The 57,344-nt window shown below is 71.7% G+C and carries 49 protein-coding genes and 4 tRNA genes (2 of these 53 running past the window's edge); 42 read left to right on the top strand and 11 right to left on the bottom strand.

The features are described from left to right. The 6 genes from ACFVVU_RS21780 to ACFVVU_RS21755 all read right to left on the bottom strand — a co-directional run. Positions 1-115, bottom strand: partial view of a hypothetical protein gene (locus ACFVVU_RS21780; protein ID WP_387791603.1) — the 5' end (the start) only. Its footprint begins 1,022 nt before the window's first position; only the first 115 of its 1,137 coding nucleotides appear in the window; the start codon lies at positions 113-115; its stop codon lies off the left edge, out of view. A 171-nt stretch (positions 116-286) separates the two neighbouring features. Beyond that, positions 287-466, bottom strand: coding sequence for a hypothetical protein (locus ACFVVU_RS21775; protein WP_387791602.1), 180 nt, complete (start codon positions 464-466; stop codon positions 287-289). A gap of 1 nt (position 467) precedes the next feature. Beyond that, positions 468-704 (bottom strand): hypothetical protein, encoded by a 237-nt coding sequence (locus tag ACFVVU_RS21770; protein WP_350561805.1) that lies wholly within the window; start codon positions 702-704, stop codon positions 468-470. Then, positions 701-943 (bottom strand): hypothetical protein, encoded by a 243-nt coding sequence (locus ACFVVU_RS21765; RefSeq protein WP_387791600.1) that lies wholly within the window; start codon positions 941-943, stop codon positions 701-703. Before ACFVVU_RS21765 ends, ACFVVU_RS21770 begins: the two co-directional genes overlap by 4 nt. Beyond that, complete coding sequence (locus ACFVVU_RS21760; protein WP_387791598.1) at positions 940-1,962, bottom strand: DUF2637 domain-containing protein; 1,023 nt, start codon at positions 1,960-1,962, stop codon at positions 940-942. Before ACFVVU_RS21760 ends, ACFVVU_RS21765 begins: the two co-directional genes overlap by 4 nt. 91 nt (positions 1,963-2,053) lie before the next feature. After that, entirely contained in the window at positions 2,054-2,332 is a 279-nt protein-coding gene (locus ACFVVU_RS21755) for a hypothetical protein (RefSeq protein ID WP_387791597.1), read from the bottom strand. Positions 2,333-2,759: 427 nt separating this feature from the next. Here ACFVVU_RS21755 and ACFVVU_RS21750 point away from each other — a divergent pair, with 427 nt between their 5' ends. From ACFVVU_RS21750 to ACFVVU_RS21740, 3 genes are all read left to right on the top strand, one after another. Beyond that, positions 2,760-3,608 carry a GntR family transcriptional regulator gene (locus ACFVVU_RS21750; RefSeq protein WP_387791596.1) on the top strand — a complete coding sequence of 283 codons (849 nt, stop codon included), beginning with the start codon at positions 2,760-2,762 and terminating at the stop codon, positions 3,606-3,608. After that, complete coding sequence (locus ACFVVU_RS21745; protein WP_387791595.1) at positions 3,605-4,291, top strand: HAD family hydrolase; 687 nt, start codon at positions 3,605-3,607, stop codon at positions 4,289-4,291. Before ACFVVU_RS21750 ends, ACFVVU_RS21745 begins: the two co-directional genes overlap by 4 nt. A 502-nt stretch (positions 4,292-4,793) precedes the next feature. Further along, positions 4,794-6,962, top strand: coding sequence for an ATP-dependent endonuclease (locus tag ACFVVU_RS21740; RefSeq protein ID WP_387791593.1), 2,169 nt, complete (start codon positions 4,794-4,796; stop codon positions 6,960-6,962). 625 nt (positions 6,963-7,587) lie between these two features. Here ACFVVU_RS21740 and ACFVVU_RS21735 read toward each other — a convergent pair. Beyond that, on the bottom strand, positions 7,588-8,283 hold the full coding sequence (locus tag ACFVVU_RS21735; RefSeq protein ID WP_387791591.1) for an HAD family hydrolase: 696 nt from the start codon (positions 8,281-8,283) through the stop codon (positions 7,588-7,590). 313 nt (positions 8,284-8,596) lie between these two features. Between ACFVVU_RS21735 and ACFVVU_RS21730 the strand changes: the two genes are divergently transcribed. The 8 genes from ACFVVU_RS21730 to ACFVVU_RS21695 all read left to right on the top strand — a co-directional run bounded on the left by ACFVVU_RS21730 (position 8,597) and on the right by ACFVVU_RS21695 (position 21,079). Then, the gene (locus tag ACFVVU_RS21730) at positions 8,597-10,441 is read left to right on the top strand and encodes an APC family permease (RefSeq protein WP_387791589.1); all 1,845 of its coding nucleotides are present in this window, start codon (positions 8,597-8,599) and stop codon (positions 10,439-10,441) included. 354 nt (positions 10,442-10,795) lie between these two features. Then, positions 10,796-12,799 carry an APC family permease gene (locus tag ACFVVU_RS21725; RefSeq protein ID WP_387791698.1) on the top strand — a complete coding sequence of 668 codons (2,004 nt, stop codon included), beginning with the start codon at positions 10,796-10,798 and terminating at the stop codon, positions 12,797-12,799. 343 nt (positions 12,800-13,142) lie between these two features. Then, on the top strand, positions 13,143-13,232 hold the full coding sequence (gene kdpF / locus ACFVVU_RS21720) for a K(+)-transporting ATPase subunit F (RefSeq protein WP_387791587.1): 90 nt from the start codon (positions 13,143-13,145) through the stop codon (positions 13,230-13,232). Position 13,233: 1 nt separating this feature from the next. Further along, positions 13,234-14,895 carry a potassium-transporting ATPase subunit KdpA gene (kdpA, locus tag ACFVVU_RS21715; protein ID WP_387791585.1) on the top strand — a complete coding sequence of 554 codons (1,662 nt, stop codon included), beginning with the start codon at positions 13,234-13,236 and terminating at the stop codon, positions 14,893-14,895. Continuing rightward, positions 14,895-17,033, top strand: coding sequence for a potassium-transporting ATPase subunit KdpB (gene kdpB / locus ACFVVU_RS21710; RefSeq protein WP_387791584.1), 2,139 nt, complete (start codon positions 14,895-14,897; stop codon positions 17,031-17,033). Before kdpA ends, kdpB begins: the two co-directional genes overlap by 1 nt. A 19-nt stretch (positions 17,034-17,052) precedes the next feature. Then, positions 17,053-17,676, top strand: a complete 624-nt coding sequence (gene kdpC / locus ACFVVU_RS21705; protein ID WP_387791582.1) for a potassium-transporting ATPase subunit KdpC — start codon at positions 17,053-17,055, stop codon at positions 17,674-17,676. 125 nt (positions 17,677-17,801) lie between these two features. Next, positions 17,802-20,402 carry an ATP-binding protein gene (locus tag ACFVVU_RS21700; RefSeq protein ID WP_387791580.1) on the top strand — a complete coding sequence of 867 codons (2,601 nt, stop codon included), beginning with the start codon at positions 17,802-17,804 and terminating at the stop codon, positions 20,400-20,402. Beyond that, complete coding sequence (locus ACFVVU_RS21695; protein ID WP_380689486.1) at positions 20,399-21,079, top strand: response regulator; 681 nt, start codon at positions 20,399-20,401, stop codon at positions 21,077-21,079. Before ACFVVU_RS21700 ends, ACFVVU_RS21695 begins: the two co-directional genes overlap by 4 nt. A gap of 206 nt (positions 21,080-21,285) precedes the next feature. Here the strand turns inward: ACFVVU_RS21695 and ACFVVU_RS21690 are convergent, their stop codons facing one another. Further along, entirely contained in the window at positions 21,286-22,569 is a 1,284-nt protein-coding gene (locus ACFVVU_RS21690) for a hydrolase (protein ID WP_380686415.1), read from the bottom strand. A 239-nt stretch (positions 22,570-22,808) separates the two neighbouring features. Between ACFVVU_RS21690 and ACFVVU_RS21685 the strand changes: the two genes are divergently transcribed. From ACFVVU_RS21685 to ACFVVU_RS21660, 6 genes are all read left to right on the top strand, one after another. Next, a tRNA-Thr gene (locus tag ACFVVU_RS21685) sits at positions 22,809-22,881 on the top strand. A 43-nt stretch (positions 22,882-22,924) separates the two neighbouring features. After that, a tRNA-Met gene (locus tag ACFVVU_RS21680) sits at positions 22,925-22,997 on the top strand. 84 nt (positions 22,998-23,081) lie between these two features. Further along, positions 23,082-23,246 carry a 50S ribosomal protein L33 gene (gene rpmG / locus ACFVVU_RS21675; RefSeq protein WP_006604855.1) on the top strand — a complete coding sequence of 55 codons (165 nt, stop codon included), beginning with the start codon at positions 23,082-23,084 and terminating at the stop codon, positions 23,244-23,246. 118 nt (positions 23,247-23,364) lie between these two features. After that, entirely contained in the window at positions 23,365-23,826 is a 462-nt protein-coding gene (locus tag ACFVVU_RS21670) for a MaoC family dehydratase N-terminal domain-containing protein (protein WP_380686413.1), read from the top strand. Positions 23,827-23,831: 5 nt separating this feature from the next. Then, positions 23,832-24,254, top strand: a complete 423-nt coding sequence (locus tag ACFVVU_RS21665) for a MaoC family dehydratase (protein ID WP_355358240.1) — start codon at positions 23,832-23,834, stop codon at positions 24,252-24,254. Positions 24,255-24,310: 56 nt separating this feature from the next. Further along, a complete protein-coding gene (locus ACFVVU_RS21660; protein ID WP_387791696.1) occupies positions 24,311-25,354 on the top strand; it encodes a UDP-N-acetylmuramate dehydrogenase in 1,044 nt (347 codons plus the stop codon). A gap of 17 nt (positions 25,355-25,371) precedes the next feature. On the opposite strand, the gene ACFVVU_RS21655 is transcribed toward ACFVVU_RS21660, so the two are convergent. Further along, the gene (locus ACFVVU_RS21655; protein WP_380686409.1) at positions 25,372-26,400 is read right to left on the bottom strand and encodes an adenosine deaminase; all 1,029 of its coding nucleotides are present in this window, start codon (positions 26,398-26,400) and stop codon (positions 25,372-25,374) included. A 114-nt stretch (positions 26,401-26,514) separates the two neighbouring features. Next, positions 26,515-27,762: a pyridoxal phosphate-dependent aminotransferase gene (locus ACFVVU_RS21650; RefSeq protein ID WP_380686407.1), complete on the bottom strand. Its 1,248-nt coding sequence runs from the start codon at positions 27,760-27,762 to the stop codon at positions 26,515-26,517. A 258-nt stretch (positions 27,763-28,020) separates the two neighbouring features. Here ACFVVU_RS21650 and ACFVVU_RS21645 point away from each other — a divergent pair. The 25 genes from ACFVVU_RS21645 (at position 28,021) to ACFVVU_RS21525 (ending at position 56,222) form a co-directional block, all read left to right on the top strand. Further along, a tRNA-Trp gene (locus ACFVVU_RS21645) sits at positions 28,021-28,093 on the top strand. A 149-nt stretch (positions 28,094-28,242) separates the two neighbouring features. Beyond that, positions 28,243-28,575, top strand: coding sequence for a preprotein translocase subunit SecE (secE, locus tag ACFVVU_RS21640; RefSeq protein ID WP_380686405.1), 333 nt, complete (start codon positions 28,243-28,245; stop codon positions 28,573-28,575). A gap of 210 nt (positions 28,576-28,785) precedes the next feature. Continuing rightward, positions 28,786-29,664 (top strand): transcription termination/antitermination protein NusG, encoded by an 879-nt coding sequence (gene nusG, locus ACFVVU_RS21635; protein WP_380686403.1) that lies wholly within the window; start codon positions 28,786-28,788, stop codon positions 29,662-29,664. Between the two features lie 166 nt (positions 29,665-29,830). Continuing rightward, on the top strand, positions 29,831-30,265 hold the full coding sequence (gene rplK / locus ACFVVU_RS21630) for a 50S ribosomal protein L11 (protein WP_224278191.1): 435 nt from the start codon (positions 29,831-29,833) through the stop codon (positions 30,263-30,265). Positions 30,266-30,344: 79 nt separating this feature from the next. Continuing rightward, positions 30,345-31,067: a 50S ribosomal protein L1 gene (gene rplA / locus ACFVVU_RS21625; protein ID WP_355358252.1), complete on the top strand. Its 723-nt coding sequence runs from the start codon at positions 30,345-30,347 to the stop codon at positions 31,065-31,067. A 179-nt stretch (positions 31,068-31,246) separates the two neighbouring features. Further along, complete coding sequence (locus ACFVVU_RS21620) at positions 31,247-32,074, top strand: hypothetical protein (RefSeq protein WP_387791576.1); 828 nt, start codon at positions 31,247-31,249, stop codon at positions 32,072-32,074. A gap of 139 nt (positions 32,075-32,213) precedes the next feature. Beyond that, entirely contained in the window at positions 32,214-33,092 is an 879-nt protein-coding gene (locus tag ACFVVU_RS21615; RefSeq protein WP_380689549.1) for a hypothetical protein, read from the top strand. Between the two features lie 432 nt (positions 33,093-33,524). Then, positions 33,525-34,088: a 50S ribosomal protein L10 gene (gene rplJ / locus ACFVVU_RS21610; protein WP_344342466.1), complete on the top strand. Its 564-nt coding sequence runs from the start codon at positions 33,525-33,527 to the stop codon at positions 34,086-34,088. 90 nt (positions 34,089-34,178) lie between these two features. After that, the gene (gene rplL, locus ACFVVU_RS21605) at positions 34,179-34,565 is read left to right on the top strand and encodes a 50S ribosomal protein L7/L12 (RefSeq protein WP_380689547.1); all 387 of its coding nucleotides are present in this window, start codon (positions 34,179-34,181) and stop codon (positions 34,563-34,565) included. A 720-nt stretch (positions 34,566-35,285) separates the two neighbouring features. After that, complete coding sequence (gene rpoB / locus ACFVVU_RS21600; protein WP_380686468.1) at positions 35,286-38,762, top strand: DNA-directed RNA polymerase subunit beta; 3,477 nt, start codon at positions 35,286-35,288, stop codon at positions 38,760-38,762. Between the two features lie 101 nt (positions 38,763-38,863). Continuing rightward, entirely contained in the window at positions 38,864-42,757 is a 3,894-nt protein-coding gene (locus ACFVVU_RS21595) for a DNA-directed RNA polymerase subunit beta' (protein ID WP_380686467.1), read from the top strand. A 125-nt stretch (positions 42,758-42,882) separates the two neighbouring features. After that, positions 42,883-42,956, top strand: a tRNA-Met gene (locus tag ACFVVU_RS21590). A gap of 169 nt (positions 42,957-43,125) precedes the next feature. After that, complete coding sequence (locus ACFVVU_RS21585; RefSeq protein ID WP_380690356.1) at positions 43,126-43,824, top strand: hypothetical protein; 699 nt, start codon at positions 43,126-43,128, stop codon at positions 43,822-43,824. A 91-nt stretch (positions 43,825-43,915) separates the two neighbouring features. Further along, on the top strand, positions 43,916-45,109 hold the full coding sequence (locus ACFVVU_RS21580) for a sensor histidine kinase (RefSeq protein WP_387791572.1): 1,194 nt from the start codon (positions 43,916-43,918) through the stop codon (positions 45,107-45,109). Further along, complete coding sequence (locus tag ACFVVU_RS21575) at positions 45,106-45,786, top strand: response regulator transcription factor (RefSeq protein WP_355358277.1); 681 nt, start codon at positions 45,106-45,108, stop codon at positions 45,784-45,786. The genes ACFVVU_RS21580 and ACFVVU_RS21575 overlap by 4 nt, the downstream gene beginning before the upstream one ends. A gap of 118 nt (positions 45,787-45,904) precedes the next feature. Further along, the gene (locus ACFVVU_RS21570) at positions 45,905-46,489 is read left to right on the top strand and encodes a hypothetical protein (protein WP_387791571.1); all 585 of its coding nucleotides are present in this window, start codon (positions 45,905-45,907) and stop codon (positions 46,487-46,489) included. Between the two features lie 121 nt (positions 46,490-46,610). Then, a complete protein-coding gene (locus tag ACFVVU_RS21565; protein ID WP_380687836.1) occupies positions 46,611-47,351 on the top strand; it encodes an NAD-dependent deacetylase in 741 nt (246 codons plus the stop codon). A 212-nt stretch (positions 47,352-47,563) separates the two neighbouring features. After that, the gene (locus ACFVVU_RS21560; protein ID WP_387791569.1) at positions 47,564-48,952 is read left to right on the top strand and encodes a methyl-accepting chemotaxis protein; all 1,389 of its coding nucleotides are present in this window, start codon (positions 47,564-47,566) and stop codon (positions 48,950-48,952) included. Continuing rightward, the gene (locus ACFVVU_RS21555) at positions 48,949-49,467 is read left to right on the top strand and encodes a hypothetical protein (RefSeq protein WP_380687832.1); all 519 of its coding nucleotides are present in this window, start codon (positions 48,949-48,951) and stop codon (positions 49,465-49,467) included. The genes ACFVVU_RS21560 and ACFVVU_RS21555 overlap by 4 nt, the downstream gene beginning before the upstream one ends. Before the next feature lie 34 nt (positions 49,468-49,501). After that, entirely contained in the window at positions 49,502-50,161 is a 660-nt protein-coding gene (locus tag ACFVVU_RS21550; RefSeq protein WP_355358291.1) for a VWA domain-containing protein, read from the top strand. 14 nt (positions 50,162-50,175) lie between these two features. Then, on the top strand, positions 50,176-51,432 hold the full coding sequence (locus tag ACFVVU_RS21545) for a protein phosphatase 2C domain-containing protein (protein ID WP_387791567.1): 1,257 nt from the start codon (positions 50,176-50,178) through the stop codon (positions 51,430-51,432). Further along, the gene (locus ACFVVU_RS21540; RefSeq protein ID WP_380686251.1) at positions 51,429-52,415 is read left to right on the top strand and encodes a hypothetical protein; all 987 of its coding nucleotides are present in this window, start codon (positions 51,429-51,431) and stop codon (positions 52,413-52,415) included. Before ACFVVU_RS21545 ends, ACFVVU_RS21540 begins: the two co-directional genes overlap by 4 nt. Before the next feature lie 133 nt (positions 52,416-52,548). Further along, on the top strand, positions 52,549-53,763 hold the full coding sequence (locus ACFVVU_RS21535; RefSeq protein WP_380686249.1) for a cytochrome P450: 1,215 nt from the start codon (positions 52,549-52,551) through the stop codon (positions 53,761-53,763). Between the two features lie 43 nt (positions 53,764-53,806). Then, the gene (locus ACFVVU_RS21530) at positions 53,807-54,784 is read left to right on the top strand and encodes an ADP-ribosylglycohydrolase family protein (RefSeq protein WP_387791695.1); all 978 of its coding nucleotides are present in this window, start codon (positions 53,807-53,809) and stop codon (positions 54,782-54,784) included. Between the two features lie 118 nt (positions 54,785-54,902). Then, entirely contained in the window at positions 54,903-56,222 is a 1,320-nt protein-coding gene (locus ACFVVU_RS21525) for a serpin family protein (RefSeq protein WP_387791566.1), read from the top strand. A 37-nt stretch (positions 56,223-56,259) separates the two neighbouring features. Here ACFVVU_RS21525 and ACFVVU_RS21520 read toward each other — a convergent pair whose 3' ends face one another. After that, positions 56,260-57,344, bottom strand: the 3' portion of a protein-coding gene (locus ACFVVU_RS21520) for an ADP-ribosylglycohydrolase family protein (protein ID WP_387791564.1). 22 nt of this gene lie beyond the right edge of the window; only the last 1,085 of its 1,107 coding nucleotides appear in the window; its start codon lies off the right edge, out of view; it ends in the stop codon at positions 56,260-56,262.

The raw sequence follows: 57,344 nt of genomic DNA, 5'->3' as shown, positions 1-57,344 counted from the left end.
GGGCCGGCGGCGTGGGGGCGGGCCCGGGAGTGGTGGGGGTGGTGTAGGCGGCGAGCCTCTGCAGCAGGTCCGCGAGGTCGTCGTCCCAGTCACCGGGCGGCGGGGTGGTGGTCACCGGTTCCACCCCCCGCAGCGGGCCAGCAGGCGGATGCAGTAGTAGGTGAGCGCCGCGTCCCCGCTGAGCAGGAGCAGGCAGATCAGGTTGCCGATCACGTGCGTTTCTCCAGGTCAGGAGAGGCGCGCACCCCGCACACGGGAGGGTGTGCGGGGTGCGCGCCTCGGGCGGTCAGCGGCGGCTGAGCTGGTTGTTGCTGTGGCTGGTGCGCGGGGCGTTCAGCGGGCGGCCGTTGGCGCGGGCCTCGTCGTAGTCGGCGCCGGTCCAGGTCCGGCCGTCGGCGTCGACGTGGTCCGGGGTGTCGGTGCGCGTGCTGGGCCGGGACTCGGAGCGGCGGGAGAGGAGGGCCATCTCAGCGGCCCCCGATCCGGCCGACCAGGACGAACGGCTCGCCGTCGACCACGCACATCGCGGTGAACTCGGCGGGGCCGGCGCCGCCGTTGCGGGCGTCGGAGACCACCAGGCGCGAGCACCACGGCTCGCGGATCAGGCCGCTGACCACGTCCAGCGGCACGGGGTCGGCGACCCGGTAGGCCACGCCGTCACGGCGGACGGTGCCGACCAGCGGCAGGGAGGTGATCGCCTTCACTTCGCACCGCCGTCCTTGCCGCCCGGCACGCCGGAGTCGACCTGCAGGCTGCGGAAGCGGTGGCGCTGCTCGTCCTCCCAGGCGGTCTTCTCGGTGAGGAAGGCGTGGTGGATCGGGTCGCCGATCGGGCAGGGCCGTCCGTCCTGGCACAGCTCGCAGGTGGCGGTGTGCTCCGTGGCGGCCTGGAAGGCGGCCATGTAGGTGATGAACTGCGGGTCGGCCGTGGGCTCGACGGTCACGATGCCTGCTCCTCAGCGGTCGTGGTGGGGACGGCGTGCAAGGCGGGCCGGGCGGCGGGGTGTTCCTTGTAGCGGGCGGCGATCCAGCCGGCGGACCAGCCGGTCAGTTCCACCGCCTGGCGCTGCGGCAGCCCGGCCTCGATGGCGGCCTTGACCACCTCGCGGGCACGCTCCTCCGGTAGGCGCTCCTCGGCGGGACCGGCGGCCAGCAGCTCGGCGCGGGCGCGCTCGGCGGCCTCCCGCTCGCGTCGTTCGGCCTCGGCCCGGGCGTCGCGCTCACGCTCGCTTGCCTCGCGCTCACGGCGCTCACGCTCACGCCGTTCGTGCTCACGGCGCTCGCGGTCGGCCCGCTCGGCAGCCTCCCGCCGGGCCTTCTCCTCGCGCTCCGCCGCCTCGCGGTGCGCGGTCTCCTCGCGCTGTTCGCGGGCGATGCGCTCCTCGTGCTCACGCTGCTCGCGGACCATGAGCGCGTCGTGCTCACGGCGCTCACGCTCGGCCCGTTCGGCGGCCTCGAACCGGGCGATCCGCTCCGCCCGCTCCTCCTGGCGCCGGGCTTCGGCCCGCTGTTCGCTCTGCTCGCGCTCGGCCCGCTCAGAAGCCTCTCGGGCGGCCAGTGCGGCGCCGATCGCCCGACGGTAGGCGAGCGACGTCTCGGCCGTGACGATCAGCATCAGCGGCGCCACCGAGTGCACCGCCACCCCGACCGGGTCCCGGTCCAGGGCGGACAGACCCACGTTGAGCAGCACCGTCATGAGACCGGTCATCCAGCGCAGGACCACCGGCCACCGCCCGCCGTCGCCGTTCAGGCGGGCGAGCGTGGCGTCCATACGCACGACGATCACCACCGCCGCGTCGACCACGAGCGGCAGGATCGGCGCCGTCCACTCCCAGCCCGGCGGGGTGTGGCCGGCCATGAGCGGGGTCACCGTGAGCACGCTGTACAGCACCGCACCGAACGTGATCGCCCACGTCCCGACGGACAGCGCACGCTCGGCGGAGCGGATCTGAGCGGGACTCATCGCCGCCTTCATCGCGACCCCCGAACCGGGCACCGTGAGCGGCTCGTGAGCGCGCTCACGGCGGACGTGAGCGCGGTGAACTCGTTGGCGTTCACGCCGCCACCCGGAGGGTGCTCGCCGTGCGCCGGATGACTGCCGGGCGCCGCAACGGCACCGGCGCCCACCGCAGCAGGCGCTCGGCGAAGGCGGCCAGCTCCGGGTCCTCCCGGCGCAGGTCCGCCAGCATCGCGTGCGCCGCGTCCAGCCGGGCCGCGCGCTCGATCTCGCCCTCGCCGGCGACCCCGGCGAACAACTGCTCGTCCACGCCGAGCGCCAACTCGGCGAACTCGTCGCCGTCCGCGGCTGTCTGGCCCGCGATAATCAGCCTCATGGGCCTACCTCTTCTCTGGGGTGTGGGCCCGTGAGGGGCCGCCGCGCTCCGGCCAAGGAAGGCGCGGCGGCCCCGTTCTCACAGGCCCGACCAACGTTGATCAACAGCACTGGCCGCCCCGGTTGCCCAGGGCGGCCAGCAGGTCCTGCGCCCTTGCAGGCGGGCGCGGCCTTTTGATCTAGGTCTCCGATCTGACAAGGCGCCGGGATGCCTCGGCCCGATCTGTCCCGGGCCCCTTCGCCCTGGGCGCGGCGGAAGGCCGGCCATCTACGGGCGCATTCGTGCAGGTCAGAGCAGCCCAAAGAAGGCCCCTCTGTGTCACCCCTGTCTCACTCGGTGCGACACTCACAACATAGAGAACCTGCCTAGGCAGGTCAAGAGAGTTGGGTTTCTCGCGCCTGTTGGGCACCTGCCCTAGCATTGGCCCATGGCCTTGGACCCGGACGACTCGCGCCCCCCGTATCAGCAGGTCGGCAGCTCTCTGCGGGCCTCGATCCTCACCAAGAAGCCGGGCTTCGAGACCGGCGACAAGCTCCCCTCAGGCCCCGAGCTGGCTAAGCACTTCGGCGTGGCGCGCGGCACGGTGGACAAGGCGCTCGACCTGCTCCGCACCGAGGGGCTGATCGTGACGCGGCAGGGGAGCGGGTCCTTCGTCAGGGAGCGGACGTCCCGGCCGGTCGGGCTGCGGCCTCACCTTGAGGCGGCCTTCGAGCAGCAGCAGGTGACCCTCGACTTCGCCGGCTTCTCCAGCGAGACGCTGCACAACGCGCTCCAGGAGCCGCTGGACAAGGTCCGCTCCGGCCGGCTGGCGCCGGAGTCCATCACCATTCGGCTCCTGCTGCCGGACACCACGGCACCCATGGCCGTGCCGGTGCTCGTCGACGGCCTCCAGGACGAGGCCGCCCTCCGGCAGCGCGCCCGCAACATCGCCCTGACGAACGCCGGCGGGATCGCGCACTCAGTGGAGATGCTCGCCGAGCTGGGCCTGGTCCAGAAGGCGAACGTCCAGGTCAAGGTCCACCGGGCGTCCAGCCTGTTCAAGCTGTACATCCTGAACCGGTCGGAGGCGTTCTTCGGCTTCTACCCGCTCCGCGAACGCACCGTGGCGATCGACGACACCGCCCACACCTTCTACGACGTGACCGGCAAGGACACCACTCTGTTCCACCACGCCGCCGGCCCGGATGACGCCTCGCTCGGCTCGCAGTACGTCCAACAGGCCCAGATGTGGTTCGACAGCGTGTGGAGCACGATCGCGTACGAGCGGCAGCCATGAACACCACCCCTCAGCAACTCGCGGAGGTGCTGCGGCCGGTGAAGCACGTGCTGCTCGACTTCGATGGCCCGGTGTGCTCAGTCTTCGCCGGCCTTCCCGCTCCGGAGGTCGCGCGCCGACTCCGCGAGGGCCTGCTCGCCGCCGGCGAGCAGGCCCCGGCTGGGGCGGAGGACGAGAGGGACCCGCTCGCGCTGCTTCGCCTAGTCTCGGACGCCCGGCCCGATCTCGTGGAGAGCACGGACGCCGCACTGGCCGCGCTGGAGACCGAAGCCGTCCGGGCCGCCCGCCCGACCCCGGGCGGAGAGTCGGTTCTTCGGGCTGCCATCCGCTCCGGTCGGCTGGTCTCTGTGGTCAGCAACAACGCGGGCGCGGCCATCGGGGCCTACCTCACCGAGCACGGCCTAAGCGAATACGTGGCCGGTGTCTTCGGACGCGCCCCGGGCGACCCCTCCTCCATGAAGCCGAACCCGCGCCTCCTGCTCGAAGCCATGGAAGCCGCGGGCACCGGGCTGGAGTACTGCATCTTCATTGGTGATGCGGCCCGTGACGTCGAGGCTGGGGAGGCCGCCGGCGTTCCGACGATCGGCTACGCCAACAAGCCAGGGAAGGACGTCAAGTTGGCCGCCGCCGGCGCCGTGGTGGTTGCGTACTCGATGCAGGTCATCGCGGATGCCCTGACCTAATGTCCAAGTTCGGACCAGCCCGTTTGCTGTCGGTGGTTGTCAACGTTGGTTGGCTCCGGTTGACGTCATACAGCCCAGAGGTGGCTCGGGGACTCACCGACGGGGCCGCAGGAGAGCATGGCTGGAGAACGAGCGTTGCGCTATCTGGCTGACCTGCACGCTTGTTGTGCTGCCTGGTGGCTGGCTTCTTCTCCGTTTCCGCCCGCGACCCTTGGCCAACCTGGCATGGCCACCAGCCCGTGAAGAACTCCGGGGCAGGGAGGGCCTCCAACGGATCGTTCGGCCGATCCGCTCCCTTGCGCGTGACCCCAACCACAGCCCCCGCACCCGCTCGTACCCATCCAAGAGCAGCGAGCCGGAACAAGCCCCCTTTGACCAGCCATCAGTCGATCTGCCCGCGTTAGCCGGTTCCGGGCGCAAAGTCCTGACAGGCGCGGGCTGCGCTCATAGGCTAGGACGCCTGCGACCCGTGTGACCACAGGGGCGATGGAAGTGGAGCGCCATGCGCATTTCAAGGATCAAGATCGAGAACTTTCGCGGGCTTGCGAGCGTCGATATCCCGCTTTCTCGATTCGGCTGCCTCATTGGTGAGAATAACGCTGGAAAATCCTCGGTTTTTCAGGCGCTCAACTTTTTCTTCCGAGGCGCAAGCGCACTCTCTTCTGACTTCCTCCACGCATCCAAAAGGATTCGCATCCAGGTGGCGTTCGCTGGGATTACCGATTCCGACCTCCTGCGACTTGAAGAAAAGCATAGGACTCGCATCTCACCCGACATCGTTGATGGCTCGCTTACCTTGGTCAAAGTATACGACGGGCCAGGGAAGGGTGAGCTCCGAATCGTTTCGATGGTCCCAGCCGAAGCACGATACGGAAAAGTAGCAATTGACGAGACCCTCAAAACTGGGCTTTCGGCCGACGTGATAGCGGCGAATGTTAAGGCCACCTATCCCGAGATTTACGACAAGCTTGATGGAAAGGTCAATCGGGCGGCCGTGAGGAGAGAGCTCAAAGAGACTATCTCCAACTTGGCATCAGATGAACTCGTAATGGGGGAAGAGAAGCTGCCAACCGGGATGGATAAATCCATCTCCCCACTCCTTCCTGAGCCAATCTATATTCCGGCCGTAAAGGAGCTCAATGACGACGTTAAGACGACAGACTCTTCGACATTCGGCAGGCTGCTCACCCTTCTATTCGGACAGATTGAGCATCAGTTGCCAAGTTTGGCGGCATCTTTCGGCAGTCTGCGCAAGCAGCTTAACGTCGTGACGCTAGAGGACGGTGGAGTTGAGGATAATCGCCTGGATGAGGTCCGGGAAATTGAAGGGCTCATCCAAAGAAACCTTCAGGACTCCTTTCCTCGCGCGAACGTGCGCCTGGAAATTCCGCCGCCAGAGCTGCGAAGCCTGCTGGCTCAGGCCGAGATCTCTATCAATGATGGGGTAAGCGGGCATTTTCGTACTAAGGGTGACGGTCTGCGCAGGTCCGTCACGTTTGCAATGCTTCGCACGTATGTTGATTTGAAGACGGCCCAGCCGGACGGAGCGCCTAGCGCGCAGCAGCCGTACCTCCTCCTATTCGAGGAGCCGGAGGTCTTCCTGCATCCGCGCGCACAGAAGCAACTGTTCGACGCGTTGAAGTTTTTCTCTGACTTCAACGACGTGCTCGTCACCACACATTCTCCCTCCTTCTTTGCCCCGCGCGCCACCGGCACCTTCGTTAAGATTATTAAAGATCACGAAAGTAGTCCCCCAGCGAGTCGGGCGTGCGTGGTGGATGTGCACGACATGGAATCGCGAGACCAGTTCGAAATTATCAAGCACGAAAACAATGAGGCGGCATTCTTTTCCGACTCGGTTCTGCTGGTAGAAGGCCCAAGTGACCACATTCTTATTCCGCATATTTCCCGAACGCTGAATCCAGGATGGGACTTCAGTAAGCACTCTGCCACTATCGCAAAAGTGGAGGGGAAGGGGAGCATCTCCCGATATCGATCATTCTTTGAGAAGTTCGAGATGAAGGTTTCTGTGCTCGCCGACCTTGATGCCCTACAGGGGGATTTTGACAAGCTTGGCGCGAGCGAAAAATGTAAATCGCTCAGGGATCTACTGATCGGGAAGGTCACCGAGGCGGCTGCTGCACAGACTGCGGTCGACTCCACGGAACCCACCGGTGAAACTCTGAGAAAAATGCGCAAGAGTGGTGCACTTCAAGGCCTCTGGCGGGAGGCTCAGAAGAAGCGTGAAGAGTTTGAGAGAGGAGAGTGTGAGTGGCATGACTTGAACCTTGCAATTGGCGAATTCTTCAATCGCTCGGCATCTCAGGCGCAACGCGATATTCTTAGGTCACCGGCGGATGAGAGCATCAGGGAGGTGAAGGTGAAGCTGATCTTGGCTCTGCGGGAAGAGAATATCTTTGTGTGGGAGCGGGGTGCGATTGAAGACTACTATCCGCCCCTTGAAGAGAATCAGTCGAGCAACAAGAACGTCCGGGCTCAGGATTTCTGTGAGAGGTATGTAACGGCGGATGATATCCGTGGGCTCCCCGCCTTCGGTGGTGGGGCATGCGAGTTTGATCTGATCTTTGAAAAGTTTTTCAATACAGGCCTGTCTCAACCTTCCTTGATCCCGGCACAGGCAAGTGGCGAACCGAATGGTGCTCCCGCGTGACGGGCATGCTCGTGCGACAGGACCGCCCACCCCTGGCTATGCCAGGGTTGGTCGCGGCATTTGTCGTCCGTGCTTACTCCCGCCGCGGGTGTGAAGTCTGGAGCATGCCTGTCTACGCCTCGGCCTTGGCTCCCGCCCCTTGCGGGCGCGGCCGACGACGGCGAGGCAGGCCGGGGCGTAGACAGGAAGCGGCGTGCGTCGGTGGAAGGCGCGCCGTCGCGTCACAGGCGCGACCCTTGGACCTTGCGTGAGGTTGCTTTTAGTAGCTCCTGAGGCTGGGGACCACCGCCGGTGTCTCTGGTCCACCGTTGGCGCGACTTCCAGTCTTCGGCTGCCTGCCGAGCAGAGCGAGGTGCCTTGATGAAGTGGCGAAAGTCGTAACAGCCCGCTCCGAGCCTGCCGACACGCATCCGTTGGCAGGCGCCGCCCGGACCATGATCCGGACCAGTGGCGGACCAGATCCAGTCTGTGCGCAAGATCTCACAGGTCAGAGCGCCCCTGGTCAGCGGTCTGTAAATCTGTCGCGCAAGCTACGCAGGTTCGAACCCTGCACCAGCCACAGGATGGATGGACGGCCCCCGATTCACGGAGACGTGAGTCGGGGGCCTTTCGTCGTTTTCGGGGCTCATCGGGGGAGGGTGAGGAGGAGGGCGGCGGCGGTGGGGGTGTCGGGGGCGGTGTGGGTGGGGGTGGGGTGGGACGGGGGGAGGGACGGGGGCGGGGTGGGGGTGATCCAGATGGAGCGGAGGCCGGCGGCGTGGGCGCCGGCGAGGTCGGTGTCGGGGTTGTTGCCGACCATCCAGTCGGCGGAGGTGAGGGTGCGGCCGAGGCGGGCGGCGGCGAGGTGGAAGATCCCGGGGTCGGGTTTGCGGGCGCCGGCCTCCTCGGAGACGCAGACGACGTCGACGGCGGGGAGCAGGCCGGTGCGGGCGAGTTTGGCGCGCTGGATGTCGGTGGAGCCGTTGGTGACGACGGCGATGGTCCAGCCGGCCGCGCGGAGTGCGGCGAGGGCTTCGGGGACGCCGGGGATCAGGCGGGTGCGGGCGGCCTCGTGGGTGACGTGCTGCTTCCAGAGGGTGGCTCCCGAGTAGGGGAGGCGGTAGCGGGCGCCGATGCGGCCGAAGCCGGACGGGGAGCGGTCGGCGCGGAAGAGGGCGTAGACGACGGGGGCGGCCTCGGGGGGCAGGTCGTGGGCGGCGCAGAAGGCGGGGGTCCAGGCCTCGGGGCCGCCGTCGCGTTCGACCAGGGTGTGGTCCAGGTCGATCAGGAGGAGGGGTGAGGAGGACAGGACGGAAGGAAAGAGCTGAGGGTGAGGTGGCATGTGCGGAGGGTAGCGGATGAAGGGGGGTGGGGGTTATTGCGAATGGCTTGCAATTACATGGATGAGGCAGCACAGTGGTGGGGCAGGGTGGGGTCGGACCGTTCAGCTCGGCCGCCGGGAGTCCTTCCCAGGAGCCGATCGTCTTCCCAACCGGCGCCCGCCGGGACAAGCGGTCCGCCCATCCTGCCCAGCCGCCGTCAGGGGCCCGTCAAGGGTGGGCGACGGCGCGTCAGGAACGCGTAGGGGCCGTGGGGCGGGACCGGCCGCCGCCCGCAGGATCGGAGCAACCGATCGACTGCGGAGGTTCCGTCCGATGTCCAGCCCCCTCGCCCCGGCCGCCGCCGCGACCCCCGCGGCCGAGCCCGAGCCGCCGGATACCGGCGCGAGCGCGGCGGACCGGCACCGGCTGACCGCGCTCGGCGGTCTGGCGGCGCTCTCCCTGGACGCGATGGCCTCGGTGGCGTACGGGCCGGAGTCCGTGGTGCTGGTGCTCGCCGCGGCGGGGGCGTACGGCCTGGGGTTCACGCTGCCCGTCACGGCGGCGATCGCGGTGCTGCTGGTGGTGCTGGTGGCCTCCTACCGGCAGGTGATCGCGGCCTTCCCGGACGGCGGCGGCTCGTACGCGGTGGCCAAGGCGCACCTGGGCCGGCGGACGGCGCTGACCGCCGCGGCCTCGCTGGTGATCGACTACATCCTGAACGTGGCGGTCTCGGTGACGGCCGGCGTGGCGGCGCTCACCTCCGCGGTGCCGGGCCTGTACGGCCACCGGGTCTGGCTCTGCCTGGGCGTGCTGGCGCTGGTGACGGCGGTGAACCTGCGCGGGATCGCCGAGTCGGCCCGCTGGTTCATGGCGCCGACGGCCGTCTTCGTGCTGTCGATCCTGACGATCGTGGTGGTCGGCCTGTTCCGGGACGCGCCGGTGAGCACCGCGGCGGCCGACGGCCACGCCTCCGTGCTGGCCGACAACGCGACGGCGGTGGGCGCGTTGCTGCTGCTCAAGGCCTTCGCGGCCGGGTGCTCGGCGCTGACCGGCGTGGAAGCGGTGGCGAACGCCGTCCCGTCCTTCCGCGTGCCGGGCGTGAAGCGCGCGCAGCGCACCGAGGTCGCGCTCGGCGCGCTGCTCGGCGTGATGCTGATCGGACTGGCCCTGCTGATCGGCCGCTTCCACCTCCAGCCGGTCGAGGGCGTCACCGTGCTCGCCCAGCTGGCCGACGCCTCGCTCGGGCACGGGGCCGCCTTCTACCTGGTGCAGTTCGCCACCGTGGTCCTGCTCGGGCTGGCCGCCAACACCTCCTTCGGCGGCCTGCCGGTCCTGCTCCACCTGCTGGCCCGCGACAACCACCTGCCGCACGTCTTCGCGCTGCGCGCCGACCGCCAGGTGCACCGGCACGGCGTGCTCTTCCTGGCCGCCGTCTCCGCGCTGCTGCTGGTCGGCTCGGGCGGTGACGTCAACAGCCTGGTCCCGCTCTTCGCGATCGGCGTGTTCGTCGGCTTCACCGTCTGCCAGGTCGGCATGGTCCGCCACTGGTGCCTGCTGAAGCCGGCCGGCTGGCGGTGGAAGGCGGCGCTGAACGGGTTCGGCGCGCTGCTCACCGGCACCGCCGCCCTCGTCGTCACCGGCACCAGGTTCACCGAGGGCGCCTGGGGCATCTGCCTGGCCCTGCCGCTGCTGGTGCTGCTGTTCGAGGCGGTGCACCGCGGCTACGCCCGGATCGGCGAGCGGCTGGAGCTCGGGCGCGTCCCCGGACCGCTCACCCCGCAGCGCAGCCTGGTCGTGGTCCCGGTCACCGCGATCACCCGGCTCACCCGCGACGGCCTGTCCGCCGCGCTCTCGCTCGGCGACGAGGTCGTCGCCGTCACGGTCGTCCACGAGCCCGCCGAGGCCGAGGCGCTGCGCCGGGACTGGGAGCTGTGGCGGCCCGGCGTTCCGCTGGTCGAGATCGCCGACGGCCACCGCCGCCTGGGGCAGCCGATCGCCGCCTTCGTCAACGACCTCGCCGCCGAACACGTCTACGACCGCCTCACCGTCCTCATCCCCGAGGTCGAGCCGGTCCGCCCCTGGCAGCGGGCGCTGCAGAACCGCCGCGGCGCGGTGATCGACCGGGCGCTGCGCCGGCACACCGACGCGGTGGTCTGCCGGCTCCGGCTGCGGATGTGAACGGCGCCGGGAGGTGAACGGCCCGGGGAGGCGGGCGGTGCGCGGAGGTGAACGGCGCACGAATGCGAACAGCCCCCCCTGATGGAATTGCGCCGATATGCCCCATGTAAATGGAGCGATCGTCATATCTTGACGATGTCTTAACGGCCCTCCTCGGCGCCCTCGAAACGCCCCCGACCCGCCCGGAAAGCCCGTCCATAGCGGCTTCGACCAGCGGAAACATCCCGCCCGTCCGTCCCGCCGGACGCCGTCGGCACGCCGGAACGGCCCATTGCGCGCCTGTCGCACGCGCTTACGCTCGCCGATGTGTTCAACGTGCCCCAGGCGCTCAAGCGCCTCGTGATCGGCAAGGCCATGCGCAGCGAGGAGCTCGGCGAGACGCTGCTCCCCAAGCGCCTGGCCCTGCCGATCTTCGCCTCCGACCCGCTCTCCTCGGTCGCCTACGCGACCCAGGAGATCCTGCTGGTGCTCACCGTCGGCGGCACCGCCTTCCTCTACCTGACCCCGTGGGTCGCGGCCGGCGTGGTCGCGCTGATGGCGGTCGTGGTGATGTCCTACCGCCAGGTCGTGCACGCCTACCCGAGCGGCGGCGGCTCCTACGAGGTGGTCTCCCGCAACCTGGGCGCCAACTCGGGCCTGGTGGTGGCCGCCTCGCTGCTGGTCGACTACGTGATGACGGTCGCCGTCTCGGTGGCCTCCGGCGTGGACAACATCATCTCGGCGCTGCCCTCGCTGGCGGACCACCGGGTGGAGCTGGCGCTCGGCTTCGTCCTGCTGCTGATGGCGATGAACCTGCGCGGCGTGCGCGAGTCCGGCAAGGCCTTCGCCGCGCCGACCTACCTCTTCATCGGCGCGATCCTGCTGATGGTGGTCACCGGTCTGATCCGGGTGGCGTTCGGCCACGCGCCGGTGGCGTCCAGCGCCGGGTACGGGATCGTTCCGGAGGACGGCAAGGACAGCCTGGCGGGGCTGGGGCTGCTGATGCTGGGCCTGCGGGCCTTCGCCTCCGGCTGCACGGCGCTGACCGGGGTGGAGGCGATCTCCAACGGCGTGCCGGCGTTCCGGGCACCGAAGTCGCGCAACGCCGCCGCCACGATGGCCGTGATGGGCACCACGGCCGTGGTCATGTTCGTCGGCATCACCTCCCTGGCGCTGATCTCCAAGGTCCACATCACCGACGACACCTGCCACCTCACCGGCTTCCCCGGGGACTGCGCGAGCGCGCCGCAGCAGACCGTGATCGCCCAGCTGGCGGCGGCGATCTTCGGCGGCGACCACAGCGTCCTGTTCTACGCCGTGCAGGCGGTCACCGCGCTGGTGCTGATCCTGGCGGCCAACACGGCGTTCAACGGCTTCCCGCTGCTCGCCTCGATCCTGGCCGAGCACCGCTACCTGCCCCGCCAGATGCACACCCGCGGCGACCGGCTGGCCTTCTCCAACGGCATCATCGCGCTCGCGGTGGTGGCCGGCGGGCTGCTCTGGCTGTACGACGCGGACGTCACCAGCCTCATCCACCTCTACATCCTGGGCGTCTTCACCTCGTTCACGCTGTCGCAGATCGGCATGGTGCGGCACTGGAATCGGGCCCTGGCCGGCGAGACCGACCCGTCGGTGCGCGGCTCCGCCCAGCGCTCCCGGGCGATCAACTTCTTCGGCGCGGTCACCACGGCGCTGGTGCTGGTCATCGTGCTGCTGACCAAGTTCACCCAGGGCGCCTGGCTGGCGGTGGTCGCGGCGGTGGTGCTGTGGCTGATGATGCGCGGCATCCGCCGGCACTACGACGGCGTCGCCGAGGAGCTGGCGGTGGACGACGTGCGGGCCGCGTCGGTGCGGCCGTCCAAGGTGCACGGCATCGTGCTGGTCTCCCAGGTGCACAAGCCGACCCTGCGGGCGCTCGGTTACGCGCAGGCGTTCGCGCCGGACTCGCTGGAGGCGCTCACCGTCGCGGTGGAGCAGGACGCCACCGGGGAACTGGAGCGCCGGTGGCGGGAGCTGGACGTCCAGGTGCCGCTGAAGGTGCTGGACTCGCCGTACCGGGAGATCACCAAGCCGGTGGTGCAGTACGTGCGGGACCGGCGGCGCAGCAGCCCGCGGGACGCGGTGGCGGTGTTCATCCCCGAGTACGTGGTCGGCCGCTGGTGGGAGCACCTGCTGCACAACCAGTCGGCGCTCTGGCTGAAGAGCCGGCTGCTGTTCACACCGGGGGTGATGGTGATCAGCGTGCCGTGGCAGCTGACCTCCTCCAGCCGGGCGAACCGGCCCTCGCGGCGCGCCCCCGGCGCGGTCCGGCGCGGCGAGCCGGCGTCCCGCCCGGAGCACGGGGAGCCGGAGCGCGAGAGGTCGCCCGAGCGCGCGTAGCCACCGCGCGGGGGAGGAGCAGGGCCCCGGACGGCACCCGCCGTCCGGGGCCTTCGCGTACCCGGTCACGGTCGGGACAAGCCGCCGTATGGAGCCCGTCAACAATCGAACGGGCGCCGTATGGAGGGCGTCAAGAGATCCGTTGACGCTCCGTGAGCGCGGTTGGCTGGCATGGCCGGCCCGCCGCCGGCGCCGTGCCCCGCAGGTCCGTGGTTCGCCCCGGACGCGGGCAGCGGCCACCTCCGAGCCACCGTGGTGGAGCCATGTCCGATCTCATCTACGTCGCCGTCACGCTTGCCGTGTTCGGCGTCATCGCCCTGATCGCGCGGGGGGTGGAGAAGCTGTGAGCGCCGAGAACATCGTGGGTCTCATCGTGGCCGTCGCGCTCGTCGGCTACCTCGTCCTGGCGCTGATCTACCCGGAGAAGTTCTGACATGGGCTCGACTCTCGCGGGCTGGCTGCAGGTCCTCGCCCTGGTGGGCGCGCTGGCCCTGTGCTACCGGCCGCTGGGCGACTACATCGCCCGCATCCTCACCACCTCCAAGCACCTGAGAGCCGAGAAGGCGCTCTACCGGGTGATCGGCGTGGACGCCGACGCCGACCAGCGCTGGCCGGTCTACCTGCGCTCGGTGCTGGCCTTCTCGGCCGTCTCCGTGCTCTTCCTCTACGGTCTGATCCGCCTCCAGCAGTGGCTGCCGCTGGGCCTGGGCGTCGAGCAGATGCCGGGCCACCAGGCCTGGAACACCGCGATCTCCTTCGTGGCGAACACCAACTGGCAGTCCTACAGCGGCGAGGCCGCGATGGGGCACCTGGCCCAGATGGCCGGCCTGGCGGTGCAGAACTTCGTCTCCGCGGCCGTCGGCATCGCCGTGGTCGCGACCCTGATCCGCGGCTTCACGCGCAACCGCACCGACCGGGTCGGCAACTTCTGGGTCGACCTGACCCGGATCAGCGTGCGGCTGCTGCTGCCGGTCGCGATCGTCTTCGCCCTGGTCCTGGTGGCGAGCGGCGTGGTGCAGAACTTCCACGGCTTCCACGAGGTGGCCGGCCTGGCGGGCGACCCGCAGGCGGTCCCGGGCGGCCCGGTGGCCTCCCAGGAGGTCATCAAGCTGCTGGGCACCAACGGCGGCGGCTTCTACAACGCCAACTCGGCGCACCCGTTCGAGAACCCGAGCGGCTTCTCCAACCTGGTCGAGGTCTTCCTCATCCTGCTGATCCCGTTCGCGCTGCCCCGCGCCTTCGGCCGGATGGTCGGCGACCACCGCCAGGGCTACGCGATCGTCTCGGTGATGGCGCTGTTCTGGATCGCCTCGACGGCGCTGATCACCCTCTCCGAGTCGCAGCACGCGGGCAGCGCCCTGCAGGCGGCCGGCGGGGCGATGGAGGGCAAGGAGCAGCGCTTCGGCATCGCGGCGTCCAGCCTGTTCGCGGCGTCGACGACGCTCACCTCGACCGGCGCGGTGAACTCCTTCCACGACTCGTACACGCCGTTCGGCGGCGGGCTGACGATGTTCAACATGATGCTGGGCGAGATCGCGCCCGGCGGGGTGGGCTCGGGCCTGTACGGGATGCTGGTGCTGGCGGTCGTGGCGGTCTTCGTGGCCGGCCTGATGGTCGGGCGCACCCCGGAGTACCTGGGCAAGAAGCTCGGCGGGCGGGAGATGAAGTTCGCCTCGCTGTACATCCTGACCACGCCGACGCTCGTGCTGGTCGGCACGGGTGTGGCGATGTCGCTGCCGGGTGAGCGGGCCGGGATGCTGAACTCCGGCGCCCACGGCTTCTCCGAGGTGCTGTACGCGTTCACCTCGGGCGCGAACAACAACGGTTCGGCGTTCGGCGGCATCACCGTGAACACCGACTGGTACGACACCGCGATCGGTCTGGCCATGGTGTTCGGCCGGTTCCTGCCGATGGTCTTCGTCCTCGCCCTGGCCGGCGCGCTCGCGCAGCAGCAGCCGGTCCCCGCCACCCCGGGCACCCTGCCCACCCACAAGCCGCTGTTCGTGGGCCTGCTGTCGGGCGTCGTCCTGATCGTCGTCGGCCTCACCTACTTCCCGGCCCTGGCTCTCGGGCCGATCGCGGAAGGTCTCTCCTGATGTCCTCCACCCTGACCGAAGAATCCGAGCAGGCCGGGAAGCCGGCCGCGCAGCCGCCGACGGCGTCCGCCGGGGCGCCGCACCGCGTGGCGAGCGGGCTGCTGGACCCCAGGCTGATCCTGGCGTCCCTCCCGGACGCGGTGAAGAAGCTCGACCCCCGGGTGATGGTCAAGAACCCGGTGATGTTCGTGGTCGAGGTCGGCTCGGTCGTCACCACCGTCTCCGCGATAGCCGACCCGTCGGTGTTCGCCTGGTCGATCACCGTCTGGCTCTGGCTGACCACCGTGTTCGCCAACCTGGCCGAGGCCGTCGCCGAGGGCCGCGGCAAGGCGCAGGCGGACACCCTGCGCCGCACCAAGACCGACACCCTGGCCCGCCGCCTCACCGACTGGCCGGCGACGCGGGCCGAGGAGGAGGTGGCCGGCACCGCGCTGCGGCTCGGCGACCACGTGGTGGTCGAGGCCGGCCAGGTCATCCCCGGTGACGGTGACGTCGTCGAGGGCGTCGCCTCGGTCGACGAGTCGGCGATCACCGGCGAGTCCGCGCCGGTGATCCGGGAGTCGGGCGGCGACCGCTCGGCGGTGACCGGCGGCACCAAGGTGCTGTCCGACCGGATCGTGGTGAGGATCTCCTCCGAGCCCGGCAAGACCTTCATCGACCGGATGATCGCCCTGGTCGAGGGCGCCGCCCGGCAGAAGACGCCCAACGAGATCGCGCTCAACATCCTGCTGGCCTCGCTGACCGTCGTCTTCCTGGTCGCGGTCGTCACCCTGCAGCCGATGGCCACCTACGCGGGCGCCCCGCAGTCGATGATCGTGCTGGTCGCGCTGATCGTGGCGCTGATCCCGACCACCATCGGCGCGCTGCTCTCGGCGATCGGCATCGCCGGCATGGACCGGCTGGTCCAGCGCAACGTGCTGGCGATGTCCGGGCGCGCCGTCGAGGCCGCCGGCGACGTCAACACCCTGCTGCTCGACAAGACCGGCACCATCACCCTCGGCAACCGCCAGGCCGCCGAGTTCCTCGCGGTGACCGGCGTGGCCACCGACGAACTGGCCGACGCCGCCCAGCTCTCCTCCCTCGCGGACGAGACGCCGGAGGGTCGCTCGATCGTCGTCCTGGCGAAGACCGGCTACGGCCTGCGGGCCCGCGCCCAGGGCGAGCTGGACCACGCCACCTGGGTGCCGTTCACCGCGCAGACCCGGATGTCCGGCGTCGACCTCGACGAACCGGAAGGGCTCCAGCAGGTCCGCAAGGGCGCGGCCGCGGCCGTGTCCAACTGGGTCGGCGCCAACGGCGGCACCGTCACCGACGAGGTGTCCGCCCTGGTCGACGGCATCTCCGCGGCCGGCGGCACCCCGTTGGTCGTCGCCACCCGGGTCGGTGGGGCGCCCGCCCGGGTCCTGGGTGTCATCCACCTCAAGGACGTGGTGAAGGAGGGCATGCGGGAGCGGTTCGACGAGCTGCGCCGGATGGGCATCAAGACCGTCATGATCACCGGCGACAACCCGCTGACCGCCCGGGCCATCGCGGAGGAGGCGGGCGTGGACGACTTCCTCGCCGAGGCCACCCCCGAGGACAAGATGGCCCTGATCAAGAAGGAGCAGGCCGGCGGCAAGCTGGTCGCGATGACGGGCGACGGCACCAACGACGCCCCCGCCCTCGCCCAGGCCGACGTCGGGGTCGCGATGAACACCGGCACCATGGCGGCCAAGGAGGCCGGCAACATGGTCGACCTGGACTCCAACCCCACCAAGCTGATCGAGATCGTCGAGATCGGCAAGCAGCTCCTGATCACCCGCGGCGCCCTGACCACCTTCTCCATCGCCAACGACGTCGCGAAGTACTTCGCGATCATCCCGGCGATGTTCGCGGCGGTCTACCCGGGCCTGGAGAAGCTGAACATCATGCACCTGCACAGCCCGCAGTCGGCGATCACCTCGGCCATCGTCTTCAACGCCCTGGTCATCATCGGCCTCATCCCGCTGGCCCTGCGCGGTGTGAAGTACCGCCCCTCCGACGCCGGTTCGCTGCTGCGCCGCAACATCGGCCTCTACGGCTTCGGCGGCCTCGTCGTCCCCTTCGTCGGCATCAAACTGATCGACCTCGTCGTCCAGTTCATCCCCGGCCTCAACTAACAAGAGAGGAGAGCGTTTCATGTCCAAGCCCCTGCCCACCGCCGTGCGCACCCACCTCACCGCGCTGCGCGCCCTGCTGGTCCTGACGGTGCTCCTCGGCATCGCCTACCCGCTGCTGGTCGCCGGCATCTCCCAACTGGCCTTCGCCGACAAGGCGAACGGCTCGATCGTGAAGGTCGACGGCAAGGAGGCCGGCTCCAGCCTGCTGGGCCAGAACTTCAACCTGCCCAAGCAGAACCCGGACGACCCGGACGAGGCCCCCCGGCCGGACCCGCGGTGGTTCCAGCCGCGGCCCGGCGCCTACGACCCCAAGGCCTCCGGCGCCTCCAACCTGGGCCCCAACAGCGAGGACCTCACCAAGACCGTCGAGGAGCGCCGCCACGCCGTCGCCGCGTTCGACGGCGTCGACCCGGCGAGCGTCCCCGCGGACGCGGTCACCGCCTCCGGCTCCGGCCTCGACCCGCACATCTCCACCGCCTACGCCCGGGAACAGGTCGACCGGGTCGCCAAGGCCCGCGACCTGCCGGTGGACACCGTCCGCGAGCTGGTCGACCGGTACACCGACGGACGCCCACTCGGCTTCCTCGGACAGCCGGGCGTCAACGTCGTGCTGCTGAACAAGGCGCTGGCGGAACAGAAGTGACGACCATTCACCGAGAAGTCGAATGACCGGGCCGGCCCGGGCGAGCGGAACACCCGCCGCCCGGGCCGGCCGCCCGTGTCCGCGCACCACCGACCTGCCAGCCACGCAAGGAAAGAGCAGCGCCCATGGCCCGCGACCTCACCCCCGGCACCGGTCACCGACGCGGCCGGCTGAGGGTGTACCTCGGCTCCGCCCCCGGTGTCGGCAAGACCTACCGGATGCTGGACGAGGCACGGCGCAGACACGACCGCGGCGCGGACGTCGTCGTCGGCTGGATCGAGTGCCACGGCCGCCGCCACACCGAGGCGATGCTCGACGGCCTGGAGGTCCTGCCGAGGGCCCACCGCTCCTACCGGGACGCCGACTTCGAGGAGATGGACCTCGACGCCGTGCTGGCCCGCCGGCCGGCCGTCGCCCTGGTCGACGAGCTCGCCCACACCAACGTCCCCGGCGGGCGCAACGCCAAGCGCTGGCAGGACGTCGAGGACCTGCTCGACGCCGGGATCGACGTCATCACCACCGTCAACGTCCAGCACCTGGAGTCGCTCAACGACGTCGTCCGCAAGATCACCGGCATCCCGCAGCGCGAGACCGTCCCGGACGAGGTGGTCCGCCGGGCCGACCAGATCGAACTCGTCGACATGGCCCCCCAGGCGCTGCGCCGCCGGATGGCCCACGGCAACGTCTACCGGGCGGAGAAGGTGGACGCCGCGCTCTCCCACTACTTCCGGGTCGGCAACCTCACCGCCCTGCGCGAACTCGCCCTGCTCTGGGTGGCCGGGCGGGTGGACGAGGGCCTGCGCGACTACCGGGCCAGCCACAACATCGACCGCGTCTGGGAGACCCGCGAACGCGTCGTGGTCGCCCTCACCGGCGGTCCCGAGGGCGAGACCCTGATCCGCCGCGCCGCCCGGATCTCGGACCGCACCGCCGGCGGCGACCTGCTCGCCGTCCACGTCACCCGCAGCGACGGCCTGGCCGGCGCCTCCTCCGGCGCCCTCGCCCAGCAACGGCAGCTGGCGGAGAGCCTCGGCGGCAGCTACCACGTGGTCGTCGGCGACGACATCCCCACCGCGCTGCTCGCCTTCGCCCGCGCCCACGACGCCACCCAGCTCGTGCTCGGCACCAGCCGGCGCGGCCGGATCGCCCGCTTCCTCACCGGTCCCGGCATCGGCGAGACCACCGTGGACGCCTCCGAGGACATCGACGTCCACATGGTCACCCACGCGTTCACCGGCCGCGGCCGGCTGCCCGCGCTCGGCCGCCGCCACTCCCGGCGGCGCACCGTCGCCGGCTTCCTCTCCGGCCTGGTGGTGCCCTGGCTGCTGACCGCGCTGCTCTCGCAGTTCCACGAGACGGTCAACCTCACCACCGACGCGCTGATCTTCCAGCTCGGCGTGGTGGCGGTGGCCCTGCTCGGCGGCGCGACCTCGGCCCTGGTGGCCTCGCTGGTCGCCTCGGTGCTGCTCAACTACTTCTTCATCCCGCCGGTCCACAACTTCACCATCGGCGAGACCAACAACATCATCGCCCTGGTGGTCTTCGCCGCCGTCGCGCTGACCGTCTCCACCGTGGTCGACCACGCCACCCGGCTCACCGCCCGGGCCGCCCGGGCCACCGCCGAGGCCGAGACCCTCTCCACCCTGGCCGGCAGCGTGCTGCGCGGGGCCGACGCGCTGCCGGCCCTGCTGGAGAAGTCCCGCACCGCCTTCGGGATGCGCACCGTCGCCCTGCTGGAGCGCACCGGCGGCGAGGTGCTGGCCTCCTGCGACGGCGACGGCGGCAGCGGCGGTGGTGGCGGCGAACCCGACCCCGGGCAGGCCGACGGGACCACCGAGGTCCCGGTCGGCGCCGACGCCGTCCTCGTCCTCACCGGCCGTCGGCTGCCCGCCGCCGACCAGCGGGTGCTCACCGCCTTCGCCGCGCACGTCGCCGCCGCCCTGGAACGCGACCGGCTCGCCGTGGTCGCCGCCGAGGTCGAACCGATCAGGGCCGCCGACCGGATGCGCACCGCCCTGCTCGCCGCCGTCAGCCACGACCTGCGCACCCCGCTCGCCGCAGCCCTCGCCTCGGTCGGCTCGCTGCGCAGCCCCGACGTCGAGTTCTCCCCGGAGGACCAGGCCGAACTCCTCGCCACCGCCGACGAGTCGCTGGTCAAACTCACCCGTCTGGTGGACAACCTGCTCGACATGAGCCGCCTCCAGGCCGGCGCGCTCACCCTCCACCTCGCCGAGACCCACCTCGACGAGATCCTGCCGCGCGCCCTGGACTCGCTCGCCGACCCCTACGCGCCCGTCCAGCCGCTCGACCTGGAGACCGTGCCGCCCGTGCTCGCCGACCCGCCGCTGCTGGAACGCGTGCTCGCCAACGTGATCACCAACGCCCTGCGGTACAACGCCCCCGGCGCGCCCGTCCTGGTCGCCGCCAGCCACCACGCCGGTCAGGTCGAACTGCGGGTGATCGACCGCGGCCCCGGCATCGCCCCCGAGGACCGCGACCGGGTCTTCCTGCCCTTCCAGCGCCTCGGCGACACCGACAACACCCAGGGTGTCGGCCTCGGCCTCGCCCTCTCCCGCGGTCTGGCCGAGGCCATGGGCGGCAGCCTGGAGGTCGAGGACACCCCGGGTGGCGGCACCACCATGCTGCTCACCCTGCCCGCCGTGAAGCCGCCCACCGCGAAGCTGCCCACCGCGAAGCTGCCCTCCGAGGGGGAGGTCCCCGTATGAGCGAGATCCTCGTCGTCGACGACGAGCCCGCGCTGCTGCGCACCCTGCGGATCAACCTCGGCGCCCGGCAGTACGCCGTCCGCACCGCCACCACCGGCGGCGAGGCCCTGGACCGCGCCGCGCACCGCGCCCCCGACGCCGTCCTGCTCGACCTCGGCCTGCCCGACCTGGACGGCATGGACGTGCTGCGCGGCCTGCGGCGCCGCAGCGCGGTGCCGATCATCGTGCTGTCCGGCCGCTCCGGCGCCGCCGACCGGATCGGCGCACTGGACGCGGGCGCCGACGACTACCTCACCAAGCCCTTCCTGATGGAGGAACTGCTGGCCCGGCTGCGCGCGGTGCTGCGCCGTCCGCCGGCCGCCGACGGTCCGGCCGCGCCCGCACCGGTGATCGGCGACCACACCGTGGACCTCGCCGCGACCACCGTGACCGGCCCGGACGGCCCGGTGCGGCTCACCCCGACCGAGTGGCGGATCCTCGCCCTGCTGCTGGCCAACCCGGGCCGGCTGGTGCCGGGGCGGCAGATCCTGCGCGAGGTCTGGGGACCGGCCCAGGAGCAGCGCGGCAACTACCTGCGGGTCTACCTGGCCGGGCTGCGGCGGAAGCTGGAGCGCGACCCGGCCCGGCCGCGCCATCTGATCACCGAGCCGGGGATCGGTTACCGCTACGAGCCCTGAGGCCCGCTCGGGCGTCAACAAGCCGTCAAGGACGGCGGCCCCGCCGCCAACAGGCCGTCAAGAGGCGCCGGAACCACCCGTTCGCGGGCGTAGCGTCAGCGGTGAGGAAGCGGCCCCGCTCCACGTGGGGGATGTCCGGGGCCGCTTCGCCGCTCAGGCGGCCAGCAGTGGGGGAGGGGCGCGCGGCACAGGGCCGCGCGCCCCGATCACTCGTTCGGCCCGCGCCCGTCCGTGCCGTCCGACTGCCGGGGCAGCGCCAGGACCACCGTGTCGGCGAACTCGCGCACCGCGCTGGTCCGGCTGACCACCCGTCCGCTGTGCACCACCAGCCGGCTGTGTCCGCCCGCCAGCGCCCCGGCCAGGCTGTCCCCGCGCACCGCCAGCAGTTCGGCCGGGAAACCGGCGTCCACCCGGACCGGCGGCAGCCCGAGCGCCACCCGCGCCTGGTTGGAGACCGCGTCGTACGCCGCCTCCACGTCCATGACGCCGCCCGCCACCAGCAGGTACGCGGCCTCCAGCGGATCGGCCCGCCCGACCGGGTTGGCGCCGTCCCGCAGCGATCCGCTGCCGGCCGCCAGCGGCACCCGGGCCTTCACCAGCTCGCGCAGCAGGGCCGGCCGCTGCCCGGCGGCCAGGCCTTCCAGCCCCGCGCAGCCGCCGCTCTGCGGCAGGCAGACCACCCGGATGCCGGCACTGGCCAGCACCGTCGAGGCGCCCGGTGCCAGCGACCCGCACGGCCCGACCACCACCCGCGGCCGCAGCGGCGCGAGCGCCCCGGCCAGCCGGGCCAGCCGGCCCGGGTCGGCGGCGGTGGTGTGCAGGTCCACCGGGCAGTCCGCCTCCCGGGCGGCCTCCAGCAGCAGCTCGACGTAGCCCGCCGGGTCCGGGTCCAGCTCGGGGCAGCCGCCGGCCGCGGTGGCGCCGAGCTTGAGCGCCTCCCGCAGCTGGGCCCGGCCGTCCGCCCCGGCCCGGCCGGTGAGCAGCCGGGGCATCGCCACGGCCTGCAGCTCGGCGAGGCCGCGCAGCGCCTGCTGGGCGGTGAGCACCGCCTCCAGCCGGCGCAGCCCGTGCACGTCGCCGATCCGGACGTGGGTGCGCTGGGCGGTCGAGCCGTAGCCGAGCGAGGTCAGCGCGGCCTCGGTGACCCGGCGGGTGAGGTCGGTGGAGGTCTCCGGCGGCGGCGCGGACAGGGCGGCGGAGAAGGCCACGTCGTAGTGGGCGTGCGCCTCGGCCGGGGCCGGCAGCAGCAGGTAGCCGCGCAGGTCGATCCGGGCGCCGGTGGTGACGGTGGGGGCGCCGGGCAGCGCGGGCAGCGGCCCGAGCCCGCCGGCGGTGCCGACGGCCTGGATCCGGTCGCCGCTGATCCGTACGTCCACCACCCGGCCGTCCGCCAGCCTGGCCCCGGTGAGCAGCAGGACGGGTCCGTGCCCGAGCGGGTTGGCGGCCGGGCCGGATCCGGGCTGCGGTCCGTCGGCGGCTGCGCTGTCCATCGCCCGGCTCCTTGCTCGCGTCCGGCTCCTGCTCGCGTCAATGAGCGCCGAGCCTACGGGCGGCGGGCCCGGGGTGCCGGGAGGCGGGCAATAGTCGTATCGGGTCGGGCCGCCGCCGGGGAGGCCGGTCGAACGCCCGGCCTTCGATCGATCGGCCGTGCGTGCCGTGGACCTGCGGACTTCGCCGCCGGATACGGATTTCACCTCTGGGCGCGGAACGTGTAATCTCTTCCTCGTTCGCCCCTATAGCTCAGTCGGTAGAGCGTCTCCATGGTAAGGAGAAGGTCTGCGGTTCGATTCCGCATGGGGGCTCTGGTGAGAAGGAGTCAGCTTCGGCTGTGCTCCGGATCACTGTGGCGGTGTAGCTCAGTTGGTAGAGCAAGCGGCTCATAATCGCTGTGTCACCGGTTCAAGTCCGGTCACCGCTACCCCGCGTAGTCGGTCGGGAGATCGCACTCCCGGTCGGCTACTCTTGTCTGTGTTCTTATTCATTGTCCAAGGAAGGCACTCCCGTGGCTGCCACCGACGTCCGCCCGAAGATCACGCTGGCCTGCGTGGAGTGCAAGGAGCGGAACTACATCACCAAGAAGAACCGGCGTAACGACCCGGACCGTCTTGAGATGAAGAAGCACTGCCCCCGCTGCAACTCGCACACCGCGCACCGCGAGACCCGCTGACCCTGTCGTAGGGCATCGGGCCTGTGTGAATCAGGTCTTTGACTCCGGGCCGCATCCCTCACTGGGTTGCGGTCCGGAGTTTTTTCGTTTGTCCACCGCGTTTCCGAGGAGCTTGCCGATGGCACTCGACCCCTCCTTCATCGGGCGGACGTATCCGCCCACCGAGCCGTACGAGGTCGGTCGCGAGAAGATCCGTGAGTTCGCCGCCGCGGTGGGTGACGCCAACCCGGCGTACACCGACCCGGAGGCGGCCAAGGCGCTGGGTCACCCGGACGTGATCGCCCCGCCGACCTTCCCGATCCTGCTCAGCATGCGGGCCTCCGCCCAGGTGGTGCAGGACCCGGAGCTCGGTCTGGACTACAGCCGGGTGGTGCACGGCGACCAGAAGTTCGTCCACACCCGCCCGGTGCGGGCCGGTGACCGGCTGACCGTGGCGGTCACCGTGGACAACATCAAGTCGCTGGCCGGCAACGACGTGCTCACCGTGCGTGGTGAGATCGCGGACGAGTCCGGCGAGCACGTGGTGACGTCCGTCATGACCCTGGTGGCCCGGGCCGCCGACGAGACGACGGGGGAGTGAGCCCGATGACGGTCCGCTACGACGAGGTCGAGGCCGGCACCGAGCTGCCGGCGCAGTCCTTCCCGGTGACCCGCGCCACTCTGGTGCAGTACGCGGGGGCCTCCGGCGACTTCAACCCGATCCACTGGAACGAGAAGTTCGCCCTGGAGGTCGGCCTGCCCGACGTCATCGCGCACGGCATGTTCACCATGGCCGAGGCGATCCGGGTGGTCACCGACTGGGTCGGCGACCCCTCCGCGGTTCTTGAGTACGGCGTCCGGTTCACCCGTCCGGTGCCGGTGCCCAACGACGGGGTCGGCTCGGTGATCGAGGTCTCCGGCAAGGTGGCCAAGCTGCTCGACGACCACAAGGTCCAGGTCGACCTGCTGGCGACCTACGGGGGCCAGAAGGTGCTCGGCATGTCCCGGGCGGTCGTCCGGCTGGCCTGAGCGCGCCCCGGCCGGGGCGGGGCGGCGTACGGGACCCCCGTACGCTGGGGGGCGTGCTGGAAGAACTCGACGCCCCCCTCGCCCCGCTGACCACCCTGCGGCTCGGCGGTCCGGCCCGCCGCCTGGTGACCGCGCACACCGATGACGAGGTGATCGCCGCCGTCCGCGCCGCGGACGCGGCGGGGGAGCCGCTGCTGGTGATCGGCGGCGGCTCCAACCTGGTGATCGGCGACGCCGGCTTCCCCGGCACCGTGCTGCGGATCGCCACCACCGGTTTCGTCCTCGACGGCACCGCGCTGGAGCTGGCGGCCGGTGAGGTGTGGGCCGACGCGGTGGCCCGCACCGTCGACGCGGGCCTGGCCGGCATCGAGTTCCTGGCCGGCATCCCCGGCTCGGCCGGCGCCACCCCGGTGCAGAACGTCGGCGCCTACGGCCAGGAGGTCGCCCAGTCGGTCACCGAGGTGGTCGCCTACGACCGCCGCTCCGGCGAGACCGTCACCCTCGGCAACGAGGCCTGCGCCTTCTCCTACCGGCACAGCCGCTTCAAGGCGGACCCGGACCGCTACGTGGTGCTGCGGGTCCGCTTCGCGCTGGAGGATGCCGCCGGGCGCTCCACCCCGGTCCGCTACGCCGAGGTCGCCAAGCACTTCGGGGTGGCCCAGGACGAGCGGGTCGGCCTGCGCGAGGCGCACGACGCGGTGCTCGGCCTGCGGGCCGGCAAGGGCATGGTGCTGGACGCGGCCGATCACGACACCTGGTCGGCGGGCTCCTTCTTCACCAACCCGGTGCTGAGCGCCGAGCAGTACGCCGCCTTCCTGGCGGTGGCCACCGGGCGCGAGCTGACCGCCCCCGCCTACCCGGCGCCGGACGGGCGCACCAAGACCTCGGCCGCCTGGCTGATCGACAAGGCCGGGTTCGGCAAGGGCTACGGCAGCGGTCCGGCGACCCTCTCCACCAAGCACACCCTGGCGCTCACCAACCGCGGCGCCGCCACCACCGAGGACCTGCTGGCGCTGGCCCGCGAGATCCGCGACGGGGTGCGGGCCGCCTTCGGGGTGGAGCTGGTCAACGAGCCGGTGATGGTGGGCGTCAGCCTCTAGCTCTCGAGCGGGGCCGCTCAGGCGGTCAGCCAGGTGTCGATGTCGGCCAGCAGCTCCTTCTTCACGCTGTCGGGCGCGCAGGAGCCGCGCACCGACTGGCGGGCCAGCTCGGCCAGCTCCTGGTCGGAGAAGCCCAGGACGTCGCGGGTCAGGTCGTACTGGGCGGCGAGCCGGGTGCCGAACAGCAGCGGGTCGTCCGCGCCGAGCGCGAGCGGCACCCCGGCGTCGAACAGCCGTCGCAGCGGGACCTCCTCGGGGTGCTCGTAGACGCCGAGCGAGACGTTGGAGGAGGGGCAGACCTCGCAGGTGATCTGACGGTCGGCCAGCCGCTGCATCAGCCGCTCGTCCTCGGCGGCCCGCACGCCGTGGCCGATCCGGCCGGCGCCGAGGTCGTCCAGGCAGTCCCGGACGGACTCCGGGCCGGCCAGCTCGCCGCCGTGCGGGGCGGCCAGCAGCCCGCCCTTGCGGGCGATGTCGAAGGCCCGGTCGAAGTCGCGGGCCAGGCCGCGCCGCTCGTCGTTGGAGAGGCCGAAGCCGACCACGCCCCGGTCGGCGTACCGGACGGCGAGCCGGGCGAGCGTCCGGGCGTCCATCGGGGACTTCATCCGGTTGGCGGCGACCAGGACCCGGATGCCGACCCCGGTGGCCGCGGCGGCGTCGTCCACCGCGTCCAGGATCAGTTCCAGGGCGGGGATCAGGCCGCCCAGCCGGGGCGCGTAGGAGGTCGGGTCGACCTGGATCTCCAGCCAGCGGGAGCCGTCCCGGCGCTCGTCCTCGGCGGTCTCCCGGACCAGCCGGCGGATGTCGCTCTCGTCGCGCAGGCAGGAGCGGGCGGTGTCGTAGAGGCGCTGGAAGCGGAACCAGCCGCGTTCGTCGGTGGCCCGCAGCTTGGGCGGCTCGCCGGAGCTGAGCGCCTCCGGCAGCCGGATCCCGTGCTTGTCGGCCAGTTCGAGCAGGGTGGCCGGGCGCATCGAGCCGGTGAAGTGCAGGTGCAGGTGGGCCTTCGGAAGGTCCCTGACGTCTCGCGGGTTCAGCAGGCGTTCCATTCACGAATCCTGCCGCATCAGGGGGGCCTACGGGAACCGCCCTCTTCCCGTCCCCCGAAGGGGTGGAAAGAGGGCGGTTCGGTCAAGCGATGTTGACGAGCCGGGCCCGAGAGATCAGTCCCGGGCCTCGGCCAGCAGCTTCTGGACGCGCTCGACGCCCTCGGCGAGGTCGGCGTCGCCCAGCGCGTAGGAGAGCCGCAGGTAGCCGGGGGTGCCGAAGGCCTCGCCGGGGACGACCGCGACCTCGGCCTCGTCCAGGATCAGCGAGGCCAGCTCGGCGGAGGTCTGCGGGCGGTGGCCGCGGATCTCCTTGCCCAGCAGGGCCTTGACGGACGGGTAGACGTAGAAGGCGCCCTCGGGCTCGGGGCAGACCACGCCGTCGATCTCGTTGAGCATCTTCACGATGGTGCGGCGGCGCCGGTCGAAGGCGGTGCGCATCTCGTGGACGGCGGACAGGTCGCCGGCGACGGCGGCCAGGGCGGCGCGCTGGGCCACGTTGGAGACGTTCGAGGTGGCGTGCGACTGCAGGTTGGTCGCGGCCTTGATCACGTCCTTGGGGCCGATCACCCAGCCCACCCGCCAGCCGGTCATCGCGTAGGTCTTGGCGACGCCGTTGACCACGATGGTCTTGTCGGCCAGCTCGGGCAGCAGGGCCGGCAGCGAGGTGAACTCCGCGTCGCCGTAGACCAGGTGCTCGTAGATCTCGTCGGTGAGCACCCACAGCCCGTGCTCCAGGGCCCAGCGGCCGATCGCCTCGGCCTCGGCCCGGGTGTACACCGCGCCGGTCGGGTTGGACGGCGAGACGAACAGCACCACCTTGGTGTTCTCGGTGCGGGCGGCCTCCAGCTGCTCGACCGAGACCTTGTAGCCGGTGGTCTCGTCGGTCACGACCTCCACCGGCACGCCGCCGGCCAGCTGGATCGACTCGGGGTAGGTGGTCCAGTACGGGGCCGGGACGATGACCTCGTCGCCCGGGTCGAGGATCGCCGCGAACGCCTCGTAGATCGCCTGCTTGCCGCCGTTGGTCACCAGGACCTGGGAGGCGTCCACCGCGTAGCCGGAGTCGCGCAGCGTCTTGGCCGCGATCGCCTCCTTGAGCTCCGGCAGGCCGCCGGCCGGGGTGTAGCGGTGGTTCTTCGGGTCACGGCAGGCCTCGACGGCCGCCTCGACGATGTAGTCCGGGGTGGGGAAGTCCGGCTCGCCGGCGCCGAAGCCGATGACCGGCCGGCCGGCCGCCTTGAGGGCCTTGGCCTTGGCGTCCACGGCGAGGGTGGCGGACTCGGCGATCGCGCCGATCCGGGCGGACACGCGGCGGTCGGCGGGGCGGACGGAACTGTCGGGCTGCGGGGTGGAAGCGCTCATGCCTGCATGGTCGCAGACCGCACACGGCCCGGGCACGGCGGTTTCACGATATGTACGGGGCGGTCCACATGGCGGCCCGCCGGGACCCGGGTGACAGCCGGAAAAGAAGAGGTTCGACCAAACGCCCTCCGACCACGTACACTCACTGCTCGACGGCCACCGAACGAACCGGAGCCTCCGCCGCCGTACAGAGCCTGTACGGAGATCGGCGGAAGATGCGGTAGGTTGGTGGTCGCTACTGGGGCCGCGAGGTTCCGTAGGGCAATAGCTCAATTGGTAGAGCACCGGTCTCCAAAACCGGCGGTTGGGGGTTCAAGTCCCTCTTGCCCTGCTGCTTGATCCGTACTCAGCCCGTTCGCTCCGCAGAGCGAGCGGGCTTGATGCGGAGAGGGCGCCGATCAGCACCGTTAGCCGGCCGCTCGTGCCCTTTTCGGGGTACGCAGTCGACGTCCGGCAGGACCCGGATTCAGGTGAGGACGAGTGACGGAGACCACGGGCTCCACCGCAACGCCTGAGAGCGGCAACCCCGAGGGGACCGACGGCGCTGCCGAGACCACGCCCGCGGAGGGCGAGTCGCGTCGCAAGCGCTCTGGCGACAAGAAGTCCGGCAAGCGCGGCAAGAAGGGCGCTTTCGCCCGCCTCGCGCTGTTCTACCGGCAGATCATCGCCGAACTCCGCAAGGTCGTCTGGCCGACCCGCAACCAGCTGATGAGCTACACCAGCGTCGTCGTGGTGTTCGTCGTGGTCGTGATGGCCTTCGTCTGGGGCCTCGACTACGGCTTCTCCAAGGCCGCCCTCTGGATCTTCGGCTGACGCAGCCGTCCACCTTCGAAACAGCTTCCCCGACCCGGGCCGGTCCTCGGCCCGGGTCGAGCTGTCTGCGTCGGCGGGATGAGGCCGCTACCGTTGACTCGGTACTGTTGAAGTCTCCGAGGCGAACTTCCGGCGACCGCGTGAGCGGAGCGTCGCCGGTCCGTCGCGGAGCGCGCCACCTTCACCATCTCCAGGAAAGAAGCAGCCACCGTGTCTGAGTCCCCCCTGTACGACGCCGACGAGACCGTCCGCGAGGCGGATGTCGCCGCCGAGGACGCGGCCGAGCTGGCTGACGACGTCGAGACCGACGAGCAGCAGATCGTGGACGCCGTCGACGCCGACGAGGACGAGGCCGAGGCGTACGACGAGGCCGAGGCCGGGGAGTCGGCCGAGGAGGCCGCGCTGCACGTGGAGTCCGACGAGGCCGCCGAGGACGAGGGCGAGGCCGTCGCCGAGGAGACCGCGGAGGAGCCGGCCGAGGAGGTCGACCCGGTCGCCAAGTTCCGCGAGGACCTGCGGTTCATGCCGGGCGAGTGGTACGTGATCCACACCTACGCCGGCTACGAGAACCGGGTGAAGCAGAACCTGGAGCAGCGCGCCGTCTCCCTCAACGTCGAGGAGTACATCTTCCAGGCCGAGGTGCCGCAGGAGGAGGTCGTCCAGATCAAGAACGGCGACCGCAAGACCATCCGCCAGAACAAGCTCCCCGGCTACGTCCTGGTGCGCATGGACCTCACCCCCGAGTCCTGGGGCGTCGTGCGCAACACCCCCGGTGTCACCGGCTTCGTCGGCAACGCCTACGACCCGTACCCGCTGACGCTGGACGAGGTCGTCAAGATGCTCGCCCCCGACGTCGAGCGCCAGGCGGCCAAGGAGGCCGGCAAGCCCTCGCCGGTCAAGCCCAGCGAGATCCAGGTGCTCGACTTCGAGGTCGGCGACTCGGTCACCGTCACCGACGGTCCGTTCGCCACCCTCCAGGCGACCATCAACGAGATCAACCCGGACTCGAAGAAGGTCAAGGGCCTGGTCGAGATCTTCGGCCGGGAGACCCCGGTCGAGCTCTCCTTCGACCAGATCCAGAAGAACTAGTCCCACACTCTTCGGATGCGGGGCGGGGGCCGAGGCCCCCGCCCCGCATCCGTTTTGGTCCAGCGACGCCGAGGCGTTAGCCTGGTCCGATGTGTGTGCTGGCGACCGGGTGTCGCCCCGGTTCCGCGCACACCAGCAATCACCTCTCGGAAGGACCCGGAGAGACATGCCTCCCAAGAAGAAGAAGGTCACGGGGCTTATCAAGCTCCAGATCAACGCCGGTGCGGCCAACCCGGCCCCGCCGGTCGGCCCCGCGCTGGGTCAGCACGGCGTCAACATCATGGAGTTCTGCAAGGCCTACAACGCCGCGACCGAGTCGCAGCGCGGCATGATCGTGCCGGTGGAGATCACGGTCTACGAGGACCGTTCCTTCACCTTCATCACGAAGACGCCGCCGGCCGCGCGCCTCATCCTGAAGGCCGCCGGCATCGAGAAGGGCTCCAGCGAGCCGCACAAGACCAAGGTCGCCAAGCTCACCAGCGCCCAGGTCCGCGAGATCGCCACCACCAAGATGCCCGACCTGAACGCCAACGACCTGGACGCGGCGGAGAAGATCATCGCCGGCACCGCCCGGTCGATGGGCATCACCGTCGAGGGCTGATCACCCCTTCTCGTCCCCCGTGGTAGGGCCTGCGCTGGCCCGTGACTACCACAACTCCCATCACCATTCAGGAGCAGCTATGAAGCGCAGCAAGGCCCTGAAGGCCGCGGACGCCCAGGTCGACCGCGAGCGCCTTTACGCCCCCCTCGAGGCCATCCGCCTCGCCAAGGCGACCAGCACCAGCAAGTTCGACGGCACCGTCGAGGTCGCCATGCGTCTGGGTGTCGACCCGCGCAAGGCCGACCAGATGGTCCGCAGCACCGTGATCCTCCCGCACGGCACCGGTAAGACCGCTCGGGTCCTGGTCTTCGCGACCGGCGAGCGTGCCGAGGCCGCGCGTGCTGCGGGTGCCGACATCGTCGGTGCCGACGAGCTCATCGACGAGGTCGCCAAGGGCAAGCTGGACTTCGACGCCGTCGTCGCCACCCCGGACCTCATGGGCAAGGTCGGCCGCCTCGGCCGCGTGCTCGGTCCCCGTGGCCTGATGCCGAACCCGAAGACCGGCACCGTCACCCCCGATGTCGCCAAGGCTGTCAACGACATCAAGGGCGGCAAGATCGAGTTCCGCGTCGACAAGCACTCGAACCTGCACTTCATCATCGGTAAGGCCTCCTTCACCGACGAGCAGCTGGTCGAGAACTACGCCGCCGCGCTGGACGAGGTGCTCCGCGCCAAGCCGTCCGCCGCCAAGGGCCGCTACATCAAGAAGACCGCGTTCTCGACCACCATCGGCCCCGGCATCCAGGTGGACCCGAACCGCACCCGTAACCTCCTCGTCGAGGAGGACCCGGCCGCGGTCTGATCGCAGCCGTAGTCCGTACGGCGGGCCCGTACCCCCTTCGCCGGGGGTGCGGGCCCGCCGTCGTTTCCCGATCGATACCCCCGGTGGGGGGAACCGGGGCGCGGTCCGTCGTACGCTCGCCCGGTCCGCCCGCGTGCTCCCGTCCCGGGGCCGCCGCCGTCCGACCGCCGGAGAGTGCCGTGCCCGCCCTTCGCCCCGCCGCCAAGGGGGCGGCCCTGCTGCTGCTCGCCGCCGGCCTGACCGCGTGCAGCGTGCTGGCCGTGTCCGGCGACCGGACCCCGATCAGCGACCGCCCCACCGTGCGTCCGCCCCGGCAGGTGCTGCTCTCCGCCGCCCAGCGGCTGGACGACTCCGGCGGGGCCCGGGTGCAGGTGGTCCAGGAGGGGCCGGGCGGGCGGCGCAGCGCCGACGGCACGCTCACCTGGGGCGCCCGGGACGCGGCCGAGCTGTCGGTCACCGACGAGCTGGGCACCGGGCGGCTGCACCGGCAGGACGGCGTGCTGGAACTCGGCTACCCGGGGGCCGCGCCCAGGACGGCGGACCGGGACCGGGCGGAGTCGCTGGACCCGCGGGCCTCCGCCGGGACCGCCGGGGCCGCCGGGGCGGCGGGGACGACCGGCTGGGCCGGCGGCTGGATCACCGGGCTGCTGTCCAACCCGGGCGCCCCGGCGCACACGATGGCGCTGGCCGGCCGGCTCACCCCGCTCGGCGGCGAGCAGCTGAACGGCGGGACGGTCGCGCACTACCGGGGCACCGCGTCGGTGGCGGACTACTTCGGCGCCGAGGAGGGGCTGAGCCCCGCGCGGCTGACCGAGGTGCTCGGCTACTACGAGCGGAACGGGGTCGAGACGCTCGACTACGAGTTCTGGGTGGCGCCCGGCGACCGGCTGCTGCGGGTGCGGTCCACCGTCCGCGGCACGGCCGGCGCGGTGGTGACCACCACGGACGTGACCGAGCCCGCCGAGCCCGCCGAGTCGGTCGCGCCCGCCGAACCGGTCGGACCCTAGGACTCCCGTGGCGGGTCGTGCGGCCGAGTGGCGGGGGGTGCCACCGGGTCGCGTGGGCCCGGGTGGCAAGGTGGGCAGGAACGGACGTCCCGGCCCGAGCGGTCGTCCGGCCGGATCAGTGGCAGTTGGGGAGGCGTGGATGGCGGTGCGGCAGCGGCTGGCGGCGGTGGTCGCCGTCGCGGTGCTGGCGGCCGGCCCGGCCGGGTGCAGCTCGGCCGGCGGCCCGGAGCCGTCCGCCTCGACGAGCGCGCCCGGCGAGGCGACGCCGACGCCGAGCAGCGCCTCGCCGACCTGGCCGGCCAAGCCGACCGACCGTTCGCCGCACGGGGTGCTGCTCTCGTCCCAGCTGGCCATGCAGACCGCCCGCCGGGCCAAGGTGAGCTACCGGCTGGGCGCGGACGCCGGCAGCGGGCCGCTGTTCTGGCAGCCGAAGACCGCGCTCCAGGTCAAACGTTCCACCCCGGCCGCCGCCGAGCAGCTGATCGTCGTGGACACCGTCGCCTACGAGGGCGGCGACGCGGCCACCGCGGCCAGGCTGGGTGGCAAGCACTGGGAGCGGTTCGCCGGCGCGGCGGGCCCGGACGGGCACCGGGAGATCCCCTACGCCGGGCTGATCGACCTGCTCAACCCGGTGGTGGCGCTGGCCGCCGCGACCGCCGACGGGATCACCGCCCAGTACGTCGGCGAGGACAAGTTCGAGGACTCGACGGTCGAGCACTACCGGGTGGCCACCGACGCGGCCCGCTACGCGGCGGCGCAGACCCAGCTCACCCCGGCCCGCCGGGACGGCCTGCGGGCCGCGCTGGCACCCGGCGGCTCGGCCTCGCTCACCCTGGACCTCTGGCTGAACGACAAGGACCAGCTGGTCCGGATGGAGCGGACCGGGTCGGGGGAGGGCGGCCGGCTGGACGACTCGGTGGTCTACACCGAGCCCGGCGGCGCGCTCTCGGCACAGGCCCCGGCGGAGGCGGACACCGTGGACACCGGCACCCGCAGCGTCTCCCCGCTGGCCCGCTGAGTCCGGCCTGCTGAACCCGGCCTGCTGAACCCGGCCTGCTGAACCCGGCCCGCTGAGTCCGGCCCGTCGGGCCCGGCCCATTGCCCCTGGTCGGGCCGCCGCCGGGGGCGATTTGCCCCGGAGGGCGGCGTCCGGCTACTGTGGCGGAAGCCAAAGACCGCTGGTTGTCGCCGTGCGTCCGTGAGGAAGCTCGCGACCGAAGGATCTGCGCTTCACGCGCAGGCAGCCCGCGCAGGACTGTTTGGAGCTTTGACCTCCGGGTCGCGTGCCCCGCACGTGGATCCGTCGAGTTCACGCCGAGCCCCGTGCGCCTGCGCACCGGGGCTCATCTGCTTTTCCGCAGGGGCTTTCCTTCGTCCGGTGGTCCGAGGCGCGAATGGTCGACTCTCGCGGTCGGCCGGACTTCGACATCACGGAAGGAGGCGTAAGCCTATGGCTAGGCCCGACAAGGCTGCTGCCGTCGCCGAGATCACGGAGCTTTTCCGTGGCTCGAACGCGGCCGTGCTGACCGAGTACCGCGGTCTCACGGTGAAGCAGGTCAAGACCCTGCGTCGCTCCCTGGGTGACAACGCCCAGTACGCCGTGGTGAAGAACACGCTGACCAAGATTGCGGCCAATGAGGTCGGGATCACGGAGCTCGACGACCTGTTCGCCGGTCCGACGGCTGTCGCCTTCGTCACCGGTGACCCGGTGGAGTCGGCGAAGGCTCTGCGTGACTTCGCCAAGGAGAACCCCGCTCTCGTCATCAAGGGCGGTGTCCTTGACGGCAAGGCGCTGTCCGCCGACGAGATCAAGAAGCTCGCGGACCTCGAGTCCCGCGAGGTGCTGCTCGCCAAGCTGGCGGGTGCCCTGAAGGCCAAGCAGTCCCAGGCTGCCGCGCTCTTCCAGGCCCTGCCGTCGAAGCTCGTCCGCACTGTGGACGCGCTGCGCGACAAGGTCGAGCAGGGCGGTGCCGGTACGCCGGCTCCCGCCGCCGAGGAGACCGCGGCCGAGTAATCGGCCGGGGCCATGCCTCGCTGCGGGCCCGTACGCCCGCCAACCCGTACATCCGGCACCACCTGCCGATTTAGTGGAAGGACGCCAATCATGGCGAAGCTGACCCAGGACGAGCTGCTCGCGCAGTTCGAGGAGCTCACCCTCATCGAGCTGGCCGCCTTCGTGAAGGCCTTCGAGGAGAAGTTCGACGTCACCGCTGCCGCTCCGGTCGCCGTTGCCGCCGTTGCCGGCGGTGCCGGTGGCGCCGAGGCCGCTGTCGAGGAGCAGGACGAGTTCGACGTCATCCTCGACGGTGCGGGCGACAAGAAGATCCAGGTCATCAAGGAGGTGCGCACCCTGACCTCCCTCGGCCTGAAGGAGGCCAAGGACCTCGTTGACACCGCCGGTGCCAAGGTCCTGGAGAAGGTTGCCAAGGACGTTGCCGAGAAGGCCAAGGCCGCCCTCGAGGCCGCCGGCGCCAAGGTCACCGTCAAGTGACTTCTCGCCCCCTCTGAGGGGGCCGCGGGCCGGGCCGATCACCCTTGTGGTGGTCGGCCCGGCCTTTTCTGTTCTCCGCCCCCGGCGGCCCCGTTCCAGGGCCCCGGCGGCCACCTCGTCCGTGGACACACCGGTGTGGCCGAACGCTCACTCGGCACTGTCGGTGCGGGCGGGTATGGTGATCGCTGTCATCGGGTGAGGCCCCGACCACGGCTTCTGTAACGCCGGGGTGGTCCGGCGCGATGAAGGGGTCGAGGTCCGCGCCGGAGGCGGGCCCTTGACGAACCCGGCAGGGCGCGCGATTCTCAAGGCGCGAGTCGGCCCGGTTGGTCCTCCGTCGGATGCATAACCGGCGGCTCCGGCGGGAAGTGACTCCACGTGAGTCGTGGGGCCCGGCAAGTCCGGGCCGGTGCAGTACCCGGCGGGCGTTCGCGCCCGACGGCTACCGGGAGGAGTCTCCGATTCGGTCTCCGAATCAGAGCTGGACAGCAGTGTCGCCTTTGGCTACACTGTCCCTTTGCGCTGCCTGTTAGCTTCTCCGTGACTCGTCGCCCGGAGTTTGCGTTGCCCCGAAGGGGTCTGGCACCACCTCCGCAAAGCGGCTCTGACCTGGGGTTTCGACCCCGGCAGAGGCCAGTGGCGAGGGAGGCGGGACCAAGCCCGTGAAGGCCCGGCTGGTACGCGCGTAGTGAGCTCCGAGCCCTCGGAAGGACCCCCCTCTTGGCCGCGCCGCGCAACGCCTCGAACAATTCCGCCGCATCCACCGCCCCGCTCCGCGTCTCCTTCGCGAAGATCAAGGAGCCCCTCGAGGTCCCGAACCTCCTGGCCCTGCAGACCGAGAGCTTTGACTGGCTGCTCGGCAACGCGGCCTGGAAGACCCGGGTCGAGCAGGCGCTGGACAACGGTCTGGACGTCCCCACCAAGTCCGGTCTGGAGGAGATCTTCGAGGAGATCTCGCCGATCGAGGACTTCAGCGGGTCGATGTCCCTGACCTTCCGCGACCACCGTTTCGAGCCGCCGAAGAACTCCATTGACGAGTGCAAGGACCGCGACTTCACGTTCGCCGCCCCGCTCTTCGTCACGGCCGAGTTCACCAACAACGAGACCGGTGAGATCAAGTCTCAGACGGTCTTCATGGGCGATTTCCCGCTCATGACCCACAAGGGCACGTTCGTGATCAACGGCACCGAGCGTGTCGTCGTGTCGCAGCTCGTCCGCTCCCCGGGTGTGTACTTCGACTCCACCCTGGACAAGGTGTCCGACAAGGACATCTACTCCTGCAAGGTCATCCCCTCGCGTGGTGCCTGGCTGGAGATGGAGATCGACAAGCGCGACATGGTCGGCGTCCGCATCGACCGCAAGCGCAAGCAGTCCGTCACCGTGCTGCTCAAGGCGCTCGGCTGGACCAACGAGATGATTCTCGAGGAGTTCGGCGAGTACGAGTCGATGCGCGCCACCCTGGAGAAGGACCACACCCAGGGCCAGGACGACGCGCTGCTGGACATCTACCGCAAGCTGCGTCCGGGCGAGCCGCCGACGCGCGAGGCCGCGCAGACGCTGCTGGAGAACCTGTACTTCAACCCGAAGCGCTACGACCTCGCCAAGGTCGGCCGCTACAAGGTGAACCGCAAGCTCGGCAACGCCGAGTCGCTGGACTCCGGTGTGCTCACCGAGCCCGACATCATCAACGCGATCAAGTACCTGGTCAAGCTGCACGCCGGCGAGGTCGACTGGCGTGACGAGACCGGCCGCGACATCGTGGTCGAGGTCGACGACATCGACCACTTCGGCAACCGCCGCCTGCGCAACGTGGGCGAGCTCATCCAGAACCAGGTCCGTACGGGTCTCGCCCGTATGGAGCGCGTCGTGCGCGAGCGCATGACCACCCAGGACGTCGAGGCGATCACGCCGCAGACCCTGATCAACATCCGGCCGGTCGTCGCCTCCATCAAGGAGTTCTTCGGCACCAGCCAGCTGTCGCAGTTCATGGACCAGACGAACCCGCTGTCGGGCCTGACCCACAAGCGCCGTCTGTCCGCCCTCGGCCCCGGCGGTCTCTCCCGCGAGCGCGCCGGCTTCGAGGTCCGTGACGTGCACCCCTCGCACTACGGCCGCATGTGTCCGATCGAGACCCCGGAAGGCCCGAACATCGGTCTGATCGGGTCGCTGGCCTCGTACGGCCGGGTCAACGCCTTCGGCTTCATCGAGACCCCGTACCGCAAGGTCGTCGAGGGCGTGGTCACCGAGCAGGTCGACTACCTGACCGCCGACGAGGAGGACCGCTACGTCATCGCCCAGGCGAACGCCCCGCTGACCGCGGACCTGCACTTCGCCGAGCCCCGCGTCCTGGTCCGCCGCCGCGGCGGCGAGATCGACTACATCCCGGGCACCGAGATCGACTACATGGACGTCTCGCCGCGCCAGATGGTGTCGGTCGCGACCGCCATGATCCCGTTCCTCGAGCACGACGACGCCAACCGCGCGCTCATGGGCTCGAACATGATGCGCCAGGCGGTGCCCCTGCTGAAGAGCGAGGCCCCGCTGGTCGGCACCGGCATGGAGTACCGCTGCGCCGTCGACGCCGCGGACGTCATCACCGCCGAGAAGCCGGGTGTCGTCCAGGAGGTCTCGGCCGACTACGTCACCGTGGCCAACGACGACGGCACGTACACCACGTACCGCGCCGCCAAGTTCACCCGCTCCAACCAGGGCACCGCCTTCAACCAGAAGGTGCTCGTGGACGAGGGCACCCGGGTGGAGGTCAACCAGGTGCTGGCCGACGGCCCCTGCACCGACGAGGGCGAGATGGCCCTCGGCAAGAACCTCCTCGTGGCGTTCATGTCGTGGGAGGGTCACAACTACGAGGACGCGATCATCCTGTCGCAGCGCCTCGTTCAGGACGACGTCCTCTCCTCGATCCACATCGAGGAGCACGAGGTCGACGCCCGTGACACCAAGCTCGGCCCCGAGGAGATCACCCGGGACATCCCGAACGTCTCCGAGGAGGTCCTCGCCGACCTCGACGAGCGCGGCATCATCCGCATCGGCGCCGACGTCGTCACCGGCGACATCCTGGTCGGCAAGGTCACCCCGAAGGGTGAGACCGAGCTGACCCCGGAGGAGCGCCTGCTCCGCGCGATCTTCGGCGAGAAGGCCCGTGAGGTCCGCGACACCTCGCTGAAGGTCCCGCACGGTGAGTCCGGCAAGGTCATCGGCGTGCGCGTGTTCGACCGCGAGGAGGGCGACGAGCTTCCCCCGGGTGTCAACCAGCTGGTCCGCGTCTACGTGGCCCAGAAGCGCAAGATCACCAACGGTGACAAGCTCGCCGGCCGTCACGGCAACAAGGGCGTCATCTCCAAGATCCTGCCGGTCGAGGACATGCCGTTCCTGGAGGACGGCACCCCGGTCGACATCATCCTCAACCCGCTGGGCGTCCCGTCCCGAATGAACCCGGGACAGGTCCTGGAGATCCACCTCGGCTGGCTCTCCAAGCAGGGCTGGGACGTCTCCGGCCTCGCCGACGAGTGGGCCAAGCGCCTGCAGGCGATCGGCGCCGACAAGGTCGAGGGCGGCACCAACCTCGCCACCCCGGTGTTCGACGGCGCCCGCGAGGACGAGATCACCGGTCTGCTCGACCACACCACCCTCACCCGTGACGGTGAGCGCCTGGTGAACTCCACCGGCAAGGCGCGGCTGTTCGACGGCCGCTCCGGCGAGCCGTTCCCGATGCCCGTCTCGGTCGGCTACATGTACATCCTCAAGCTGCACCACCTGGTCGACGACAAGCTGCACGCCCGCTCGACCGGCCCGTACTCGATGATCACCCAGCAGCCGCTCGGTGGTAAGGCGCAGTTCGGTGGTCAGCGCTTCGGTGAGATGGAGGTGTGGGCCCTTGAGGCATACGGCGCCGCGTACGCGCTGCAGGAGCTGCTCACCATCAAGTCCGACGACGTCCTCGGCCGTGTGAAGGTCTACGAGGCCATCGTCAAGGGCGAGAACATCCCCGAGCCCGGCATTCCCGAGTCCTTCAAGGTCCTCATCAAGGAAATGCAGTCGCTCTGCCTCAACGTGGAGGTGCTGTCCTCGGACGGCCAGTCCATCGAGATGCGGGACTCCGACGAGGACGTCTTCCGCGCCGCCGAGGAGCTCGGCATCGACCTGTCCCGGCGCGAGCCGAGCAGCGTCGAAGAGGTCTGACGGAGGTGGGGCCGGCCCGGTAGCCCCGGGCCGGCCCGCCCCCAGGCCCCCCTCAGACCACACGAACGACTCTCGACTTACGAAAGAGGGCTTGACGACCAGTGCTTGACGTCAACTTCTTCGACGAGCTCCGCATCGGCCTGGCCACCGCCGACGACATCCGCCAGTGGTCCCACGGCGAGGTCAAGAAGCCGGAGACCATCAACTACCGCACCCTGAAGCCCGAAAAGGACGGCCTCTTCTGCGAGAAGATCTTCGGCCCCACCCGGGACTGGGAGTGCTACTGCGGTAAGTACAAGCGCGTCCGCTTCAAGGGCATCATCTGCGAGCGCTGCGGCGTCGAGGTGACCCGCGCCAAGGTGCGTCGTGAGCGGATGGGCCACATCGAGCTGGCCGCCCCGGTCACCCACATCTGGTACTTCAAGGGTGTGCCGTCCCGCCTCGGCTACCTGCTCGACCTGGCGCCGAAGGACCTCGAGAAGGTCATCTACTTCGCCGCCTACATGATCACCTGGGTCGACGACGAGCGCCGCCAGCGCGACCTGCCGTCCCTGGAGGCGCACGTCTCGGTCGAGCGCCAGCAGATCGAGAACCGCCGCGACTCCGACCTCGAGGCCCGTGCCAAGAAGGCCGAGACCGACCTGGCCGAGCTGGAGGCCGAGGGCGCCAAGGCCGACGTGCGCCGCAAGGTGCGCGAGGGTGCCGAGCGCGAGATGAAGCAGCTGCGCGACCGCGCGCAGCGCGAGCTCGACCGCCTCGACGAGGTGTGGGCCCGCTTCAAGAACCTCAAGGTCCAGGACCTCGAGGGCGACGAGCTGCTCTACCGCGAGCTGCGCGACCGCTTCGGCACCTACTTCTCCGGCTCGATGGGCGCGGCGGCCCTCAAGGACCGCCTGGAGACCTTCGACCTGGCGGAGGAGTCCGAGCGCCTGCGCGAGATCATCCGCACCGGCAAGGGCCAGAAGAAGACCCGTGCGCTGAAGCGCCTCAAGGTCGTCTCCGCGTTCCTGCAGACCACCAACAAGCCCAACGGCATGGTGCTGGACTGCGTCCCGGTCATCCCGCCGGACCTGCGTCCGATGGTGCAGCTGGACGGTGGCCGCTTCGCGACCTCCGACCTGAACGACCTGTACCGCCGTGTCATCAACCGCAACAACCGCCTGAAGCGGCTTCTCGACCTCGGCGCGCCCGAGATCATCGTGAACAACGAGAAGCGCATGCTCCAGGAGGCCGTCGACGCGCTGTTCGACAACGGCCGCCGCGGCCGTCCGGTCACCGGCCCGGGCAACCGCCCGCTGAAGTCCCTGAGCGACATGCTCAAGGGCAAGCAGGGTCGTTTCCGTCAGAACCTGCTCGGCAAGCGCGTCGACTACTCGGCCCGTTCGGTCATCGTCGTCGGCCCGCAGCTCAAGCTGCACCAGTGCGGTCTGCCCAAGGCCATGGCGCTGGAGCTCTTCAAGCCGTTCGTGATGAAGCGGCTGGTCGACCTGAACCACGCGCAGAACATCAAGTCGGCCAAGCGCATGGTCGAGCGCGCCCGTCCGGTCGTGTGGGACGTCCTCGAAGAGGTCATCGCCGAGCACCCGGTCCTGCTGAACCGTGCGCCCACCCTGCACCGCCTCGGCATCCAGGCCTTCGAGCCGCAGCTGGTCGAGGGCAAGGCCATCCAGATCCACCCGCTCGTCTGCACCGCGTTCAACGCGGACTTCGACGGTGACCAGATGGCCGTCCACCTGCCGCTCTCCGCGGAGGCGCAGGCCGAGGCCCGCATCCTGATGCTGTCCTCGAACAACATCCTGAAGCCGGCCGACGGTCGCCCCGTCACCATGCCGACCCAGGACATGGTGCTCGGTCTGTTCTTCCTGACCTCGGACCGCGAGAACGTGAAGGGCGCCGGCCGCACCTTCTCGTCGACCGCCGAGGCGATCATGGCCTTCGACGCCCGCGAGCTGGACGTCCAGGCCCCGATCGAGCTGCGCCTGCCCATCGGCACCGTCCCGCCCCGTGGCTGGACCCCGCCGCTGGACGAGGACGGCCAGTCGAACTGGTTCGAGGGCGAGTCCTTCCGCCTGCGGACCACCCTGGGCCGCGCGCTCTTCAACGAGCTGCTGCCCGAGGACTACCCGTTCGTCGACTACGAGGTGGGCAAGAAGCAGCTCTCCGCGATCGTCAACGACCTGGCCGAGCGCTACCCCAAGGTCACCGTCGCGGCGACCCTGGACAACCTGAAGGCGGCCGGCTTCCACTGGTCGACCCGTTCGGGTGTCACTGTCTCGATCTCGGACGTCATCGTCCCGCCGAGCAAGCCCCAGATCCTGGAGGGCTTCGAGGCGAAGGCGGAGAAGGTCCAGAAGCAGTACGAGCGCGGTCTGATCACCAACGACGAGCGCAAGCAGGAGCTCGTCGGCATCTGGACCCAGGCGACCAACGAGGTCGCGGACGCCATGTCCGCGAACTTCCCGAAGACCAACCCGATCTTCATGATGGTCGACTCGGGCGCCCGTGGAAACATGATGCAGATGCGCCAGATCGCCGGTATGCGTGGTCTGGTGTCCAACGCGAAGAACGAGACCATCCCGCGACCCATCAAGGCGTCGTTCCGTGAGGGTCTCTCCGTGCTGGAGTACTTCATCTCCACCCACGGTGCCCGTAAGGGTCTCGCGGACACCGCTCTGCGTACCGCCGACTCCGGTTACCTCACCCGTCGTCTGGTCGACGTCTCCCAGGACGTCATCATTCGCGAGGAGGACTGCGGCACCGAGCGCGGCCTGAAGCTGGCGATCGGCTCCGTGGGCGCCGACGGCGTGCTGCGCAAGGCCGACGACGTCGAGACCAGCGTCTACGCCCGCATGCTCGCCGAGGACATCACCGTCGACGGCAAGCTGCTGGCCACGGCCAACACCGACCTCGGTGACGTGCTGATCGACGAGCTGATCCGCCACGGCATCAGCGAGGTCAAGACCCGCTCGATCCTGACCTGTGAGTCGGCCGTCGGCACCTGTGCCTTCTGCTACGGCCGCTCGCTGGCCACCGGCAAGCTGGTCGACATCGGTGAGGCGGTCGGCATCATCGCCGCCCAGTCCATCGGTGAGCCCGGTACCCAGCTGACCATGCGTACCTTCCACACCGGTGGTGTGGCCGGTGACGACATCACCCAGGGTCTGCCCCGTGTCGTCGAGCTCTTCGAGGCCCGTACCCCCAAGGGTGTGGCCCCGATCTCGGAGGCCCAGGGCCGGGTCCGCATCGAGGACACCGAGAAGACCCGCAAGCTGGTCGTCACGCCGGACGACGGCACCGACGAGATCGCCTACCCGGTCTCCAAGCGTGTCAAGCTCCTGGTGAGCGAGGGCGAGGCGGTCGAGGTCGGCCAGAAGCTGACCATGGGTGCCACCAACCCGCACGACGTCCTGCGCATCATGGGCCAGCGCGCCGTCCAGATCCACCTGGTCGCCGAGGTCCAGAAGGTCTACAACTCGCAGGGTGTGTCGATCCACGACAAGCACATCGAGATCATCATCCGGCAGATGCTCCGCCGCGTGACGATCATCGAGTCGGGCGACGCCGAGCTGCTCCCGGGCGAGCTCGTCGAGCGCGGCCGCTTCGAGCAGGAAAACCGTCGCGTGGTCTCCGAGGGCGGCCACCCCGCCTCCGGCCGTCCGCAGCTGATGGGTATCACCAAGGCCTCGCTGGCCACCGAGTCCTGGCTGTCGGCCGCCTCCTTCCAGGAGACGACCCGGGTCCTCACCGACGCGGCGATCCACGCCAAGTCGGACCCGCTGCTGGGCCTCAAGGAGAACGTCATCCTCGGTAAGCTCATCCCGGCCGGTACGGGTCTGCCCCGCTACCGCAACATCCGGGTCGAGCCGACCGAGGAGGCCAAGGCCGCCATGTACTCGGCCGTCGGCTACGACGACTACGACCTGTCGCCCTTCGGCGCCGGCTCCGGCCAGGCGGTCCCGCTGGACGACTACGACTACGGCCCGTACACCGGCTGAGTCGAAGGTTGCTGATCGCTGGGCGGTCACCCCCGTGCGGGGTGGCCGCCCAGCGGCGTTCCCGGGGGCGGGCGGGAGGCGATTTGGGGTTCTGGGCCGAAGTCGCGTAGAGTCGTGTTCACCGACGCGGGGTGGAGCAGCTCGGTAGCTCGCTGGGCTCATAACCCAGAGGTCGCAGGTTCAAATCCTGTCCCCGCTACTGCATCGAAGGGCCCGGAGGCTTCAAGCCTCCGGGCCCTTCGGCGTTCCCGGGGTCCGTCGTGCGGGGGAGGGCGGGAAACCGCTCCGGCGGGGGAGGCCGGGGAGGGGGAGGGCGGGACAGGCTCGGGGCGTCGGATCGTGGCGCGGACGGGCGGAGGAACACGGGGATGGCTGTGCGACGGGTGCTGGGGGCGGTGGCGATCACCGCGGCGGTGGGGCTCGGTTCGGCGGGGTACCTGTGGGAGGCGGGGTACCTGGGGTCGGGTGGCGGGTCCGAGCGGCTGACGGTGTCCTACGGGGTGGCGGAGCCGGTGCGGGAGCTGGTGGTCGAGGGGCTGACCGGCGGCATCGAGGTCCGGGCCGGGGACGCGGTGCGGGTGGTGGAGCAGCAGTCCTTCCGCGGCGAGCCGCCGCGGACCCGGCACGAGGTGAGCGACGGCACGCTGCGGCTCACATACGACTGCTCGGACTGCGGGGTCGGCTACCGGGTGACCGTCCCGGCCGGGACGAAGGTCCGGCTGAGCAGCGGGACCGGCGGGATCCGGCTGGCCGGGCTGGCGGGGGAGGTGCGGGCGGAGGCCGGGGCCGGCGGGGTGACGGCGAGCGGGCTGACCTCGTCGGCGGTGCGGGTGAGCGTGGCGACCGGCGGCATCGACCTGGCCTTCGCGACGAGCCCGACCACCGTGGAGGCGCGGGCGGACGCCGGCGGGGTGCGGGTCGCGGTGCCCGGCGGCGAGGAGCCGTACGCGGTGGACGCCGAGTCGGGCGCCGGCGGCGTCGAGGTGACCGTGCCGCGGCGGGCCGGCGCGCCGCGCGGCATCACGGCGCGCACCGGGGCCGGCGCCGTGGCGGTCACGGGTGGCTGAGGCCGGCGCCGGCCGGGAGGTGCCCACCGTGCTGCCGGTCGGGCATGATCTTCTCCGCGGGGGCGGCTTCCCCGGGTACGGGGGAGGGGTCATGGCCGGACGGGCGGCGGCGCGGTGGCGGGCACGGGTGGCGGGGGTCGACCCGTACGTGCTGGACGGCCTGCTGGCGGCGGCCTCGGCGGCGGTCTCGCTCTGGTCGGTGTACCAGGACGTCACCGCCAGGCCCTGGTGGGTCTACCTGCTGGCGCTGGGGACGGCCCTGCCGCTGCCCTGGCGGCGGCGCGCGCCGGTCACCGTGATGGCGGTCAGCGGCGCGGTGTCGGCGGTGCTCTCGGTGGTCGCCCACTCGGCGATGCCGCAGCTGCCGCTGTTCGTGGTGGTCACCCTGTACACGGTGGCCGAACGGGCCCGGGACTGGCAGCGCTGGGGCGTGCTGGCGGTGACCGTGACCGCCAACGTGGTGGGCACCCACTCGCCGAACGGCGCGCTGTTCTCGCTGCTCACCACGGTGGGCGCGTTCGTCTTCGGCTGCCTGGTGCGGGAGCTGCGCCGGCTGGCGGCGGTGGAGGCGGAGCGGGCCCGGGAGGCCGGCCGTCGGGCGGCCAGCGACGCGGCCCGGGCGGTCGCCGAGGAACGGGCCCGGATCGCCCGGGAGATGCACGACATCCTGGCGCACGCCGTCGCGCTGATGGTGATCCAGGCGGAGGCGGGGCCGCTGGTGGTGCGCGGCGACCCGGACCGGGCGGTCAAGGCGTTCGACACCATCGCCGACTCCGGACGGGACGCGATGGCCCAGCTGCGGCGCCTGCTGGGGGTGCTCAAGGAGGAGGGCAGCGGGCCGGAGCTGGCGCCGCAGCCCCGGCTGGCCGAGCTGCCGGCGCTGGCCGAGCGGGTGCGTCGGACCGGGCTGCGGGTCGAGCTGGAGGTGGACGAGCGGGCCGGGCCGCTGCCCGCCGACGTCGAGGCGGCCGGCTACCGGATCGTGCAGGAGGCGCTGACCAACACGGTCAAGCACGCGGAGGCGAGCCGGATCTCGGTCCGGGTGGTCCGCGAGGGGGCGGAGCTGGCGGTGTTGGTGTCCGACGACGGCCGCGGGGTGCGGCGGCGGCAGGGCGGGGCGGCCTCCGCGGAGAGCGGCCTCTCCGGCGGCCGCGGGCTGGTCGGCATCCGGGAGCGCGCGGCGGCCTGCGGCGGCCGGGCCGAGGCCGGTCCCGGGCCGCGGGGGCGGGGATTCCTGGTGAGCGCCCGGCTGCCGCTGGGCACGGAACGGAGGGTGGCGTCATGACGCCGATCCGGGTGGTCGTCGCGGACGACCAGGAGCTGGTGCGCGTCGGGTTCGGGATGATCCTGGACGCGCAGCCGGACATCGAGGTGGTCGCCGAGGCGGCGAACGGCGCGGAGGCGGTCGAGGCGGTCCGGGTGCACGGGCCGGACGTGCTGCTGCTGGACGTCCGGATGCCGGTGATGGACGGCCTGGAGGCGGCCCGCCGGGTCTGCGCCGAGTACCCCGGCACCAGGGTGATCATGCTGACCACCTTCGACGCCGACGACTACGTGTTCGACGCGCTGTACGCGGGGGCCAGCGGCTTCCTGCTCAAGGACGTCCGCCGCGACGACCTGGCGCACGGGGTGCGGATGGTGGCCTCCGGGGAGGCGCTGCTGGCGCCCTCGGTGACCCGCCGGCTGATCGGTGAGTTCGCCGCCCGCCGGCCGGGCTCCGCCGAGCGGGCGGTGCGGGCGCCGTCGCGGCTGCTGGAGCAGCTGTCCCCGCGCGAGCGGGAGACCCTGGTGCTGCTGGCCCGTGGGTTGTCCAACGCGGAGATCGCCGCCGCGCTGGTGGTCAGCGAGCACACCGTGAAGACCCATGTCAGCAATGTGCTCGCCAAGCTGGGGCTGCGCGACCGGGTGCACGCGGTGGTCTTCGCGTACGAGGCGGGCGCGGTGGTGGCGGGGGAGGGCTGACGCTCTCCCCCGCGCGGGGGAGCGGCCGGGTTCGCCGGTACGGGTGATCCCCGACGAGGGGCACGGCGGACAGGATCCAGGGTGTCGGAACAGCGGACCCTTCGTCAGGAGCGCACCCATGGACACCTCTCGGCGCAGCAGCGTCACCTCGTTCGCCGTCGTCGCGGCCCCCGTGCTGATGGCGCTGTACGGCGGCATCCGGCTGCTGGAGGGCTCGCGCGAGCCGGGCCCGGGCTGGCTGGTCGGGCACGCTCTGATGCTGCTGGGGCTGCTGCTGTTCGGCCCCGTGCTGGCCGCGCTGGGGCGCGGGCGCGGGGGGCTGGGCCGGGCGGCGGCGGGGGTGGCGTTCACCGGGCTGGCCGCCTCGCTGGGGCAGATCGGGATCGACCTGTACGTCGGGGCGGTGGCGGTGGACAAGGCCGACCAGCACCGGCTGTTCGACGTGGTCCAGAGCCGGCCGGGCGTGCTGCCGGCCTTCTACTCGGTGGGCCCGATGCTGTTCTACGTCGGTCTGCTGGCGCTGCTGGTGATCGCCGCGACCGGTGCCGGTCGGGTGCTGCGCTGGTGGAGCCCGGTGCTGATGCTGGCCGGGACCGTGCTGACGGCGGCCGACCTGGCGTTCATCCCGGTCGCCGCGGGCTGCTACCTGGTGGCGCTGGCCCCGCTGGGCGGCTTCGGCGCCGCCCGCCCCGCCACCGTCTGACCGGTGCTCCCGGGCGTGGCGATCGGGGCTCACGGGGCTCATGGGGCGATCGCGGCGGGGCGATCGCGGCCGGTCGAATTATCGGTGGCGGGCGGCCCGTGCGGGCCGTACCGTCCGGGGCATGAACGCGAAGCGCCCGCTGATCGCCGTACTCACCGGCGCCGGGATCTCCACGGACTCCGGCATCCCCGACTACCGCGGTCCGAACGGACTCTGGCAGCGCGACCCGCAAGCACAGCGACTGGTCACCATCGGCCCGTACCTGGAGGACCCGGAGGTCCGCCGCAAGGCCTGGCGGATGCGCGCCGAGGCGGGTGCGCTCGCCGCCGAGCCGAACGCCGGGCACCGGGCACTGGTCGGGCTGGAGCGCTCCGGGCTGCCGGTGCGGGTGCTCACCCAGAACGTCGACGGGCTGCACCAGCGGGCCGGGCAGACACCCCGCAAGGTGCTCGAACTCCACGGCACCGCACGGGAGGTGCAGTGCGTGGACTGCCGGGCGGTGGGCCCGATGGAGCAGGCCCTGGAGCGGGTCGCCGCGGGTGAGCCGGATCCGCGGTGCCGGGACTGCGGGGGGATCCTGCGCCCGCGCACCGTGATGTTCGGCGAGCAGCTGGACCCGGAGGTGCTGCGGCAGGCGGACGCGATCAGCAAGGCCTGCGAGCTGTTCATCGCCGTCGGCACCAGCCTGCAGGTATTCCCGGTGGCCGCGCTGCCGTACAACGCGGTGAAGACCGGCTCCCGGCTGGTCATCGTCAACGCCGAGCCGACGCCGTTCGACGAGGCCGCCGAGGAGGTCGTCCGCGAGCCGATCTCCACCGCCCTGCCGGCCCTGGTCCGCCGGCTGGTCGCCCAGTACGTCTGACGGCGCCCCGCGGGGGCGGCGGGTTCGGTGACGAATCGGTTGCCGCGTTCCGAACTGGCCGCTCCCGGCCGCTCGTTCTGCGCTACGCTGCCGCGCGGAGCGGTGTGGTCGGTTTCCGGCCACCGGGGGAGGCCGCACGGGCGCCCGCGCCTGCGTGCCGCACCGGCCGGAGGCGTCCCCCGCTCCGCGGCGGCGCGTACGAAGGAGCCCTCATGACCTCAGGCCCACTGCTGGACCGCCACGCGATCGGGGGCGAGCTGCGGACCCTGGCGGACCGGCCCGGCCTGGCGCACCGTCAGGAGGAGCTCAGGGAGCTGGGCTTGGCGCTCTCTGGCGCCGGCGACCTGGACCGGTGGGCCGAACTCGACCTGGTGCACAGCTTCGTCCGGCCGGAGAGTGTGCGCTCCGCGGTGCGGCCGCGCCCCGAACCGAGGTTCTGGGCCTGGGCCGAAGTCGCCCTGGGGGCCCTGGTGTTCGTCCCGCTGCTGGTCACCTGGGCCGGGCTGATGCAGGCCACCAGCGCCTACCGGGCGCTGATCGGCGCCGACGCCGGGCAGGCCGCGCGCCCGTTCCTCCAGCTCTGGCAGACCGGCTTCGAGGGCCGGCTGCCCGGCTGGGCCACCTTCGGCGACGTCGCCCTGTCCGCCACCCTGTTCATCGCGCTGCTGCTGGCGCTCTCCGTCGCGCACGGTGTGCGCCGGGCCGGCACCGAGCGCCGTGAGGCGGCGGCCGAGGGCGAGGCGGAGGACCTGCTGGCGGAGCTGGCGCCGGTGCTCACCCGCGCCCAGCTGGTGCTGAACGAGCGCCGCCGTTCCACGCCGCAGCGCTTCGCGGCCGAGCTGACCGGCGCGGCGGAGACCCTGGAGCGGCTCGGCCGGCAGGCCGCCGACACCCAGCGCGAGTTGAGCGAGGCGGCGCTGGCCGTCGAGCGCTCGGTCGCCGGGGCCGAACAGCGCCTCGCCGACGCGGGAGAGGCGGTCGAGCCGCTGCGCCGGGCCGTCGACGGCGTCGAGAAGGCGGTCGGCGGGATCGGCAGGTCCGTCGACGGGGTCGGCCTGGCGGTGCGGGACAGCGGGGACCGGCTGGCCGAGTCGGTCCGGGACGGCGCGGCGGCCACCGACGAGCTCGTCCAGCGGGGCGGGCGGCAGCTCGCCGACGCGGCCGAGCTGGTCCGGCGGGCCACCGACCGGGTGGGCACCGAACTCGCCGACGCCGGTGAGCGGGTGGAGGAGGCGGTGCGCGACCTCGCGGTCGCCCAGCGCGGTTTCACCACCGGCGCGGAGACCGTGGCGGACGTCAACGGGCAGGTGCTGGAGCGGCTCGACGGGCTGGCCCGGGAGGTCGCGATGCTGGCCGACCGGGTCGCGGCGGCGGCCTCGGCGGCCACTGCGGCGGCGGCGCGGCTGGACGCCTCCGGGCCGGAGGGGCCGCGCGGCGAGGCGGGCATCGTCATGGTGAAGACGGTGTCCGGACCCGGGCCCGACACGGGCGCCGCCCGGTCCCGGGGCACCGGTACGGCCGCCTCCGCCGGGGCCGCCGAGGTGGACGACCGGACGCTGCTGGAGCTGGACGAGGTGCCGGTGCACGGGCAGGGCCGATGAGGGGCCGGTTCCGGCCGGCCCGGCCGCGGGCCCGGGGCGTGCACCTGGCCGGCTGGCTGTTCGCCGACATGCTGCTCGTGCTCGCCCTGGTGGCGATGGGCGACCAGGGCGATCCGGTGGCCGCCGAGCGGGCCGCCGCCGGGCCCTCCGCCAGCCCGAGCGCGAGCGCCACCGCCGACGCCACGCCCAGTGCCGCGCCCACCCCGACCGGGCCGCGCGGCGTCGAGCACGACCCGGTCACCGTCGACGTCAGCGGCGACGCCTCGGACGCGGCCGGCCTGGCCGCGCAGGTCCGCGCGGCCACCGAGCGCTACGCCGGACGGCAGGCGGCCGTGGTCCTCACGTTCGGCAGCAACCGCGATCCCGGCGTCGGCCAGGCCTACGCCCACACCGTCAACGGCCTGCTCGCCCAGGCCCGTCCGGAGATGTTCCGGGGCACCACCACCCGGGACTTCATCTCGCTCGCGGACAACCCCCGGCACGCCTCGCTGGAGATCTACTTCTACACCGGCTGACGTCCACCGACCTGCCAATCGAAGGAGAAGTGCAGTGCAGATCCTCCCGTTCTACGCCGTGTGCGACGAGTCGGGGTCGATGAGCGCCGACATCGACACCCTCAACAAGGCCCTGTTCGACCTCCACCAGGAGATCAGCACCAACCCGACCATCGCCGACAAGACCCGGTTCGGGCTGATCGGCTTCTCCACCGACGCCCACGAGCTGCAGCCGCTGGTCGACCTGAGCGACCTCGACGAGCTGCCCGCCCTGGAGGCCTCCGGCCTCACCTCCTTCGGCAACGCCTTCGGCCTGCTCCGCCAGGCGATCGAACGGGACGTGCAGGCGCTGAAGGCGGACGGCCACGACGTCTACCGCCCGGTGGTCTTCTTCCTCTCCGACGGCGTGCCGACCGACTCCGACTGGGACCAGCCCTACCAGGACCTGCTGGCCGCCGCGTTCCGGCCGCACATCATCGCCTTCGGCATCGGCCAGGCCGACCGGAGCGTGATCGCGCGGGTCGCGACCTTCAAGGCGTTCATGCAGGAGGACGGGAAGGCCGACGTGGCGCCCGCGCTGCGGGAGTTCGCCGGCAGCCTGACCCGCTCGATCGTCCGCTCGGTGAGCGGGGCGACCGAGGCCGGCCAGGGCATGAGCCTGCAGGTCGACGACAACGTGCCCGGGTTCACCTCCGTCTCGCTCGACAAGCTCTGAGGCCGGGCCGCCGGATGAACGCGTACGACAACCAGCTGCCGGCCGGGCGCGTGCCGGAGCCGGGGCCGGAGCACGCGCCGAGCCGCAAGGAAGACCCGATCGACCTCGCCGCCTCGGTGTACGAGTACGGCTGGGAGGGGCCGGCGGCCCCGGCGGCGCCGTCCGTCGTCTCCGGGCCGGTGGTCCCGGACGGGTTCCTGCCGCGTCCGATCGGGCCGGGGCCGTCGGCGGTCCGCGGGCCGTCGAGCACCGACGGCCCGGGCGCCGTCGGGCCCGCCGCCCCCGTCATCGCCTACGCCTCCGCCGTCGCTTCCGCCACCTCCGCCTCCGTCGGGCCCGGGCCCGAGTCCGGGCCCGTCGTCCGGCCGGCCTCGTTCCGGGAGCCCGGCCCGCTGCACCACGTCGGCCGCAAGGCTCCCGCGTACCCCGCCGAGCCGACCGACATCCCCGCCCTCTCGGCCGGTGACCTCTTCGGCGCCCTGCTGCCCGACACCGTGGTGGACGGCGGACGGTTCGGCCCGGTCACCGTCCGCGCCGCCTCCGTCCGCGGCGACGGGCACCGCTACGCGGCCGAGTGCCGCCAGGACGCCGTCCTGGTCGTACGGACCGGTGAGCTGCTGCTGGTCGCGGTGGCCGACGGCGTCGGCTCCCAGTCGCACTCCCACCACGGCTCCCACGGGATCCTCCGGAAGCTGACCGGCCAGGTCGCCCGGAAGGAGGAGACCCTGCTGGCCTTCCTGCGCACCGGCGCCGAACCCGACTTCGCCAGCATGATGAGCCGGCTCATCGGGGCGGCGGCCGACGAACTCGCCGAGGAGGCCAGGAAGGAGGGCCGCCCGCCGAAGGCCTACTCGACGACCCTGCGGGCGCTGCTGGTGCCGGCCGACCCGACGGTCCCGTTCCGCGGCTTCGTCTCGGTCGGCGACGGCGGCCTGCTGCGGCTGCGCGAGGGCGGCTGGCAGGACCTCGAAGCGGCCGAGGCCGACCGGGGCGGCGGGCCGATCAGCACCCGGACCGACTGCCTGCCCGAGGCGTACGAGCACGCCCGGGCCCGGCTGATCACCGACTCCCGCCCCGGCGACGTGCTGGTGCTCTGCACCGACGGGCTCGCGCTCCCGCTGCTCAAGGAGCCCGAACTGCAGGGGTTCCTCGGCGAGCGCTGGGGCAGCGAGGTGCCCGGCCTTGCCGAGTTCCTCTGGCAGACCCAGGTCCGGGTGCGCAGCTACGACGACGACCGCTCGGTCGTCTGCCTCTGGGAGGCCACGCCGTGAGCGCCTCCGACATCGCCACCGCGCTGGCCGGCGGCGGGGACGCCGTCCTGGCACTGCTGCCGGTCGGCGCCGAGGCCGGCCGGGGCGGGCAGGGCAAGGTGCAGCGCCTCGACGGTTACCCCGGCCTGCTGTTCAAGCGCTATCTGGAGGCCGGGCGGGTCAACGGCGCGGCGCTGGCCGAGCTGGTCGCGCTGCGGCTCGCGCTGCCGCAGGCCGACCGGGAGCGGCTGGACGCCCAGGCCGCCTGGCCGCTCTGCCGGGTGGTGGACGGCCCGCGCTGCGTCGGCTTCCTGATGCGGGAGGCCCCGTCGGCGATGACCTGGCAGACGGCCACCGGAGCCCGCAAGCTCACCGAGGCGCAGTACCTGCTGTACCCGGAGAAGCCCGCCACCCAGGGCATCGTCCGCCCCGACCCGGAGCAGCGGCTGGCGCTGCTGCTGGAGCTGGTCGGGCTGATCGACCGGCTGCACCGCTGGGGGCTGGTGATCGGGGACCTCTCGCACGCCAACGTGCTCTGGACGGTGCTGCCCGAGCCGGCGGTGCACCTGCTGGACTGCGACGGCATCCGCCGGGTCGGGGCCTCCCCGGTGCTGGAGCAGGCCGACACGCCCAACTGGGCGGACCCGCACTCCCCGCACGGCAGCGGCGCCTCCGTGGACAGCGACCGCTACAAGGCGGCGCTGCTGATCGGCCGGACGCTGGCGCAGGACCCGTACGTGGCGCCCGGCGCGCCGCTGGACCCGCTGCCACAGGTGCTGACGGACCGGCAGCTGGCGATGGTGCGGCGGGTCTGGGAACAGGCCGCCGGCCCGTACGGGAGCCGGCCGGACCTGACCGCCTGGCTGCTGGCGCTGGGCGGCCGGGGCAGCATCCCGCTCGCGCCGGGCTTCACCCCGCCGCCGCGCCAGGCCCGGCCGGCGGACGAGCGGCTGTTCGACGGCCGGGCGGCCCGGGGGAGCATCCGGTTGCAGCGGCCCGGCTGACGGGGGCGGGCCGACGGGGCCGGACCGACGGGGTCGCGGGCCGGGCCGGGCCGACGGGGCCGGGGGGCCGGACGGAGCGCATGCGTACGATGATCCTTCCGGCTCCCCCCTCATGGCCTGGAGTGATCGACCGATGACGACGACGGCGAAGTTCGACCCCTGGTCGGCGGCGTTCGTGGCCCACCCCTACGACGCCTACGCCACCCTGCGCGAGCAGGCCCCCGTGACGTACTTCGAACCCACCGACCAGTGGCTGGTCTCGCGCTTCGAGGACGTCAGCGCGCTGCTCCGCGACCGCCGGCTCGGCCGCACCTACACCCACCGGTTCAGCCACCAGGAGTTCGGCCGCCCCGAGCCCGACCCGGCGCACGAGCCGTTCCACACCCTCAACGACAACGGCCTGCTCGACCTGGAGGCCCCGGACCACACCCGGATCCGCCGGCTGGTCTCCAAGGCCTTCACCCCGCGCATGGTCGAGGGCCTGCGCCCCACCGTCCAGCGGCTGGCCGGCGAACTCGTCGACGGACTGCTCGCGGACGGCGGCGGCGACCTGATCGCCGCCGTCGCCGAGCCGCTGCCGGTCGCGGTGATCGCCGAGATGCTCGGCGTCCCGGAGCCCGACCGGCACCTGCTGCGCCCGTGGTCGGCCGACATCACCGGGATGTTCGAACTCAACCCGTCCGAGGAGGTCGCCCGCCGGGCCGTCACCGCGAGCACCGAGTTCTCCGACTACCTGCGCGCCCTGATCCGCGAGCGCCGGTCCGCCCCCGGCGGGGACCTGATCAGTGCGCTCATCCAGGCCCAGGAGGGCTCGGACGCGCTCAGCGAGCAGGAGATGATCTCCACCTGCGTGCTGCTGCTGAACGCCGGCCACGAGGCGACCGTCAACACCACCGGCAACGGCTGGTGGGCGCTGTTCCGCCACCCCGAGGAGCTGGCCCGGCTGCGCGCCGACGTCGACGGGCTGCTGCCCACCGCCGTCGAGGAGCTGATGCGCTGGGACACCCCGCTGCAGATGTTCGAGCGCTGGGTGCTGGAGGACATCGAGGTCCGCGGGGTCACCATCCCGCGCGGCTCCGAGGTCGCCCTGCTCTTCGGCTCCGCCAACCGCGACCCGGAGCGCTTCACCGACCCCGACCGCCTGGACCTCGGCCGCACCGACAACCCGCACATCACCTTCGGCGCCGGAATCCACTTCTGTCTCGGCGCTCCGCTCGCCAGACTGGAGCTCACCGAGTCCTACGGCACCCTGCTCCGCCGGGCCCCGGGCCTGCGGCTGGTCCGCGAGCCCGAGTGGCAGCCGGGCTACGTGATCCGGGGGCTGAAGGAACTGCTGGTCGAGATGTAGCGGAAGAGGGGGAGCGGCAGTGGGCGGCAAGGCGACAGGGGCGATGCTGGGGCTGGCGATCGGCGACGCGCTCGGCAAGCACACCGAGTTCGACGACGTGGAGACGATCGCCCGGCAGTGGCCGGACTGGCGGCAACTGCCGCTGCCGAAGCGGGCACTGGTCACCGACGACACCCAGATGACGCTCGCCCTCGCCCGCGGTCTGCGCACCGCGCTGGCCCGCGGGCCGCTCACCCCGCTGCGCCTGGAGCGGCCGCTGCGCGAGGAGTTCGTCGACTGGTGGCGCTCCCCGCAGAACACCCGCGCCCCCGGGATGACCTGCCTGCGCTCCTGCCAACGGCTCAGCATGCCCGAGCGCCGCTGGCAGACGGCGAGCGACGTCGGCTCCAAGGGCTGCGGCGCCAATATGCGGGTCGCCCCGATCGGCCTGGTGCGGGAACTGACCCCGGCCCAGGCCGCCGGCGCCGCCCAGCTCCAGTCCGGGCTCACCCACGGCCACCCGACCGCGCTCGCCGCCTCCGACCTCACCGCCCACGCCGTCCGCAGGCTCGCCGAGGGCCTGCCGCCGGCCGGTCTGACCGCCGCGCTGCGGGCCCACGCGCTCGAAAGCCGCGGCCGCTACGACGCGTTCTGGCTCGGGGACCTCGCCGACCACGCCCAGGACCGTACGGCCGAGGCGTTCATCACCCGGGGCTGGGACGAGTGCCTGGCGGTGCTCGACCGGCTGGACGCCGCGCTCGCGGCGCCGGACGTCGAGGCCGACCCCTGCCTGGCCACCGGCGAGGGCTGGATCGCCGAGGAGGCGCTCACCACCGGGCTGCTCTGCTTCCTGCTGCTGCCGGACGACCCGGTGGCCGCCGTCCGCCGGGCCGCGTACTCCTCCGGGGACTCCGACTCGATCGCCTGCCTGACCGGCGCCTTCGCCGGTGCCCATCTGGGCGCCGGCGCCTGGCCGGCCGAGTGGGTGGAGCGGATCGAGCACCGGGACGAACTGCTGGAGTTCGGCGCGCTCTGGGACTGACCGGTCCGCCCGGGCATCGGCTCGGCGGACCGGGGAACCGGGTGCGGGCCGGTCGCGTCCAACCGGCACCCAGGCGCGGGCACCGGCCCGCACCGTGACCCGGGAGGCGAGGCCGGCCATGCCCGCGACGTCCGCCCGCACCCGCCGTCCGGCGGTGCTCCTGCTCTGCTGCGCGGCCCTGCTCACCGCCTGCGGCTCCTCCGGCGGCGGCACGGCCGTGGTCCGGGTCGAGCCCGTGACGCTGCCGCCCGCCGACCCCGGGCAGGTCGCCGCCACCGCCGCGGCCACCGGCGCCTTCGGCCTCGACCTGCTGCACACCCTCACCGCCGACCCCGCCGCGGGCGGCGGCAACCTGGTGCTCTCGCCGTCCGGCCTGGCCACCGCCCTCGCCATGGTGCTGCCCGGCGCCCGCGGCGCCACCGCCGACGAACTCGCCGCGGCGCTGCACACCGGGCTCACCTCCGAGCAGTACGCGCTCGCCGTCGGCGCCCTGAACCGCCCCGCGACGCCGTCCGGCAAGGGCGGGACCGTCCTGCGGGAGTCGGACGACCTCTGGTCCCAGCGCGACGAGCCGCTCGACCGGCACTACCTCGGCGTGCTGGCCGCCGCCTTCGGCACCGGCGTGCACACCGCCGACTTCCGCAAGGACCCGGAGGGCGCGCGCAAGGCCGTCAACGGCGTCGTCGAGAAGGCCACCGAGGGCCGGATCAAGAACCTCTTCGCCCAGGGGCAGATCAACCCGGACACCCGGCTCGCCCTCACCGACGCGCTCTACCTCAAGGCCGACTGGGCCGAGCCCTTCAAGGCCGGGAGGACCACCGACCGGCCGTTCCACCGCCTCGACGGCACCGAGGCGGCCGTCCGCACCATGGCCCGGACCGCCGGCCTGCGCTACGCCGAGGGCTCCGGCGGCATCCTCGGCGAACCCTGGCAGGCCGTCGAACTCCCCTATGCGGGAAGCACCTTGGCGATGGACCTGGTGGTGCCCGGGCAGGGCGGCTTCGCGGCCTTCCGCAAGGGCCTGGACCAGCCGGAGCTGGACCGGATCCTCGGTGCGCTCGCCCCGCGGACCGTCGACCTCACCCTGCCGAAGTTCCACTTCGACACCGCGAACGAGCTCACGCCCACCCTGCGGGCCCTCAGTGTCCGGGCCGCCTTCGGGCCGGACGCCGACCTCTCCGGCATCCGGGGGCCGGGCGGCGACGGGCGGCTCGCGATCGGCACCGTCGTCCAGAAGGCCACCGTGCAGGTCGACGAGCAGGGCACGGTCGCGGCGGCCGGCAGCGGCGTCGGGGTGGACGTGATGGCCGCGCCCGTGCCGACCGGCCCCGTCGAGCTGCACATCGACCGGCCGTTCCTCTTCCTGGTCCGGGACACCGCCAACGGGCGGCCGCTCTTCCTCGGACAGGTCACCGACCCGTCCGCCGCCGTGAAGTGAGGCCGCCGGAGCCGGGAGGTGTCGGAGTGAGGGAGCGCTACCCGGCCGGGTAGCGGTCCCCGAGCGCCGGGTGGCCCGGCTCGCGGCTGCCGAACAGCACCAGCAGGTCGTCCGCCGTCCGCAGCAGCGTCTCCCGGCCCTCCACGGCCTGCGCCCAGTCGGCCGGCAGCGCGCTCGCGCCGTACGCCGCGCCGACCAGATTGCCGCAGACCGCACCGGTCGAGTCGCTGTCCCCCGAGTGGTTCACCGACAGCAGCAGCGCCGACCGGACCGGATCCGGCCCGCCGGCCGCCGCGAGCAGGCAGTACACCGCGATCGCCAGGCACTCCTCGGCGATCCAGCCCAGCCCCACCCGCTCCACCGCCTCCGCCGACGGCTCCGACTCCTCGGCCACCCGCACCGCCCGGGCCAGCGCCTGCACGGTCTCCTTCGAGGCCGGCCACTCCCGGGTCTGCTCCACCGTCTGGCCGACCGCCGCCCAGGGCTCCGTCCCGGCCGCCAGCCGCTCCACCAGCGCCGCGAACGCGCCCGCCGCCAGGTAGCCGGTCGGATGCCCGTGGGTCAGCTGCGCGCACTGCGCGGCAAGCCCGAACGACTGCTCCACCCCCAGCCGGCCCAGCCCGAACGGCGCCGAGCGCATCACCGTGCCGCAGCCCTTGGAGTGCGCGTTGATCGGTCCCGGCTGTCCCAGCGCCACCGGCGGCTCGAACACCGGGTGGTACTGCACCCCGGTCAGACAGGCGTTGCCCGGTGCCCGCCGCGCGTAGAGGAACGGCTCGCGCAACAGCCAGCCGTCGTACGGGTGGGCCAGCGGCTCGCGGTCCGGCGCGCCCTGCTCCTGGGTGAGCAGCCACCGCCGGTACGCGCCGTGCACCGCCTCCGGCACCGAACCGCCGCCGCCGCCCGACCAGCCGCGCACGAAGCCGCGGATCAGGCCCTCGGCGGTGAACAGCGTCATCTGGGTGTCGTCGGTGACCTCGGCGACCCGGCCGCCGCCCGGCAGGCCCGTCACGCCGTCCGGGCCGAAGCGCTCGCGGATCTGGTACAGCTGCTGGAACTCCACCGGCCAGCCCAGCGCGTCCCCGATCGCCCCGCCGAGCAGCGCCCCGCGCACCCGGTCCC

It is taken from the genome of Kitasatospora sp. NPDC057965, assembly GCF_042887135.1.
Lineage (GTDB): Bacteria > Actinomycetota > Actinomycetes > Streptomycetales > Streptomycetaceae > Kitasatospora.
This window is presented reverse-complemented; position numbering and strand designations above follow the sequence as displayed.

Excerpts from the sequence above, each read along its gene's own strand:
- ACFVVU_RS21775 (WP_387791602.1), bottom strand. The coding sequence starts at position 466 with ATGGCCCTCCTCTCCCGCCGCTCCGAGTCCCGGCCCAGCACGCGCACC.
- ACFVVU_RS21760 (WP_387791598.1), bottom strand. The coding sequence starts at position 1,962 with ATGAGTCCCGCTCAGATCCGCTCCGCCGAGCGTGCGCTGTCCGTCGGG.
- ACFVVU_RS21755 (WP_387791597.1), bottom strand. The coding sequence starts at position 2,332 with ATGAGGCTGATTATCGCGGGCCAGACAGCCGCGGACGGCGACGAGTTC.
- ACFVVU_RS21750 (WP_387791596.1), top strand. The coding sequence starts at position 2,760 with ATGGCCTTGGACCCGGACGACTCGCGCCCCCCGTATCAGCAGGTCGGC.
- ACFVVU_RS21745 (WP_387791595.1), top strand. The coding sequence starts at position 3,605 with ATGAACACCACCCCTCAGCAACTCGCGGAGGTGCTGCGGCCGGTGAAG.
- ACFVVU_RS21740 (WP_387791593.1), top strand. The coding sequence starts at position 4,794 with ATGCGCATTTCAAGGATCAAGATCGAGAACTTTCGCGGGCTTGCGAGC.
- ACFVVU_RS21735 (WP_387791591.1), bottom strand. The coding sequence starts at position 8,283 with ATGCCACCTCACCCTCAGCTCTTTCCTTCCGTCCTGTCCTCCTCACCC.
- ACFVVU_RS21730 (WP_387791589.1), top strand. The coding sequence starts at position 8,597 with ATGTCCAGCCCCCTCGCCCCGGCCGCCGCCGCGACCCCCGCGGCCGAG.
- ACFVVU_RS21725 (WP_387791698.1), top strand. The coding sequence starts at position 10,796 with ATGCGCAGCGAGGAGCTCGGCGAGACGCTGCTCCCCAAGCGCCTGGCC.
- kdpA (WP_387791585.1), top strand. The coding sequence starts at position 13,234 with ATGGGCTCGACTCTCGCGGGCTGGCTGCAGGTCCTCGCCCTGGTGGGC.
- kdpB (WP_387791584.1), top strand. The coding sequence starts at position 14,895 with ATGTCCTCCACCCTGACCGAAGAATCCGAGCAGGCCGGGAAGCCGGCC.
- kdpC (WP_387791582.1), top strand. The coding sequence starts at position 17,053 with ATGTCCAAGCCCCTGCCCACCGCCGTGCGCACCCACCTCACCGCGCTG.
- ACFVVU_RS21700 (WP_387791580.1), top strand. The coding sequence starts at position 17,802 with ATGGCCCGCGACCTCACCCCCGGCACCGGTCACCGACGCGGCCGGCTG.
- ACFVVU_RS21695 (WP_380689486.1), top strand. The coding sequence starts at position 20,399 with ATGAGCGAGATCCTCGTCGTCGACGACGAGCCCGCGCTGCTGCGCACC.
- ACFVVU_RS21690 (WP_380686415.1), bottom strand. The coding sequence starts at position 22,569 with ATGGACAGCGCAGCCGCCGACGGACCGCAGCCCGGATCCGGCCCGGCC.
- ACFVVU_RS21670 (WP_380686413.1), top strand. The coding sequence starts at position 23,365 with ATGGCACTCGACCCCTCCTTCATCGGGCGGACGTATCCGCCCACCGAG.
- ACFVVU_RS21665 (WP_355358240.1), top strand. The coding sequence starts at position 23,832 with ATGACGGTCCGCTACGACGAGGTCGAGGCCGGCACCGAGCTGCCGGCG.
- ACFVVU_RS21655 (WP_380686409.1), bottom strand. The coding sequence starts at position 26,400 with ATGGAACGCCTGCTGAACCCGCGAGACGTCAGGGACCTTCCGAAGGCC.
- ACFVVU_RS21650 (WP_380686407.1), bottom strand. The coding sequence starts at position 27,762 with ATGAGCGCTTCCACCCCGCAGCCCGACAGTTCCGTCCGCCCCGCCGAC.
- rplK (WP_224278191.1), top strand. The coding sequence starts at position 29,831 with ATGCCTCCCAAGAAGAAGAAGGTCACGGGGCTTATCAAGCTCCAGATC.
- rplA (WP_355358252.1), top strand. The coding sequence starts at position 30,345 with ATGAAGCGCAGCAAGGCCCTGAAGGCCGCGGACGCCCAGGTCGACCGC.
- ACFVVU_RS21615 (WP_380689549.1), top strand. The coding sequence starts at position 32,214 with ATGGCGGTGCGGCAGCGGCTGGCGGCGGTGGTCGCCGTCGCGGTGCTG.
- rplJ (WP_344342466.1), top strand. The coding sequence starts at position 33,525 with ATGGCTAGGCCCGACAAGGCTGCTGCCGTCGCCGAGATCACGGAGCTT.
- rplL (WP_380689547.1), top strand. The coding sequence starts at position 34,179 with ATGGCGAAGCTGACCCAGGACGAGCTGCTCGCGCAGTTCGAGGAGCTC.
- ACFVVU_RS21585 (WP_380690356.1), top strand. The coding sequence starts at position 43,126 with ATGGCTGTGCGACGGGTGCTGGGGGCGGTGGCGATCACCGCGGCGGTG.
- ACFVVU_RS21580 (WP_387791572.1), top strand. The coding sequence starts at position 43,916 with ATGGCCGGACGGGCGGCGGCGCGGTGGCGGGCACGGGTGGCGGGGGTC.
- ACFVVU_RS21575 (WP_355358277.1), top strand. The coding sequence starts at position 45,106 with ATGACGCCGATCCGGGTGGTCGTCGCGGACGACCAGGAGCTGGTGCGC.
- ACFVVU_RS21570 (WP_387791571.1), top strand. The coding sequence starts at position 45,905 with ATGGACACCTCTCGGCGCAGCAGCGTCACCTCGTTCGCCGTCGTCGCG.
- ACFVVU_RS21565 (WP_380687836.1), top strand. The coding sequence starts at position 46,611 with ATGAACGCGAAGCGCCCGCTGATCGCCGTACTCACCGGCGCCGGGATC.
- ACFVVU_RS21560 (WP_387791569.1), top strand. The coding sequence starts at position 47,564 with ATGACCTCAGGCCCACTGCTGGACCGCCACGCGATCGGGGGCGAGCTG.
- ACFVVU_RS21555 (WP_380687832.1), top strand. The coding sequence starts at position 48,949 with ATGAGGGGCCGGTTCCGGCCGGCCCGGCCGCGGGCCCGGGGCGTGCAC.
- ACFVVU_RS21545 (WP_387791567.1), top strand. The coding sequence starts at position 50,176 with ATGAACGCGTACGACAACCAGCTGCCGGCCGGGCGCGTGCCGGAGCCG.
- ACFVVU_RS21535 (WP_380686249.1), top strand. The coding sequence starts at position 52,549 with ATGACGACGACGGCGAAGTTCGACCCCTGGTCGGCGGCGTTCGTGGCC.
- ACFVVU_RS21530 (WP_387791695.1), top strand. The coding sequence starts at position 53,807 with ATGCTGGGGCTGGCGATCGGCGACGCGCTCGGCAAGCACACCGAGTTC.
- ACFVVU_RS21525 (WP_387791566.1), top strand. The coding sequence starts at position 54,903 with ATGCCCGCGACGTCCGCCCGCACCCGCCGTCCGGCGGTGCTCCTGCTC.